This window comes from Burkholderia sp. S-53 (genome assembly GCF_025560745.1).
In the GTDB taxonomy this organism is placed as follows: Bacteria; Pseudomonadota; Gammaproteobacteria; order Burkholderiales; family Burkholderiaceae; genus Burkholderia; species Burkholderia pyrrocinia.
Genome location: NZ_CP090483.1, coordinates 2,105,088 through 2,161,381, shown reverse-complemented (window position 1 = coordinate 2,161,381; position 56,294 = coordinate 2,105,088). Strand labels below are relative to the sequence as shown.

Below are 56,294 nucleotides of genomic sequence, written 5' to 3'. Positions count from 1 at the left end.
TCGCCGATGCGCCGCTGCATTCGTGGCTCGGCACGCTGGCCGTGTCGGTCATCGTCGTACTGGTCGTCACGATCGGGCACCGTGTCGGCGCACGCATCGTCAAGCGCGTCGCGCAGCCGTATCCGCTGATGAGCGCGATCCTGCGCCACATCGACAAGCCGTCGCTCGTCGTGCTCGCGCTGCTGGCGCTCGAATTCCTGTGGGTCCAGTCCGACGACGGCATGTCGTTCGTGCGCGGCATGCGCACCGCGGCGGCGGTCGGCTCCATCGTGTCGCTCACGTGGCTGCTGGTGCGGCTCGCGGCCGGCGTCGGCGACGCGATCATCCAGGCGCATCCGATGGATACGGCCGACAACCTCCACGCGCGTCGCATCCATACGCAGGCCAGGGTGCTCGTGCGGACCGTGATGGTGCTGATCGTGATCATCGGCACCGGCGCCGCGCTGATGACGTTCCCGAACGTGCGCCAGGTGGGCGCGAGCCTGCTGGCGTCGGCCGGCGTCGCGGGCCTGGTCGCCGGTATCGCCGCGCGGCCGGTGCTCGGCAACCTGATTGCCGGGCTGCAGATCGCGCTCACGCAGCCGATCCGGCTCGACGACGTGGTCGTGATCCAGGGCGAGTGGGGGCGCATCGAGGAAATCACCGGTTCGTTCGTGTCGGTGCGGCTGTGGGACCAGCGGCGCCTCGTCGTGCCGCTGCAGTGGATCATCGAGAACCCGTTCACGAACTGGACGCGCAACAGCTCGGAGATCATCGGCACGGTCTACCTGTCGGTCGACTATCGGACGCCGCTCGCGCCGCTGCGCGAGGAACTCGCGCGGCTCGTTCACGCGGCGCCCGAGTGGGACGGCCGCGTGCAGGTGCTGCAGGTGACCGACGCGACGGAGCGCGCGATGCAGTTGCGCGCGCTCGTCAGCGCGGCCGATTCGTCGTCGTGCTGGGATCTGCGCTGCCGCGTGCGCGAAGGGTTGATCGCGTACCTGCAGGATCGCTATCCGCAATGCCTGCCGCGCAGCCGGATGGAACTGTATCCGCACGATTCCGCGCCGGACGCGCCGAATCCCGAACGGCCGCACGCGCGGCCGCCTGCCGCCAGCACGGCGGCCAACACCGCAGCCGATCCGCAGGCCGGCGAAGGCCGCTGAAAGCGGCCCGGTGCCTGCCCGCCATCCATCGCCATGACCGCGCTGAACACGCTTGCCATCGCCAACTACCGCTCGCTGCGCGAGCTGATCGTGCCGCTCGCGGCGCTCAACGTCGTCACGGGCCCGAACGGCAGCGGCAAGTCGAGCGTGTACCGCGCGCTGCGGCTGCTTGCCGACACCGCGCAGGGCCGCGTAATCCCGTCGCTCGCCCGCGAGGGCGGGTTGCCGTCGACGCTGTGGGCGGGCCCCGAACGCTTTTCGCGGGCGATGCTGAACGGCGACGCGCCGGTGACGGGCACGGTGCGCAAGGAGCCGGTGAGCCTGAAGCTCGGCTTCGCGTGCGACGATTTCGGCTATGCGATCGATCTCGGCCTGCCGGTGAAGAACGACGCGTCGATGTTCCGGCTCGATCCGGTGGTCAAGCGCGAATGCATCTGGGGCGGCGCGCTGCCGCGCCCGTCGACGCTGCTGGTCGACCGGCAGGGCGCGCAGATCCGCGCGCGCACCGCGTCGGGCGACTGGCAGACGATTCCGCAGCCGGTCGCGAGCTTCGACAGCATGATGACCGAGTTCGCCGATCCGACCGGCGCGCCCGAGATGATCGCGGTGCGCGAGCGGATCCGCTCGTGGCGCTTCTACGACCATTTCCGGACCGATGCGCAGGCGCCGGCACGGCAGTCGCATATCGGCACCCACACGCCGGTGCTGGCGGACGACGGCGCGGACCTGGCCGCCGCGCTGCAGACGATCCGCGAAATCGGCGACGGCGCGGCACTCGATGCGGCGATCGACGACGCGTTTCCCGGTGCATCGGTCGAGATCGACAATCCGGGCGGACGCGGACGCTTCGACGTGCTGATGCGCCAGCCGGGGCTGCTGCGGCCGCTCGCGGCGGCCGAGCTGTCCGACGGCACGCTGCGCTACCTGCTGCTCGCGGCCGCGCTGCTGACGCCGCGGCCGCCGGCGCTGATGGTGCTGAACGAACCGGAGACGAGCCTGCATCCCGATCTGCTGCCGGCGCTCGGCCGCCTGATCGCGCAGGCCGCGCAGCGCTCGCAGGTGCTGGTCGTGTCGCATGCGGCGCGGCTCATTGCGACGCTCGAGCGCGAGGCCGGCTGCGAATCGCTGCTGCTCGACAAACAGCTCGGCGCGACCGCGCTCGTCGATGCCGACACGCGCGACCTGCCGGCATGGAAGTGGCCGTCGCGCTGACCGGTACGGCGGCGTGCGCCCGGCCGCGTTCGTCGACCAAGGGGCCCGAACCGGCCCGGCTGTACCCGGTGCGGCGCGATCGGGCCTGACGGGCGGAATGTATCCGGTCTGTAACAACGCCCATAAAATGAAAGACGGGCGGTTCCGCGCGACGGGATCGCGAATAATAGTGAGATATCCGGCTGGCGCCATGCCGGCCGGCGCGGCATGGGGGCGGGGCGGACGTACGAACGCCCGCCGGCCGTGCAGCGACGAACAGGACACAGGAGACGTGGACCATGAGAATTGCCCAGATCGCCCCGCTGACCGAATCGGTGCCGCCGAAGCTGTACGGCGGCACGGAGCGTGTCGTGTCCTACATCACCGAGGCGCTCGTCGAGCTCGGCCATGATGTGACGCTGTTCGCCAGCGGCGACTCGACGACACGGGCGAAGCTCGAACCCGTCTGGCCGCGTGCGTTGCGGCTCGACACGTCGATCCGCGACCGCATCGCCCCGCACATGCTGCTGATGGAGACGGTCGCGCGCCGCGCGAAGGACTTCGACGTGCTCCATTTCCACATGGACTACTACTCGTTCTCGGTCTTCAATCGGCAGGAAACGCCTTACGTGACGACGCTGCACGGCCGGCTCGACCTGCCCGAACAGCAGCCGGTGTTCGACACGTTCAACACGGCGCCGGTGATCTCGATCTCGAACTCGCAGCGCCAGCCGCTGCCGCAGGCGAAATGGCTGACGACCGTCTACCACGGGCTGCCCGATACGCTGTACATGCCGCAACCCGTCGAGCCGCGCTATCTCGCGTTCCTCGGCCGCATCTCGCCGGAGAAGCGCGTCGACACCGCGATCAGCATCGCCCGCCAGTGCGGGCTGCCGATCCGGATCGCCGCGAAGATCGATGCGGCCGACCAGGAATACTTCGACCGCGAGATCAAGCCGCTCTTCGCGTTGCCGCACGTCGAATACATCGGCGAGATCGCCGATCACCAGAAGGCCGAATTCCTGTCAGGCGCGCATGCGCTGCTGTTTCCGATCGACTGGCCGGAGCCGTTCGGCCTCGTGATGATCGAGGCGATGTCGTGCGGCACGCCGGTCATCGCGTTCAATCGCGGCGCGGTGCCGGAAGTGGTGGACGAGGGCGTATCGGGTTTCATCGTCGAGGACGAAATCAGCGCGGTGGCTGCCGTGAACCGGCTGCACCTGCTGCCGCGCGCCCGCGTGCGGCAGCGTTTCGAGGAGCGCTTCACGTCGCGCCGGATGGCGCAGCAATACGTCGACGTCTACCAGTCGGTGATCCGTGCGCAGAAACGCTCGCGCTTCAAGGTGATCGACTCGACGACCTGACGCGAGACGCGGGCGGATAAAAAAACGGCGATGCCCGCAAGGACATCGCCGTTTGCGCATGGTCCGCGCGCGTTGCGCACGGGCGGTGCGCGAGCGTCAGATCTTGAGCTTCGTGACCTTCGTGCCGTTGATCGACACGTCGCCCATCAGGCCCGCGTTCGTCAGCACGACGACCTCGACCGGCGCGGTGGCCGTGGTCGTGTCGATCGCGCCGTTCGCGCCCATCTTCACGAGCGCGACCGACGCGCCGGCGCCGGCTGCCCAGCCGTCCGAGCCGCGGAATTCGTCGAGCGCTTCCTGCGTCATGAACAGGAACACGATCGCCTTCGACTGCGCACCGGCCTGCAGGCCGACCGACAGCGACGACGTGTTGTAGTAGCCGACCGTGCTGCCGCCGACGCGCAGTGCGCCGTTGCCGGACTGGCCGCCGACGATGAAGCCGGCCTGGAGCACGTCCGGGAACACCAGCACGCCGCGCGACTTCGCGACGAGTTCACGCGAACCCTTGACCGTGGAATACAGGCGCGACAGCGTCCCATCGACACTCGCGTCGATCGCCTGGCGCTTCGACGCGTTGGTCGCGGCGTTGTCCGGCTTGTCCGGGGTGGTGGTGCAACCGGTAAGCGCGAGGCTACCGACGATGAGCGCCGCGGCGGCTTTCAGCACAAGATTCCGTTTTTGCATCGTTCTTCTCCATCGGATGACGTTCGGAGTGAGTCTCGCTCAAGGAGCGGATCACGTCGGCAGTTATATCACAGAGGATTACAACCCCTTTTCGATCGCGCATGAAAGAGCGTCAAATCGCGTCGGGGGTGTCGCGGCGCGCCAACGGACGGAGCGACGCCCGCGCGCCGACACGCCCCGTGCGGGTTGGCATGCGGGGAGCGGGACGGCAAATCGGGCGGCGGCGCTTGCTGGCGTGTCAGTGCGTGACCGGCGGGACGGGTGGTTTGATCGGCGGGCGCCGCAGCGCGCGGCGGATCAGCGCGATCACGACGCCGCAGGCGAACAGGAACGCGGCCGGTACGACCCAGTAGCCGACGAACGCATGCCACAGATAGCCCGCGAGCGTATTGCGGCGCACCACGTATTCGTCGCGGGCCGCCTGTTGGCGCGGCGCGTTGGCGGCGAGCACGTCGGCCGGGCAGCCGGCCGCGCGCGCCTCGTCAGGATCCCCGTGGCACTTCGCGGCGGCGCCGGCTGCCTGCTGCGCGTCGGTGAGCTGCCAGGTGGTCAGCGCGAGCTGCAGGTCCGCCTTGTTGTAGGCCATTTCCTCGCGGATCTCGCGCACGGCGACGATCGCGACGGGCACGGCCCAGAACACGATCACGATCAGCCAGCGGCGGAACCAGCGGTGTTGTCTCCATGCCATCCATGCCTCCGTTTGACGCGCCTGCGCGTCTGTCTCGAGGGCGGCCCGATGGCGCTTCTTGTACTTGAGTGGGCCGCGTTGCAGCCATCATAGAAGAAAACGCGGCGAATTGCCGCACCATGTGGCGGTGCCGGTGCGGTGGCCCGGAAAGCGGGGCGGGCGCAGGCGGGCGGTCGAACGACGGCGGCGGAACGCGCGCGGCAGGTCGAGGTGAGCGACACGTGCGGCAGGCGCTTCAAGCGCGTACGCGTCGATGCGCATGCAACGAAAACAAAAATGCCGCGCCCGCCGAAGCGGTGCGCGGCATTCGATACGGGAGCGCCGGGACTCAGGCGGCCGGCTGGCTGCTCAGGCAGCTCTTCATGAACGCCTTGCGGTCGTCGCCCTTCTTGCCGGTGGCCTGCGTGTTGCATGCCTTCATCTTTTCCTGCTGCGTCATCGCCTTCGCGGGCTTCGCCGACAGGCAGTCCTTCATGAACGCCTTGCGTTCGTCGCCCGTCTTGCCTGCTGCCTGGGTGTTACAGGCCTTCATCTTGTCCTGCTGGCTGTTCGCCGCGAACGCGGGGGAAGCCAGCATGCCGCCGAGAAGCACTGCGGCTACGAGCGATTGGATTTTCATTTCGACACTCCCATGGGGTGAATTGCGTGTTATTGACGCCGTCACGAAGCGCGTCGCGATGACGATAGGGTCGCATCGCGCCGCCCGCTCCGATTATGGCAAATCAATGTGAAAACACCAGAACGGCACTTTCTATAACGTTGCGGGCGCCACGGCCGTTGACGACGCGCGCGACCGGACGATCGGGACAAACCATGAGATACGGCGGCCGGCATCGGCCGTGCCGCCGGAACCTGCCGGATCCCGGCCGCGAGCCATTACAATCGCGGCCATGAATACTCAGAATCCCGCATCCCCTCCGTCCGCGGCGGCCCTGCCGCGCATCGCCGTGCTCGCTACCGGCGGCACGATCGCCGGTGCCGCGCCCGACGCGGCCAGCACGGCCGGTTACCAGGCCGGCGCGCTCGGCGTCAATTTCCTGGTCGACGCGGTGCCGGCGCTCGCGTCGGTCGCGCGCATCGCCGCCGAGCAGATCGCCAGCATCGACAGCAAGGATCTCGCGCTGCCGCTGTGGAACACGCTGGCCGCGCGGATCGACGCGCTGATGGCCGATCCGGCGGTCGACGGCATCGTGATCACGCACGGCACCGACACGCTCGAGGAAACCGCGTATGCCCTTCACCTGGTCGTGAAGGGCGACAAGCCGGTCGTGCTGACGGCCGCGATGCGGCCGGCGACCGCGCTGTCGTCCGACGGCCCGCTGAACCTGCTGAACGCGGTGACGGTGGCCGCGCATCCGGCCGCGCGCGGGCAGGGCGTGCTGGTCGCGTTCAACAACCGGATCCACGGCGCGCGCGACGTCGTGAAGACGAGCACCTATGCGGTCGACGCATTCCAGTCGCCGGAACTCGGCGCGCTCGGCTGGGTGCAGGACGGCCGCGTCGAATTCGCGCGCCGCGTCACGCGCTCGCGCGACACGCAACTGGCGATCGTCGGCGCGTGGCCGCCGGTCGAAGTCGTCACGAGCTACGCGGGCGTGACGCGCACGGCCGTCGATGCGCTGGTGGCGGCCGGCGTGCGCGGGCTCGTCGTGGCCGGCACCGGCAACGGTTCGATCCATGCGACGCTGCAGGCGGCGCTTGTCGATGCCGTGCAGGCGGGGGTTGTCGTGATTCGTGCATCGCGCGTCGGCTCGGGGCACGTGATGCGCAACGGCGCAGCCAACGACGACGCGCTCGGCTTCGTCAGCGCGGGCTCGCTGAATCCGTTCAAGGCGCGCGTGCTGCTGATGCTCGCGCTGGCGAACGGCATCCGGGCGCGCGACGAACTGCAGCGCCTGTTCGATACGTTCTGACCGATGTCCGCCCGCCGCTCCGGCGGTGCGGCGGCACCAAAGAAAAAGGCAGGCCATCTGGCCTGCCTTTTCCGTTTTTCGATCCTGCGCGGATGCTCAGGACTGCGGCGGAATCACGAGCTTCTGGCCCGGGTAGATCTTGTCCGGGCTCGACAGCATCGGCTTGTTCGCCTCGAAGATCACCGGGTACTTGTTTGCGTCGCCATACACTTCCTTGGCGATCGCCGACAGCGTGTCGCCGGACTTCACGTCGTGGTACTGCACTTCCGGATCGTCCGGCTGCAGATCGTCGTCGTTGACGCCCGCGACGCCTTGCACGTTGCCGGCTGCGACCTTGACCTTGGCCTTCGTGTCGAGATCGGCAACGCTGCCCGACAGCGTGACGGTGCGCGATGCGCCGTCGAACGCGACCGTCAGGTTCGACGTGTCGAGACCCTGCGTGCTGATGTAGTTCTTGATTGCATCGGCCGCGGTCTGGTTCGCGGCATTCGGATCTTCCGCCGCTTGCGCGTCGGCATGACCCAGCAGTTTTTCACCCGCCTCTTTGATAAACGAAAGAAGACCCATCGCTGCACTCCTTAGGTGGTTGAAAAGAAAACGCGCCGTGAAGTGGCGAAAAAAACACCGCGCTGGGCGCATTCACCGGAGTGAACGCAAGCGCGGCGGTTTTCTCGAAAGGCGTGGCGAAAGTGTAGGCGCTCAGCGCGACGATTGCATGAAAAATCGCACGCTCGAACGTAAAGAAATGTAATACGCGAAATCCGACAGGCGGACACCCGACGACGACGTCTGACCGACCAAGGCTTCCCCGGCGCCGCCGGGTGCCGCTGCGGACCCCACCACGCCGCTCTCAGCCCAGAGCGGCGTTTTTCGCCCCGTCGCGCACGCGCTTGGCGATGCGCGGCGGGGCGCCCCACCGTGATGCGCGCACGTGTCGCGCATCGATGCGACCGGCCACGGCCGGATCGCGCAAGTCTGTCGCGCGCGTCCGCCATTGCAGCGGAACCGCGCGTCGTTGCGTCCGCGTTACGCGGCCGGCGTCTGGCCGATCTCGAAGTTCGACATGATCTCGAGCGCGCGCACGAGTGCCGAGTGATCCCATGCCTTGCCGCCGTGCGATGCGCACACGCTGAACAGTTGCTGCGCGCTCGCGGTGTGCGGCAGTGCGAGGCCGAGCTTGCGTGCACCGTCGAGCGCGAGGTTCAGGTCCTTCTGGTGCAGCTCGATGCGGAAGCCCGGATCGAACGTACGCTTCGTCATCCGCGCGCCGTGCACTTCGAGGATGCGCGAGGCAGCGAAGCCACCCATCAGCGCCTGGCGCACGCGCTCCGGATCCGCGCCCGAGCGTGCGGCGAACAGCAATGCTTCGCCGACGGCTTCGATGTTCAGCGCGACGATGATCTGGTTCGCGACCTTGCAGGTCTGGCCCGCACCGTTGTCGCCGACGAGCGTGATGTTCTTGCCCATCTTCTCGAACAGCGGCTTCGCGCGCTCGAATGCCTGTTCCGGGCCGCCGACCATGATCGTCAGCGATGCTTCGCGGGCACCGACTTCGCCGCCGGACACCGGCGCGTCGAGGTAGTCGCAGCCGAGTGCGTTGATCTGCTTCGCGAATTCCTGCGTGTCGAGCGGCGAGATCGAGCTCATGTCGATCACGAGCTTGCCGGCCGTCAGGCCCTTCGCGACGCCGTCGTCGGCGAACAGCACGTTACGCACGTCGGGCGTGTCCGGCACCATTACGACGATGACGTCCGCGTTCTGCGCGACTTCGGTCGAGTTCGCGACGACCTTCGCGCTCGCACGCAGGTCGTCCGGGATCGGGAACGCGCCGTTCACGACGAGTTGATGATCGCCCTTGAGCAGGTTGCGCGCCATGTGCGCGCCCATGATGCCGAGGCCGATGAAACCGATGGTTGCCATGTGAAAGTCTCCTATAGGGCGAAAACGGGACGGGCGGATCTCAGGCGGCGCGGCGCGCCGAGCCCGGTGCGCCGCCGGCGACGCTTTGCAGCCAGCCGAGCCCTTCCGTCGTGGTGGTGCGGGGCTTGTATTCGCAGCCGACGTAGCCGTCGTAGCCGAGCCGGTCGAGCAGGGCGAACAGGACCGCGTAGTTGATCTCGCCCGTGCCCGGCTCGTTACGGCCCGGGTTGTCCGCGAGCTGGACGTGGCCGATCGACGCGAGGTTGCGTTCGATCGTCGCGGCCAGTTCGCCTTCCATGCGTTGCATGTGATAGATGTCGTACTGCAGGAACAGGTTGTCCGAGCCGACCGCGCGGATCACGTCGAGCCCTTCGGACGAACGGTTCAGCGCGAAGCCCGGGATGTCGAAGCGGTTGCACGGCTCGACGAGCAGGCGGATGCCTTCGCGCTTCAGTGCGTCGGCGGCAAAGCGCAGGTTGTCGACGATCGTGACGAACGTCTTGTCGCGCGCGGTGCTGGCCGACGGGATCCCGACCAGGCAGTTCAGTTGCGGCACCTTCAGCGCCTTCGCGTACTCGATCGCACGGCCGACACCTTCCTGGAACTCGCCGACGCGATCGGGCAGGCATGCGATGCCGCGCTCGCCCTGGTCCCAGTTGCCGGCGGGCAGGTTGTGCAGCACGAGGCGCAGGCGGTGCGTCTCGAGCCGCTCGGCGAGTTCCTCTTTCGCGTACGGATACGGGAACAGGAACTCGACGGCGTCGAAGCCCGCGTCCGCGGCCGCGTTGAAGCGGTCGAGGAACGGCACTTCGTTGAACAGCATGGTCAGGTTTGCAGCAAACTTCGGCATGAGCTAAGCCTCTTCGGTCGGTCAGTCAAAAATGTCCTGCGGATCAGTCGAGCATCGAGATCGCGGTCGGTGCGTGCTCGGCCTTTTCGGCGAGATCCTCGAATTCGTTGATCGCGTCGATTTCGGTGCCCATCGAGATGTTCGTCACACGCTCGAGGATCACTTCGACGACGACCGGCACGCTGAACTCTTCCGCGAGCGTCTGCGCCTGGCGCAGCGCCGGCTCGATCTCTTCCGGCTTGAACACGCGCAGCGCCTTGCAGCCGAGGCCTTCGGCAACGGCCACGTGGTCGACGCCATAGCCGTTCAGTTCCGGTGCGTTCACGTTGTCGAACGCGAGCTGCACGCAGTAATCCATGTCGAACGCACGCTGGGCCTGGCGGATCAGCCCGAGGTACGAGTTGTTCACGACGACGTGCACGTACGGCAGCTTGAATTGCGCGCCGGCCGCCAGTTCCTCGATCATGAACTGGAAGTCGTAGTCGCCGGACAGCGCGACGATCGGGCGGCTCGGATCGGCTGCACGCACGCCGAGCGCGGCGGGGATCGTCCAGCCGAGCGGGCCGGCCTGGCCGCAGTTGATCCAGTTGCGTGCCTTGAACACGTGCAGGAACTGCGCGGCGGCGATCTGCGACAGGCCGATCGTGCTGACGTAGCACGTATCGCGGCCGAACACCTTGTTCATCTCTTCGTACACGCGCTGCGGCTTGACCGGCACGTTGTCGAAGTGCGTCTTGCGCTGCAGCGTGCGCTTGCGTTCCTGGCATTCCGCGACCCATGCGCTGCGGTCCTTCAGCTTGCCTGCGGCCTTCCATTCCTGCGCGACGGCGACGAACAGTTCCAGCGCGGCCTTGGCATCCGACACGATGCCGAGATCCGGGCCGAACACGCGGCCGATCTGCGTCGGCTCGATGTCGACGTGCACGAACTTGCGGCCCTTCGTGTAGACCTCGACGCTGCCCGTGTGGCGGTTCGCCCAGCGGTTGCCGATACCGAGCACGAAGTCGGAGGCGAGCATCGTCGCGTTGCCGTAGCGGTGCGACGTCTGCAGGCCGACCATGCCGGCCATCAGCGGGTGGTCGTCCGGAATCGCGCCCCACGACATCAGCGTCGGGATCACCGGCACGCCGATCGTTTCGGCGAACTGGACGAGCAGGTCTTCCGCCGCTGCGTTGAGCACGCCGCCGCCCGACACGATCAGCGGCTTGTCCGCGTCGTTGAGCATCGCGAGCGCCTTCTCGACCTGCGCGCGGGTGGCCGCGGGCTTGTAGACCGGCAGCGGTTCATACGTGTCGATGTCGAACTCGATTTCGGCGAGCTGCACGTCGATCGGCAGGTCGACGAGCACCGGGCCCGGACGGCCCGAGCGCATCAGGTGGAATGCCTGCTGGAACACGCGCGGCACGAGCGCCGGCTCGCGCACGGTGACGGCCCACTTGGTGACCGGCTTCGCGATCGACTCGATGTCGACGGCCTGGAAGTCTTCCTTGTACAGGCGCGCACGCGGTGCCTGGCCCGTGATCGCGAGGATCGGAATCGAATCGGCCGATGCGGAGTAGAGACCGGTGATCATGTCGGTGCCGGCGGGGCCCGACGTGCCGATGCACACGCCGATGTTGCCCGGGGCGGCACGCGTGAAGCCTTCGGCCATGTGCGATGCGCCCTCGACGTGGCGAGCCAGCACGTGGCTGATGCCACCCGACTTGCGCATCGCGGAGTAGAACGGGTTGATGGCTGCACCCGGCACGCCGAACGCTGTCTGGATGCCTTCCTTCTCGAGCACGAGCACTGCTGCGTCGACAGCTCTCATCTTGGCCATGAATGTCTCCTTGAATTTGACGGATCTTGCGAATGGGGCGGATGGGAACACTTTAGGGACGCAGGAAAGGTTTGATAAGATCAGCCGGAGTCGCTTATTTCGAAACTAAAAGTATGGAATGACGGCCGGACGGGGCTTCCCGCCGGCGTCGGAACAGAGACGGAGACCGGAGATGGATCGCTTCAAGCAGATCGAGACGTTCGTGCGGGTCGCCGATGCCGGCAGCCTCGCGGCGGCGGCGCTCGAGGAGGGCGTGTCGCCGGTGGTGCTCGGGCGGCGCATCGACGCGCTCGAGAAGCGCCTCGGCGTGAAGCTGATGTACCGCTCGACGCGGCGGCTGGTGGTCAGCGAGGACGGCGCCGCGTTCCTCGAACGCTGCCGCGGGCTGCTGTCCGAATGGGACCAGGCCGAGAACGAGCTGGCCGCCGGGCGGCGCGCGGTCAGCGGGCACCTGATCGTGTCCGCGCCGGCCGCGTTCGGGCGCAAGCACGTTGCGCCGCACGCGCCCGGCTTTCTGGCCGACAAGCCCGAGATGCAGCTGTCGTTCAACCTGACCGACCGGGTCGTCGATCTGGTGCGCGAAGGCTACGACCTGTCGATCCGGATCGGCGGCGCCGTCGATCCGAACTTCGTCGCGGTGAAGCTCGCGTCGAACCGGCGCGTCGTGTGCGGCACGCCCGACTATTTCCGCCGGCACGGCCGGCCGAAGTCGCTCGACGACCTGCTGAAGCACAACTGCCTCGCGTTCAACCTGCAGGGCGGGCAGAACCGCGGCTGGTATTTCCAGCGCCACGGCAAGATCGCGACGATGCGCGTCGCGGGCAATCTCGATTGCAACGACGGCGAATTGCTGCACCGCTGGGTGGCCGAAGGCCTCGGGCTCGGCTGGCGCTCGACGTGGGAAATCGCCGCGCAGCTCGAAACGGGCGAGCTCGAGACCGTTCTCGACGAGTATGCGCTGCCCGACTACGACATCCTCGCGGTCTACCCGCAGCAGCGCTACGTGCCGGCACGCGTACGCTATTTCATCGACTACCTGCGCGCCGCGTACGCGCGCCCCGGCTACTGGAGCACCACGCCGTAACGGCGGCGCGCGGCCCGGCCACCGGCCGTCCGGCGTTTTTTTGCGCGTCATGTGGGTGGCGCGGGAATAAACTCGATGCAACGACGGTAAGGTCATCAAGCGAGCACGTTGCCGGTCTGTCCGGGCACCGTGCGCGGAACGGGCGCGGTTTCGGCCGCCGGGACCAGGGAGGCCACGTGGGGCATGCCGGACAGGCGGTCGATGAGCAGGCGGCGGACGATGCGATAGCGCGCGGCGAGCGGTTTCGTACGCTCGTGCTGCCGCATCTCGACGCCGCATACAACCTCGCGCGCTGGCTGAGCGGCAGCGCCAGCGACGCGGACGACGTGGTCCAGGACGCGTGCATGCGCGCGCTGCGCTTCGTCGATTCGTGTCGTGGCGACAACGCGCGGCCGTGGCTGCTGACGATCGTGCGCCACACCTGGTACACCGAGTGGCGGCGCCGTACGCACGCGCACGAGGTCGCGCTGCCCGACACGCTCGACGACACCGGCGTTCCCGACGACTGGCAGCCGGCGACCGAGGATCCGCTCGCGCAACTGCTGCGCGGCGAGAACGTGCGGCTCGTGAATTCGGCGCTCGCGAAGCTGCCGCCCGAATACCGCGAGGTGCTCGTGCTGCGCGAGATGGAGGACCTGAGCTACCGCGAGATCGCGGCGATCGCGGACGTGCCGGTCGGCACGGTGATGTCGCGGCTCGCGCGCGGCCGTCGCAGGCTTGCCGTGCTGCTGGGCGGCGAGCCCGCACCGGCGGCCAAAGGCCGGCCGGGCCGTACGCCGGCGGGCGGAACCGCATCGGAGGCTATCGATGGACTGTAACGAAGCGCGAGCGTTGCTGGACGCGGACGTCGACCGCGAGCTGTCGGCGCCCGATGCGTTGCGGGTCCAGCAGCATGTCGAAGGGTGCGATGCGTGCCGCCGCGAACGCGCGCGGATCGTCACGCTGGTGCAGGCCGTGCGGCAGGCCGACTATTACCGCGCGCCGGATCCGCTGCGGGCGAGCATCCTCGCGAGCCTGCCGGCGGCGGGGGACGCACCCGCACGCGGGCAGTCGCGGGCGGAGCCGCGGCCCGAGCCTCAATCGCAGCCGCGGCCGCGCGGCCGTCGCTGGTTCTCCTGGCTGGGCGGCGGCGTATCGGCACGCCCGGCGCCGGCGGGCCGGGGGCCGCGTGTCGCCGCGCTGCCCGGACTCGGCTGGGGCGTGGCGCTGATGATCGCGCTTGCCGCGGCGGCCGGGATGGCGCTGTCCGCGCGCCACGCCGACACCGACCGCACGGTCGACGAACTCGTCTCGAGCCACGTGCGGGCCGACCTGTCGGCGCGCGACATCGACGTGATCTCGACCGACCGGCACACGGTCAAGCCGTGGTTCAACGGCCGGCTCGACTATGCGCCGCCGGTCGAGGATCTCGCGGCGAGCGGCTTTGCGCTGGTCGGCGGCCGGCTCGACTATGTCGGGCGGCGCCGCGTCGCGGTGCTCGTCTACCGTTACCGGCAGCACGTGATCGACGTCTATGTGCGCCCGGCAGGCGTTGGGCCGGCGGCCCCGTACGCGACCGTGTCGCAGGGCTACGCGCTCGACCGCTGGGACGCGGCCGGGATGACGTGGTGGGCCGTGACCGACGCCGAGCCGTCGGCGCTCGCGGCGTTCAGGACGGCGCTCGACGCGCGGCTCGCCGGCACGCGCAGCGAGTGACGGCGAGCCGGGCCGCGGGCCCGGCGCGCTTGTGTTCGGACCCCGGCCGCAAAAAGGCCGAAGTGCGGCCGATCACGCCTGCCTGGTCCTTCAAGTCGTTGAAAACACGGCCGAATCCGGCCGCGTATCGTCGATTGGCCTTGCATGCGCCCCGTATCCGGGTTAGAATCTTCGGCTTCTCACTTGCCACACCGGTTCAGACGCCCGGGTGGCTTTAATCCACAAGGAGTGTGTAATGCGTCATTACGAAATCGTATTCATCGTGCACCCCGATCAGAGCGAGCAAGTGCCCGCGATGATCGAGCGTTACAAGTCCACGATCACGTCGCACGGCGGTCAGGTCCACCGTGTCGAAGACTGGGGCCGTCGCCAACTGGCCTACATGATCGAGAAACTCGCGAAGGCTCACTACGTCTGCATGAACATCGAGTGCGACCAGACGACGCTCGACGAACTCGAACACGCGTTCAAGTTCAACGACGCCGTGCTGCGCCACCTCATCGTCAAGATGAAGAAGGCCGAAACCGGCCCGTCGCCGATGATGAAGGAAGTTCAGCGCGAAGAAGCCAAGAAGGCGGCTGCAGCTCAGCCGACCGAAGCGCAGGCTTAAGTTCGTCATTCATTAAGCCATCAAGGAGCGCGCCACTCACGTGAACAGGTTGCAATTGACGGCGAGCGTCGTCGAACGCGCACCGGTGCGATATACGCCGGCCGGTGTTCCGATCGCAAGCGCCACATTGCATCACCGCACGGAAGTCGTCGAAGCAGGCATTCCCCGTCAGGTCGAAATGACGATCGAGGCGGTGGCGGCCGGTGAGGCGAGCGGCAGGCTGGAAAGCCGTGAAATGGGCGTCGAAACGCTGTTCACGGGCTTCCTGGCAAAGAAAAGCCGCAACGCGAGAACCTTGGTGTTTCACATCACAGCATTGCAGGACATTGGAAAGGACTGAAATCATGCCCCGCCCGACTGGTAAGAAATTCGACAAGCGTCGTCAGCAACAAAACCCGCTCTTCAAGCGCAAGAAGTTCTGCCGTTTCACGGCCGCAGGTGTCGAGCAGATCGACTACAAGGACACGGAAACGCTGAAGGACTTCATCGGCGAAAACGGCAAGATCACGCCGGCTCGTCTGACGGGTACGAAGGCGCACTATCAGCGTCAGCTCGACACGGCAATCAAGCGTGCGCGTTTCCTCGCGCTGCTGCCGTACACCGATCAGCACAAGGCGTAACTCGGCGACGCCATAAGGAGAATTCGAATGCAAATCATTCTGTTGGAAAAAGTCGCCAATCTGGGCAACCTCGGCGACATCGTCAAGGTCAAGGACGGTTACGCTCGCAACTTCCTGATCCCGAACCGCAAGGCTCGCCGTGCAACGAAGGAAGCGATCGCCGAATTCGAAGTGCGCCGCGCTGAACTCGAAAAGATCGCCGCTGAAAAGCTGGCAGCGTCGCAGGCAGTCGGCGAGAAGCTGAACGGCCAGACGTTCGAAATCACGCAGAAGTCGGGCGTTGACGGCCGTCTGTTCGGCTCGGTCACGAACGGCGACGTCGCGGAACTGCTGAAGAAGGCAGGTTTCGAAGTCGAGAAGCTGCAAGTGCGCATGCCGGAAGGCCCGCTGAAGATGATCGGCGAGCACAACGTCCAGATCGCACTGCACACGGACGTCGTCGTCGACGTCACGGTCAACGTGATCGGCGACCACGCGTAAGCGTACGCAATCTTTCCGGGCGGCTTCCGCTGTCCGGACAAGGGCAGGCGCCCGGGCAACCGGGGCCTGCCTTTTTTATTGCCGCATCACTGGCGGCCGGTATGGCGCCGCCCTGTGTAATTCGCGATAATCCCAACCCATGAACGCGCCGCAAGATCCTCAAATCGAATCGCTGAAAGTCCCGCCGCATTCGGTCGAAGCCGAACAGTCGGTGCTCGGCGGCCTGTTGCTCGACAACGCGGCATGGGACCGGATCGCCGACTTCCTGTCGCAGGGCGATTTCTATCGCTACGACCACCGGATCATCTACGAGCACATCGGCCGGCTGATCGCGTCGACGCGCCCGGCCGACGTCGTGACCGTGTACGAAGCGATGGTCACGTCCGGCAAGGCCGACGACGTCGGCGGGCTTGCGTACCTGAACGCACTCGCGCAGAACACGCCGAGCGCGGCGAACATCCGTCGTTACGCGGAAATCGTGCGCGACCGTGCGGTGCTGCGCCGGCTCGTGTCGGTCGCCGACGAAATTTCGGCCGACGCGTTCAATCCGCAGGGCAAGGAAGTCCGCCAGCTGCTCGACGAAGCCGAATCCAAGGTGTTCTCGATCGCCGAAGAGGGCGCACGCGGCAACCAGGGCTTCCTCGAGATCGGCCCGCTGCTCACGCAGGTCGTCGAGCGCATCGACACGCTGTACCACACCGCGAACCCGAGCGACGTCACGGGCACGCCGACGGGCTTCGTCGACCTCGACCGGATGACGTCCGGGATGCACGGCGGCGAACTGATCATCGTGGCGGGAAGACCGTCGATGGGTAAAACCGCATTTTCCATGAACATCGGCGAATACGTCGCGGTCGAGTACGGGCTGCCGGTCGCGGTGTTCTCGATGGAAATGCCGGGCACCCAGCTCGTGATGCGTATGCTCGGCTCGATCGGCCGCCTCGACCAGCACCGGATGCGTACGGGCCGCCTGACGGACGAGGATTGGCCGAAGCTGACGCACGCGGTGCAGAAGATGAGCGAGGCGCAGCTCTTCATCGACGAGACGGGCGGCCTGAACCCGATGGAATTGCGCTCTCGCGCGCGGCGTCTCGCGCGGCAATGCGGCAAGCTCGGCCTGATCATCGTCGACTACCTGCAGCTGATGTCGGGTTCGTCGCAGGGCGAGAACCGCGCGACCGAAATCTCGGAAATCTCGCGATCGCTGAAGAGCCTCGCGAAGGAACTCGACGTGCCGGTGATCGCGCTGTCGCAGCTGAACCGCGGCCTCGAACAGCGTCCGAACAAGCGTCCGGTGATGTCCGATTTGCGCGAGTCGGGCGCAATCGAACAGGATGCGGACGTGATCCTGTTCATCTACCGCGACGAAGTCTACAACCCGGACAGCCCCGACAAGGGCACGGCCGAAATCATCATCGGCAAGCAGCGTAACGGTCCGATCGGACCCGTTCGGCTCACGTTCCTGGGTCAATACACGAAGTTCGATAATTTTGCCGGAGCGCAGACGTTCTACGGCGAGTAACGCCGGATGTAAAGCCCTAAATCGCCAAACGTTGTATCCAATCCCGGCGCGCGCATGTGCGCGCGTCGCGGCGCGACCGAAAACGGTACAATGTCGCCCGTTTTCGTGACAGTAGTTTGACAATCTCTCAGGAATCCCATGTTCGGTCGATTCATGCCCACCGAGGGCAAGTTCTTTGAACTCTTCAATGCGCACGCGAAGTACATCGTTTCCGGTGGCCGCGAGCTCGAACTGCTGATCGACAATCTCGCCGACGCCGAGATTCACAAGCAAAACGTGCAGACCGCCGAGAAGGCCGCTGACAAGCTCACGCACGAAGCGATCGATTTGCTGCACAAGACTTTCATCACGCCGCTCGATCGCGACGAGATCCACAAGCTGATCACGACGATGGACGACATCCTCGACCTGATGGAAGACGTCGCGACGGCCGTGTCGCTGTACGACGTGCAGTCCGTCACGTCCGAGGCGAGCCAGCTCGCGCACATCGTCACGCAGTCGGCCCAGCACGTGCAGCAGGCTGTCGCGATGCTGTCCGACATGAAGCAGTCGGCGCAGATCCTCAAGCAGTGCGAGGAGATCGACCGCTGGGAGTCGGAGGCCGATCGCGTGCTGCGCGCCGCGATGTCGAAGCTGTTCCGCGAAGAAGACGACGTGAAGACGCTCATCAAGCTGAAGGCGATCTACGAGCTGCTCGAAGAGATCACCGACAAGTGCGAGGACGTCGCGAACATCATCGAAGGCATCGTGCTGGAAAACGCCTGAGCGGACCACGATGCATTCGATACAACTCGCCCTATGGATGGTCGCGACGCTGGTGCTCGTCGCGCTCGTATTCGACTTCATGAACGGCTTCCACGACGCGGCGAACTCGATCGCCACCGTCGTGTCCACCGGGGTGCTGAAACCCCAGCAGGCCGTGGTGTTCGCGGCGGCGTTCAACGTCATCGCCTATTTCATCTTCCACCTGAAAGTCGCGCAGACCGTCGGTAGAGGCACGATCGATCCCGAGATCGTCGATCACTACGTCGTGTTCGGCGCGCTGGTCGGTGCGATCGGCTGGAACGTGATCACCTGGTACTACGGGATCCCGTCGAGCTCGTCGCACGCGCTGATCGGCGGCCTCGTCGGCGCGGCGCTCGCGAAATCGGGCTGGAGCTCGCTGAACATCGACGGGCTGATGAAGACCGTCGCGTTCATCTTCATTTCGCCGCTGCTCGGCTTCATCCTCGGTTCGCTGTTCATGCTCGGCGTGTCGTGGCTGTATTTCCGTACCGCGCCCAGCAAGGTCGACCGGCGGTTCAGGCGGCTCCAGCTGCTGTCGGCCGGCCTGTACAGCCTCGGCCACGGCGGCAACGACGCGCAGAAGACGATCGGCATCATCTGGATGCTGCTGATCGCGTCGGGTTATGCATCGGCGACGTCCGATGCGCCGCCCGCATGGGTGATCGGCGCGTGCTACCTGTCGATGGGCCTCGGCACGCTGTTCGGCGGCTGGCGCATCGTGCGCACGATGGGCCAGAAGATCACGAAGCTCAAGCCGGTCGGCGGTTTCTGTGCCGAAAGCGGCGGGGCGATCACGCTGTTCATCGCGTCGTTCCTCGGCATCCCCGTCTCGACCACGCATACGATCACCGGCGCGATTGTCGGCGTCGGCGCGACGCAGAAGCTGTCGGCCGTGCGCTGGGGCGTTGCCGGCAACATCGTGTGGGCGTGGGTGCTGACGATTCCCGCATCCGCGCTGATCGCGGCCGGCGGATGGTGGCTCGGACACCGGATCTTCTGATCGCCAGCGCAGCCGGATCGACATGAAATGCGCCGCAAGCCGAAAGGCTGCGGCGCATTTTCTTTGGGGGCAAGGAAGTTTGCGAAGAACGGCGGGGCTGCGGTGGATGCCGCCGAGGTTGCCGTCGGGGTTTGAGCGGCGGGCTAGTAGCTTCCGTTCGCGAACCGGGCAATCGGATCGTCTGCGGTGCCGGTGCGCGGGCTGACGGGCGCAGATTGCGTCGACGCACGCAGCACCTGCACGGCCGCGGGCTCGGTGTTGCGCGGCGACGTCGCGGCCGCTGCGGGCGGCGGTTCAGCATCGAATGCGGCCGCCTGAGCGGCCGTCAGCGCCGTCGTCGGAATCTGCGTGCCGGCCTCTGCCGGGCGGGCCGGCGCTGCATTCGCCGTCATCGCGGTCAGGCCGTCATCGCCATTCGCCGACGTTGCCTGTTGCCGGGCTGCCTGCACACGCGGCGGCGGTGGTTCGTACGGATCGGCGGGCGCGGCCAAGGGCGCAGGCGCCACTGCCGCGGTCGTCACGGCCTGCGTGGCCGACATGACCGAAGCGGGCGCCTGTGACGCTCTGGCTTGCGACGAAGCATAGGCGGGCTGCCGCGGCGCGGCGGCAGTCATCACGGGGGCGGGCGCAACCACCGGCGCGTTGCGCGGCTCGTCGCGCTTCGCTTCGTAGGTCGGCGCATCGAACGGCGTGGGCGTCGCGCGCGGCGGCGCGACGCGGCGTATGCCGTCGAAACGCTTGGCCCAGTAGGGGTTCGTCAGGTAGTCGAGCCGCACGGTGCCGCCTGTCGACGGTGCGTTGACGAAGCGCAGCTTGCCGACATAGATGCCGACATGCGAATGCGGCCGCCCGGTCGTATTGAAGAAGATCAGGTCGCCCGGCGCGATCTGGTCGGGCTCGATCGACACGCCGCGGCCGCTCATGTCGGCCGTCGTGCGCGGCAGGTTCACGTCGGCCGCGCGGCCGATCACGTAGCGCACGAGTCCGCTGCAGTCGAAGCCGCTCGTCGGCGTGTTGCCGCCCCAGCGATACGGGACGCCGACGAGGCTCATCGCCTGGATCGAGATCTCTTCCTGGCCGACGCTGTGATCGACGAATTTCGGGAAATTGGCGGGAGCGGGGAACGCGCGCGGCGTCGTGATCTTCATTCCCGTTTCGCGCGATGCCGACTGCGGCGGCACGCTGGAGCAGGCCGCAAGCAGTGAAACGACGGTGACGGGAACCCAGATTCGAAGCATGGCAAGGCGGGCGAGCGCGGCGCGCTCGCGAATCGTATGACAACAGACAGACCCGATGGTAGACGCTCCGGCGGGGCTTAAGCAACCGTTCCTGAGAATTTACTTGAAGTTTCGTCGCTAAGTGGGGCTGTTGCGTGACGACGCGTTACCTTCGTTTTCGACCCCAAATAAAAACGGCGCTCCGGAAACGGAGCGCCGCGATGCGTCGAAAGCCGGCCGGCGGGCCGGCCTGCCGCGTTACAGGATGTCCGACGCGTAGTCGGCGAGCCGCGAGCGTTCGCCGCGTGCGAGCGTCACGTGGCCGCTGTGGCCCCAGCCCTTGAAACGGTCGACGACGTAGGTCAGGCCCGAGCTGCCTTCAGTCAGATAAGGCGTGTCGATCTGCGCGATGTTGCCGAGGCACACGATCTTCGTGCCGGGGCCCGCGCGCGTGACGAGCGTCTTCATCTGCTTCGGCGTCAGGTTCTGCGCCTCGTCGATGATCAGGTACTTGTCGACGAACGTGCGGCCGCGCATGAAGTTCATGCTCTTCACCTTCAGGCGCGAACGGATCAGTTCCTGCGTCGCGGCACGGCCCCATTCGCCGGCGGCGTCGTCGGTCTTCTGCAGCACTTCGAGGTTGTCGTCGAATGCGCCCATCCACGGCTGCATCTTCTCTTCCTCGGTGCCGGGCAGAAAACCGATATCCTCGCCGACGGGCACGGTCGCGCGCGTCACGATGATCTCGTTGTAGCGCTTGTCGTCGAGCACCTGCGCGAGGCCGGCCGCGAGCGCGACGAGCGTCTTGCCGGTGCCGGCCTGGCCGAGCAGCGTGACGAAGTCGATCTCGGGGTTCATCAGCAGGTTCAGCGCGAAGTTCTGTTCGCGGTTGCGCGCGGTGATGCCCCACACGTTGTTCTTGTGGTGACTGTAGTCGCGCAGCGTCTGCAGCAGCGCCGTCTTGCCGTTCAGTTCGCGGACGATCGCGTGGAACGTCGGCTCGCCGTTCTGCGGCTCGAGATAGACGAACTCGTTGACGAGCATCGACGCGACGAGCGGGCCCGTCACGCGGTAGTACGTGGTGCCCGTCTTCGTGTCCTGCCAGCTCTCCATGCCCTTCGCGTGCTTGGTCCAGAAATCCTGCGGCAGCTCGCGCACGCCGTTGTACAGGAGATCCGAGTCCTCGAGCACCTGGTCGTTGAAGTAGTCTTCCGCGGGCAGGCCGAGCGCGTGCGCCTTGATCCGCATGTTGATGTCTTTCGACACCAGCACGACCAGGCGGTCGGGCCGGTCGCGCTGCAGCGCGCGCACGACGCCGAGGATCTGGTTGTCGGCCTTGCCTTCGGGCAAGCCTTCGATGGGCGCGATGTCGGCGAGCTTCGTCTGGAAGTACAGGCGGCCGAGCGCCTCGCGGCTGCCGAGGCGCGACAGCGGGATGCCGGCCGAGATCGGGCCGCCATCGGCGACGAGCGAGTCGAGCGTGCGGCTGACCTGGCGTGCGTTGCGCGCGACTTCGGACATCCCCTTCTTGTGGTTGTCGAGTTCCTCGAGCGTCATCATCGGCAGATAGACGTCGTGTTCCTCGAAGCGGAAGAGGCTGCTCGGGTCGTGCATCAGCACGTTGGTGTCGAGCACGAACAGTTTCTGCAGTTCGGCTTCGGCGGGCTTGCGGCCGCGCGATTTCGTCGCAGCGCCGGCATCGCGCGCGGAAGCCGCGGCCGGTTTGTCGGCGGCCGGTTTGTCGTTGCGCGCGACGACCGGCGTCGCGGGTTCGGCGTGCGCCGGCATCGGCTGCAACAGTGCGGCCGTCTGTTTGCTTCTGCGTCCGCGTGCGGGTGCGCTCGCGGTTTCTTGCGCCGAAGACGCGACGGCGCGCAGCGGCGCGGCCGTGTTCGCGGCTTCAATCATCGGTTGGGCCACGCTCGCCGGACCATAGTCACCGGCTGTGGATGCGTCCCCTTCGGCGGATTTCTTCGCGGCTTTCGCGGGCCGCGCTTTCGCCTTGTATTCGTCGGGCGGCAGCAGGCTGCCGAGCTTGCTGGGGGGAGTAGGCAAAGGCATGGTGTCCCTCGGGAGGAATCGTGTCGCATGGCGTGCGCCGCTGATCGCATCCTGCGTGACGTAGACGCATGCAGTTTGCGCGCGGTGGCGCACAGGAAGTTCGTCTAGCCGGTTCGCCTAAGTGTCGATCAGCTCCTTGACGGGGTGAGGGCCGGACCGAGGGCCGGCGCGCAATCCATAAAAAAAGCCGCTGCCCCGTCGACAGGGACATGCGGCTCGGCTGATACCGTCGTGATGCGTGTCAAGTGCCGGAAAGCATCGCATCGGGCACCGGCGCAGCTACGAGAAATATGGGGCGAACTGGCATTCATTGCGGCCCAATATAACGCGCCTCAAAGCGCTTGTACAGCACTTAGCACGTCGTCGACATGCCCCGGTACCTTGATGCCGCGCCATGCCTGACGGAGCACGCCGTCAGTGTCGATCAGGAACGTCGAGCGCTCGATTCCGCGCACTTCCTTGCCATACATTTTCTTCATCTTGATGACATCGAACAGCGCGCACAGCGCCTCGTCGGCATCGGAGATCAGCGGGAACGGCAGCTCGAGCTTTGCCTTGAAATTGTCATGCGAGCGCAGGCTGTCGCGCGACACGCCGATGACTTCCGCACCGGCTTTCTTGAACTTCGGATAGAGATCGCGGAACTGCAGTCCTTCGGTCGTGCAGCCCGGCGTATTGTCCTTCGGATAGAAGTACAGCACGAGCTTCTTGCCCTTCAGGTCGGACAGCGAAATGTCGCCGCCCGTGGCCGGTGCGGTGAAATCGGGAACTTGACGGTCAACTTCGACAGACACGTGTTTCTCCTGTTGTTATGGAAAGGCGCCGCGACGGCGGCGCGGTTCGGCGGGGCGTCGCGGCAGCGCGCCGCAAGGGCGCTGCGGGCGACGCCGGCTCGCGTGCGAACTCAGTCGGGCTGGACGATCAGTTCGCCGGAGCGGCCGGGGATTTCGCCCCACGTGACAGGGTACGATGGCAGCGAGTCGCGGTCCAGCGTCGCGTGGTAGTCGCCCATCGTCGCAAACGTGTGGCCTTGCGCGCGCCAGCCGGCGAGCAGTTGCTCGAACACGGGTGCGAGCTTCTGGCCTTCCAGTTCCGCATGCAGCGTGAACACCTGGTCGTGCGGATTGGTTTCGGTGAACTTGAGGATGTGCGCGGCGACGTTGTGCGTGTCGACGCCGTCGATGCCGAGCACTTCGTCGAGCGTGGGCAGCGTCGTCGGCATCTGCACGTGCGACAGCGTGCGGCCGCCGACGACGGGCAGGTACGGCGTATGGCCGCGACCGTCGGACGCGTAGCGCATCCCCCATGCATCGATCTGCTCGAACGCGGAGTCGTTCATCTGCCAGCCGGCCGCACCGTGCGTGACGGGCGGTGCGCCGAAGATCTCGATGAAGCGCGCGTGGCTCTTCTGCATTTCACGCGCGGTCCAGTCGCGATCGCGCGCGCGGACGTTGTCCTGCCAGTACACGTGATCCCACGTGTGGATCCCGCATTCGAAGCCGGCCTCGTGGATCGCGCGCATGTCGGAGATCGCACGGCGGCCGATGTCGGGGCCCGGCAGCAGCACGCCGTACATCAGTTGCTTCACGCCGTAGTGTTCGACCACCGACGTGCGCGACACCTTCTTCAGGAAGCCGGGGCGGAACACGCGCCGCAGCGCCCAGCCCGTGTGATCGGGCCCGAGGCTGAAGAGGAAGGTCGCGCGCGCATTGAAGCGGTCGAAGATGCGCGCGAGATTCGGCACGCCTTCGCGCGTGCCGCGCAGCGTGTCGACGTCGATCTTGAGGACGATGCGAGCCAAGCGAACGTCCCGATCAGCTTTGCTGTTCGACGAGCGCGCGCGCGTCGGCGACGTGGCCGCGATACGCTTCGAAGATGTTGCGCAGCGCGTCGTCGAACGTCGCTTGCGGCGCCCAGCCGAGCTCCTGCATCGTGTTGTCGATCTTAGGCACGCGGTTCTGCACGTCCTGGTAGCCGTTGCCGTAGTAGGCGCCGGACGTCGTTTCGACGAGCTGCACCTGCTTGGCCGAATCGGCGTACTCGGGGTATTCCGCCGCCAGTTCGAGCATCTTGTGCGCGAGTTCGCGAACCGAGAAGTTGTTCTTCGGATTCCCGATGTTGTAGATCTTGCCCGACGCGACGCCGTTCGCGTTCTCGATGATCTTCATCAGCGCGCTGATGCCGTCGCCGATGTCGGTGAACGCGCGCTTCTGCGAACCGCCGTCGACGAGGCTGATGTTCTCGCCGCGCACGATGTGGCCGAGGAACTGCGTGACGACGCGCGAGCTGCCTTCCTTCGGCGTGTAGATCGAGTCGAGGCCCGGGCCGATCCAGTTGAACGGACGGAACAGCGTGAAGTTCAGGCCTTCCATCCCGTAGCCCCAGATCACGCGGTCCATCAGCTGCTTCGAGCATGCGTAGATCCAGCGCGGCTTGTTGATCGGGCCGTAGGTGAGCGCCGATGCATCCGGGTCGAACTGCTCGTCGGAGCACATGCCGTAGACCTCGGAGGTCGACGGGAACACGAGGTGCTTGCCGTACTTGACGGCCGAACGCACGATCGGCAGGTTCGCCTCGAAGTCGAGCTCGAACACGCGCAGCGGCTGCTGGACGTAGGTGGCGGGCGTCGCGATCGCGACGAGCGGCAGGATCACGTCGCACTTCTTCACGTGATACTCGACCCACTCCTTGTTGATCGTGATGTCGCCTTCGAAGAAATGCATCCGCTCGTGGTTGACGAGGTCGCCAAGCCGATCGGTCTGCATGTCCATGCCGAACACTTCCCAATCGGTGGTTTCAAGAATGCGCTTCGACAGGTGATGGCCGATGAAGCCGTTCACACCCAGGATCAGGACTTTTTTTGCTTTCATGAATGACGGGAAGAATGAATGAACTGCGCGAATTCCGCGGGCGTCACGACGGTTTCGCTGCCGTCGCGCTGCTGCCACAGCTCGAGAATGGATAGGGCGCGGCTGTCGCCGCAGACGCCGAATAGCGCATTATCGCTTACGTGCAGGCCGGGCGGCAAATCTGCCGCGGCCGCCGCTGCCGCGCTGCCGGGCGCCGCGAGGCGCGCGCGCGCGATCACGAAACGCGTGCCGTCGACGTCCGTAAACGCGCCCGGATACGGGGGCGCGACCGCGCGCACCAGGTTGTAGACCTGCGCGGCCGGCTTCGTCCAGTCGACGCGGCCGTCTTCGGGCTTGCGCCCGCCGAAGTAGCTGCCGGTCGCGAGATCGTTCGGCAGGTGCGGCGCCTCGCCCGCGAGCAGCGCGGGCAGCACGCGCCAGAGCGTCTGCTCGGCGGCCACCGTGACCTTGTCGAACACCTGCGTGGCCGTGTCGTCCGGCAGGATCGGCACCGCGGTCTGGCCGATGATCGCGCCCGCGTCGGGTTTTGCGGCCATCTCGTGCAGCGTCGCGCCGGTTTCGGTCTCGCCGTTCAGCACGGCCCAGTTGGTCGGTACCCGACCCCGGTATTTCGGCAGCAGCGAACCGTGCATGTTGTACGCGCCGCGCGGCGCGATCGCGAGCAGGTCCACCGGCAGCATGTGCCGGTAATAGAACGAGAAGATGAAATCCGGCTGCGCGTCCGCTACCGCGCGGCGCAGCGCCGGATCGGCGGGATCGGCCGGCGTGACGACCGGAATGCCGTGCTCGGCGGCGACCGACGCGACGCTGCCGAACCAGATGTTCTCGTTCGGGTTGTCCTCGTGCGTGACGACGAGCGCGACGTCGACGCCGCGTGCGAGCAGTACCTGCAGGCACCGCACGCCGACGTTGTGATACGCGAAGACGACCGCGCGCGGCTTCATTGCACGGCTCCCGCGCGGTTCGCGCCGGCCGGCACCGCCGGCATGCCGTCGTGCTGCTCGAGCACGGCCTGGATCAGGTAGCGCGGCCGTGCGCGCACCTGCTGGTAGATGCGGCCGACGTATTCGCCGAGCAGGCCGAGCGCGAAGATGATCACGCCGAGCAGGAAGAACGTGATCGCGAACAGCGTGAACACGCCTTGCACTTCCGCGCCGACGATGAAGCGCCGCACGAGCAGCAGCACGAACAGCGCGGCGGAGCCGAGCGACAGGATCACGCCGATGAACGACAGCCACTGCAGCGGCACGACCGAGAAGCCCGTCACGAGGTCGAAGTTCAGCCGGATCAGGCTGTACAGCGAGTACTTCGACTCGCCCGCGAAGCGCTCCTCGTGCGCGACCTCGATCTCGGTCGGGTTCTGCGCGAACGTATAGGCCAGCGCGGGGATGAACGTGTTGACTTCGCCGCACACGTTGATCGTGTCGATGATGCGGCGGCTGTACGCACGCAGCATGCAGCCCTGGTCGGTCATCTTGATGCGCGTGATGCGCTCGCGCAGCCGGTTCATCACCTGCGACGCCTTGCGTCGCCACAGGCTGTCCTGGCGCTGCTTGCGGATCGAGCCGACGTAGTCGTAGCCTTCGCGCATCTTCGCGATCAGCTTGCCGATTTCCTCGGGCGGGTTCTGCAGGTCGGCGTCGAGCGTGATGACGATCTCGCCGCGCGACTGTGCGAAGCCCGCGAGGATCGCCATGTGCTGCCCGTAGTTGCCGTTGAGCAGCACGACGCGCGTCGTGTCGGGGCGCACGTGGAACTGATCGGCCAGCATCGCGGCCGAGCGGTCGCGGCTGCCGTCGTTGATCAGGATCACTTCGTATGACGCGTCGAGTGCGTCGAGTGCCGGATACAGCCGCGCGAACAGCGCGGCGAGGCCATCTTCCTCGTTGTACACGGGGATGATGACCGATACTTCGGGCCGGCCAGCGTCCAGGTGTCCGGCGCCCGGATGCCCGGCGCGTGCTTCAAGGTGACTCATGTACGCTTATTTTCCGTATTGTTCGCAAATCTGGTTGATGGCGTCGACCACGCGACGCACGTCGCTCTCCGTCATCTGCGTGAAGAGCGGCAGCGTGACGGTCGACGCGCCGTACCGTTCGGCGTGGGGGAACATGCCCTCCTTGAAGCCTCGCGCACGGTACAGCGTGAAAAGATGGATCGCCGGGTAGTGGATGCCGGTGCCGATGCCGCGTTCCTTCATCTGCGCCATGAACTCGGCGCGCGGGATCGACAGCCGTTCGAGCGGGAGCGTGATCTGGAACATGTGCCAGTTGCCGTTCTCGAATTCGGCGACCGGCAGGCCGACACCGAGCTGCACGGCCGGGCCGCCGTCGAACGCGGCGAAATACGCACGGGCGAGCGCGCGGCGCTGCGCGGTGAAGCGCTCGAGGTGCGGCAGCTGGCCGAGGCCGACGCGCGCGGCGACGTCGGTCAGGTTGTACTTGCCGCCGAGCACGTCGCAGTCCATCCCGTCGAAGCCCGTGCGCGTGATGCCCTGCAGCCGGTACTTCTGCGCGAGCGTCGCCTCGTCCTCGTTGTTCAGCACGAGCGCGCCGCCTTCGATCGTCGTCAGGTTCTTGTTCGCGTGGAAGCTGAACGACACGATGTCGCCGAGCGCGCCGATGCGCTTGCCGTTCCACGTCGAGCCGAGCGCCTGCGCCGCATCCTCGATCACGCGCAGGTTGTGCGCGCGCGCGATCGCGTACAGGCGGTCCATGTCGACCGGCAGGCCGGCCAGGTAGACGGGGATGATCGCCTTCGTGCGCGGCGTGATCGCCTGCTCGAGCTTGTCGAGGTCGATGTTGCGCGTGACGGGATCGATGTCCGCGAACACGGGCGTCGCACCCGTCTCGAGGATCACGTTGCTGGTCGAGACCCACGACGCCGGCGTCGTGATCACTTCGTCGCCCGCACCGACGCCCGCAATGCGCAGGCCGATCTCGAGCGTGCAGGTGCCCGAGTTGAACGCGCGTACCGGACGGCCGCCGCAGTATTCGGACAGCGCCGCTTCGAATTTCTGGCACTGCGGGCCGGTGGTGATCCAGCCCGAGCGCAGCACTTCGACGACGCCCTGGATGGTTTCCTCATCGATCTCGGGGCGGGTGAACGGCAGAAACGGAGCGGTAGTCTGGCTCATGAACGCTTTGGCCTGTAATGGCGTGTAATAAAAGGGTCGGGCGATCCCGACCGAAACCGGCATTAAACACCGGTTGGCGGATTCGTACCGTGATTTTTTGTAGGCGAACGCTTAACGCCGCGAGGCATGCTCAGCTTCGTGCAAGCACGAGCACGCCGATCAGGATGATGCCGATGCCGACGAGCCGCTGGACCGACAGCACCTCGCCGAACAGGTACCAGGCCGCGAATGCGTTGACGACATAACCGAGCGACAGCATCGGGTACGCGATCGACACGTCGACCCGCGACAGCCCGAGGATCCAGACGACGACGCTCAGCACGTAGCAGCCGAGGCCGCCGATGATCGGCAACTGGGTCGCGATCTTCAGGCCGACCGGGACGATGTTCGCACGGCTGAATTCGAAGTGTCCAACGGCGTTGACGCCGGCTTTCAGCAGCAGTTGCGCACAGGCGTTGAGCATCACGCCGGTGATGATGCAGACGAACGAAACGGGATTCATGCGGTGGGCGTCCTTACGATTGCGGTTTCTCGACGATCACGCGGCGGTTGTCGCGCGCGACCACGCGCATCGGCACGCCTTGCTTGGCCAGCGTGTCGTACTGGCCGGGCGGCATGATCGCGAGCGCATGGGTTTCCTGCTTCCAGCGCGTGATCCATTCGTCGACGGTCGGAATCCACTTGTTCGGCTCGACCGAGATCCCGAAGGCGAGTTCGTCCTGGCGCTGGACCATGATCGTCGTGTGGCCCATATAGAACGGGAACGTGTGATCGAGCATCTCGATCGAGTAGAACGGCGTGTCGGGCGGCAGCTTCGCCAGTTCGGCGCGTACGGCGGGCGCGAGCAGCGCGCCCGAGCTGTAGCGGCCGAACTCGTCGTGCCCGGTGCCGCCGATCGTGCCGAACGCGAGCCATGCGGCGCCGAACGCGGCAAGCGCGGCGGCCACGCCCGCGCGGCGATTCAGCCACGCGGCCGCGAGCGTCAGCGCGGTCGAGACCGCGAGGCCCGCGTACAGCCACATCTGGAACGCGCGATACTGCGCGTTCGGCGTGCGGGCGTCACCCTGGTATGCGAGGAAGATGATCCCGAATGCCGCGACGACGAAAAACACGAGGTAGCCGAGCAGGTGGCGGCGGAACCGGTCGGCCGACATCAGCGGCAGGTACGCGCCGATGATCAGCGCGAGCGCCGGCGCGACCGGCAGCACGTACGAGAGCAGCTTCGAATGCGATGCGCTGAAGAACAGGAAGATGAATGCGCTCCAGATCAGCAGCACGAGCATCGGCGAGAAGCCGTTCGGCTGGCGCGGCATCCGCAGCGCATGGCGGATGCTCTGCCACGCGACCGACAGCCACGGCAGGAAGCCGACCAGCAGCACCGGCACGAAGTAGTACAGCGGGCCCGGGCGGTTCTGTTCCGGGGTCAGGTATCGGCGGAACTGCTGGACGACGAAGAAGAAGTTGAAGAACTCGGGGTTGCGCTGCTGGACGAGCACGAACCACGGCGTGACGATCGCGAAGAAGATCACGAGGCCGCTGACCAGGTACAGGCGCTTCCACAGCGCCCAGTCGCGCGCGACCAGCGTATAGAGCACGAGCACGGCGCCGGGCAGGATCAGGCCGACGAGACCCTTCGACAGTACCGCGAACGCCATCGCGGCCCAGCACGCCCACATCCAGCCGCGCACCGCGGCCGGGCGCAGCCCGGGCCGCTGCGCGAGCAGCAGAGAACAGAGCGACAGCGCCATCCAGAACGCGAGCCCCATGTCGAGCGCGTTGAAGTGGCCCATCAGGTTCCAGTACGGCGAGCTTGCGAGCACGACGGCCGCGAGGAAGCCGGACAGCGGGTTGAACAGGCGCGCGCCGGTGAAGCCGACGAGCAGGATGCCCGCGAAGCTCACGACGGCCGTGTAGAGGCGCGCCTGCCATTCGCCGATGCCGAACCACGCGAACGTCAGCGCGTTGAGCCAGGTTTGCAGCGGCGGCTTCTCGAAGTACTTGTAGCCGTTGTAGCGCGGCGTGATCCAGTCGCCGGTGACGAACATCTCGCGCGCCATCTCCGCATAGCGGCCTTCGTCGCTCGGGATCAGGTGGCGCAGCCCGAGCGGCGCGAACCAGACGATCGCGAGCGCGACGAGCAGGAGGACGAGCGTGATGCGATTGAGCGGTAGCCTCGGCGGCGTATCGTTCATGGATTTTGAGCCTGTTGGTTGTTGTGACGGGCCGCCGGCGGGTTGCGCCGGGGGCGGGCGGCCTGGCCGGGCCGATCCGGGGATCGACCCGCTGCGCCGGCCCGAGTTTTACCGCATCGGCGATTAACGTTCAATTAAGAGCGCGGCGGCGACTTTGCGGCCTTCGGCCATCAGGATGTTGTAGGTGCGGCACGCGGCCTGGAAATCCATCGTCTCGACGCCGATCCGCTTGGCCGTGAGCGCGGCGACCAGCCGCGGGTGCGGGAAGCGCAGCCGCGCGCCGCTGCCGAAGATCACGAGTTCGGGGGGCGGGTCGAGCAGCATCGCGAAATGCTCGGGCGCGAGCGCGTCGAACGACGACACGGGCCATACCTGGACCGGCGCGCCGGGCAGCACGATGACGCTCGTTTCATGACGTTCGAGATTGACGTCGACATAATCGGGGCCGTAGCCGGTGACGGTGTTGAGCGCGCCGCTCGCGTCCTGGTGCAGTTTCAAATCGGTATTCCGCGGTTCCGTAGGGGAATGTGTTGCAGGGCCGCACGGGCCCGGGTGGCCGGTTTCGCGCGCCTGCGCACGCGGGACGCCTGACGGCGCGGGCCCGGCGCGGCTATGGTGCATTGCGAAAGTCGGCCAAAATCCGCTAAATTATAACTTTTTGGTCGCCCCCGGGCGCCACTTGCATCGCGCGCTGCCACAAGTCGTGCCCGATCGCCCGCTTTTTCCCAGTCTAGACAGCGCGCACAGACCGGCCGCTTTCCAGTTTTGATCCCGTCCCCCCGGCCGCAAGGCCAACCCAGGAACCGTGTCGTCGTGAAACCGATTCAGAAGTCGAACAAGCTGCTCAACGTCTGCTACGACATCCGTGGCCCGGTGCTCGAGCACGCCAAGCGCCTCGAGGAAGAAGGCCATCGCATCATCAAGCTGAACATCGGCAACCTCGCGCCGTTCGGTTTCGACGCGCCGGACGAGATCATCCAGGACATGATCCGCAACCTGCCCGCGTCGTCGGGCTATTCGGATTCGAAGGGCGTGTTCTCGGCCCGCAAGGCCGTGATGCACTACACGCAGGAAAAGGGCGTCGTGGGCGTCGGCCTCGACGACATCTACATCGGCAACGGCGCGTCCGAGCTGATCGTGATGGCGACCCAGGCGCTCCTGAACGACGGCGACGAAGTGCTGCTGCCCGCGCCCGACTACCCGCTGTGGACGGCGGCGGTGAGCCTGTCGGGCGGCACGCCGGTGCACTACGTGTGCGACGAGCAGAACGCGTGGATGCCCGACCTCGACGACATCCGCCGCAAGATCACGCCGAACACGAAGGCGATCGTCGTGATCAACCCGAACAACCCGACGGGTGCGCTTTATTCCGACGAATTGCTGCTGGAGCTGATCGAGATCGCGCGCCAGCACGGGCTGATCGTGTTCGCCGACGAGGTCTACGACAAGATCGTCTACGACGGCCTCGAGCACACGGCGATGGGCTCGCTGTCGGAGGACGTGATCACCGTCACGTTCAACAGCCTGTCGAAGAGCTATCGTTCGTGCGGCTACCGCGCGGGCTGGATGGCCGTGTCGGGCCTCGGCGGCGACAACCGCCGGCGCGCGAAGGATTACCTCGAAGGGCTCGGGATCCTGTCGTCGATGCGCCTGTGCGCGAACGTGCCGGGGCAGTTTGCGATCCAGACGGCGCTCGGCGGCTACCAGAGCATCAACGAGCTGATCGTGCCGAGCGGGCGCCTGTACAAGCAGCGCGAGCTCGCGTATGACATGCTTACGTCGATTCCGGGCGTGACCTGCGTGAAGCCGCAGGCCGCGCTGTACATGTTCCCGCGCCTCGATCCGAAAATCTATCCGATCCAGAACGACCAGCAGTTCATACTCGACCTGCTGCTCGAGGAGCGCGTGCTGCTCGTGCAGGGCACGGGTTTCAACTGGGCGACGCCGGACCACTTCCGCGTGGTTTTCCTGCCGAACCTCGACGACCTGACCGATTCGATCAACCGGATCGCACGCTTCCTCGACGGTTACCGCAAGCGCCATTCGGCCTGAGCGGACAGGACCACACGGAACTCACTACTTCTTACTCATCGATCACACGCAGCATGGAACCGATCAAAGTTGGCCTGTTGGGCTTCGGCACGGTGGGCAGCGGCACCTTCACGGTGCTGCGCCGCAACCAGGAAGAAATCAAGCGACGCGCGGGGCGCGGCATCGAGGTGGCGCGCATTGCCGTGCGCAACCCGGCCAAGGCGCAGGCTGCGCTCGGCGGCGACGCCGGCGCCGCGCAGATCACCGACGATTTCAATTCGGTCGTCGACGATCCGTCGATCGCGATCATCGCCGAGATGATCGGCGGCACGGGCATCGCGCGCGAGCTCGTGCTGCGCGCGATCGCGAACGGCAAGCACGTCGTGACGGCGAACAAGGCGCTGCTCGCGGTGCACGGCACCGAGATCTTCGAGGCCGCGCGCGAGCAGGGCGTGATGGTCGCGTTCGAGGCGGCCGTCGCCGGCGGCATCCCGATCATCAAGGCGCTGCGCGAAGGCCTGACCGCGAACCGCATCCAGTACATCGCGGGCATCATCAACGGCACGACCAACTACATCCTGTCGGAAATGCGCGACCGCGGGCTCGATTTCGCGACCGCGCTGAAGGCCGCGCAGGAGCTTGGCTACGCGGAAGCCGATCCGACCTTCGACATCGAAGGCGTCGACGCCGCGCACAAGGCGACGATCATGAGCGCGATCGCGTTCGGCGTGCCGGTGCAGTTCGACCGTGCGTACGTCGAGGGCATCAGCAAGCTCGACGCGACCGACATCCGCTACGCGGAAGAGCTCGGCTACCGGATCAAGCTGCTCGGCATCACGCGCCGCACCGAGCGCGGCATCGAGCTGCGCGTGCACCCGACGCTGATCCCGGAGAAGCGCCTGCTCGCGAACGTCGAAGGGGCGATGAACGCGGTCGTCGTGCACGGCGACGCAGTCGGCACGACGTTGTACTACGGCAAGGGCGCGGGTGCGGAGCCGACCGCGTCGGCAGTCGTCGCGGATCTGGTCGACGTCACGCGCCTGCATACGGCCGACCCCGAGCATCGCGTGCCGCACCTCGCGTTCCAGCCCGACAGCCTGTCGAACACGCCGATCCTGCCGATCGAGGAAGTCACGAGCGGCTACTACCTGCGTCTGCGGGTGGCCGACCAGACGGGCGTGCTCGCCAACATCACGCGCATCCTCGCCGAATCGGGCATCTCGATCGACGCGCTGCTGCAGAAGGAATCTGAGCAGGTCGACGGCGCGAACGGCGAGACCGACATCATCCTGATCACGCACGAGACGCTCGAGAAGAGCGTCAACACGGCGATCGCGCAAATCGAGAGCCTCGCGACGGTCGTCTCGAAGGTGACGAAGCTGCGCATGGAAGCGCTGAACTGAGGATCGAGGGCGACATGAACTACATCTCCACGCGCGGCGCCGGCATCGGCGAGCGCCACACGTTCTCCGACATCCTGCTCGGCGGTCTCGCGAAGGACGGCGGGCTTTACCTGCCGGCCGAGTATCCGAAGGTGTCCGCCGACGAGCTCGCGCGCTGGCGCGCGCTGTCGTACGCGGATCTCGCGTTCGAGATCCTGTCGAAGTTCTGCGACGACGTGCCGGCCGACGATCTGCGCGCGATCACGCGCCGCACGTATACGGCCGACGTGTACAGCAACACGCGCCACGGCGAGAACGCGTCCGACATCACGCCGCTGAAGACGCTCGGCGCCGAGAACGGCGCGTCGATCTCGCTGCTCGAACTGTCGAACGGCCCGACGCTCGCGTTCAAGGACATGGCGATGCAGCTGCTCGGCAACCTGTTCGAGTACACGCTCGCGAAGCACGGCGAGGCGCTGAACATTCTCGGCGCGACGTCGGGCGACACGGGCAGCGCGGCCGAATACGCGATGCGCGGCAAGGCCGGCGTGCGCGTGTTCATGCTGTCGCCGCACAAGAAGATGAGCGCGTTCCAGACGGCCCAGATGTTCAGCCTGCAGGATCCGAACATCTTCAACCTTGCAGTCGAAGGCGTGTTCGACGACTGCCAGGACATCGTGAAGGCCGTGTCGAACGATCACGCGTTCAAGGCGCAGCAGAAGATCGGCACGGTCAACTCGATCAACTGGGCGCGCGTCGTCGCACAGGTCGTGTACTACTTCAAGGGCTACTTCGCGGCGACGCAGTCCAATGACGAGCGCGTGTCGTTCACGGTGCCGTCGGGCAACTTCGGCAACGTGTGCGCGGGCCACATCGCGCGGATGATGGGGCTGCCGATCGCGAAGCTCGTGGTCGCGACCAACGAGAACGACGTGCTCGACGAGTTCTTCCGCACCGGCGCGTATCGCGTGCGCAGCGCCGAGAACACGTATCACACGAGCAGCCCGAGCATGGACATCTCGAAGGCATCGAACTTCGAGCGCTTCGTGTTCGACCTGCTCGGCCGCGATCCGGCGCGCGTGATGCAGCTGTTCCGCGACGTCGAGGAGAAGGGCGGTTTCGACCTCGCGGCGAGCGGCGATTTCGCGCGTGTCGCGGAGTTCGGCTTCGTGTCGGGCCGCAGCAGCCACACGGACCGCATCGCGACGATTCGCGACGTGTTCGCGCGCTACGACACGATGATCGATACGCACACGGCCGACGGCGTAAAGGTGGCGCGCGAGCATCTCGACGCCGGCGTGCCGATGGTCGTGCTCGAAACGGCGCAGCCGATCAAGTTCGGCGAGACGATCCGTGAAGCGCTCGATCGCGAAGCCGAGCGGCCGGCCGCATTCGACGGGCTCGAGGCGCTGCCGCAGCGCTTCGAGGTCGTGAAGGCCGACGCGCAGCAGGTGAAGGACTTCATCGCCGCGCATACGGGCGCGTGACGCACGGCCGGGCCTGCAGGCCCGGCTGCGCAGGACGGCCGGAATGCCGATTCGTCGAACGGATCGGGGTTCCGGCCGTTTCGTTTGGCGGTGCGGTGCAGCCGCGCATCGATAAGCAGGCGTTCGGCGGTCCGCCGCGTGCCTGCCGCCGCACTTCGCGCGAAACAGGTGCCAGACCCGCGCGTTTGCGCCGATCACAGTTTTCGCATGTCGGCCATATCGCGCGCCCGCGCGACGGCGTCGCTACAATGACGTATTGATGCCAACGATCCCCGATTCCATCGATGTCGAACCCGAATCCCGCGGCGCCGCGCGCGCCGATGCTGTCGACCGCCGAGGCGCTCGCCGCGCTGCTCGATGCCGCGAAGCCGCTGCCCGGTACCGAAACCGTTGCCACGCTCGATGCGCTCGGCCGCGTGCTGGCGGCCGACGTGAGTTCGCCGCTCGACGTGCCGCCGATGCATACGAGCGCGATGGACGGCTATGCGGTACGCGTCGCCGACCTGCTGCACGGCGAGCGGCGTTTGCCGGTGTCGCAGCGGATTCCGGCCGGTCATCCGGCCGTGCCGCTCGCGGCCGGCACGGCCGCGCGGATCTTCACCGGCGCGACGGTGCCGCCCGGCGCCGACGCCGTCGTGATGCAGGAGCAGGCATCGGCCGACGGCGACGCGGTCGAGATCCTGCATACGCCGAAAGCCGGTGAGTGGATCACCGCGCAGGGCGCGGATATCCGGCAGGGCGCGGTGATCCTGCCGGCCGGCACGCGGCTCACGCCGCAGGCGCTCGGCCTTGCCGCGTCGGTCGGCTGTGCGCAACTGTCGGTCGCACGGCGGATTCGCGTCGCGGTGTTCTTCACCGGCGACGAACTGACGATGCCGGGCGAGCCGCTGAAGCCCGGCGCGATCTACAACTCGAACCGATTCACGCTGCGCGGGCTGCTGGAGCGGCTCGGCTGCCACGTGACCGATTACGGGATCGTGCCCGACTCGCTCGCCGCGACGCGCGACACGCTGCGCGAGGCCGCGCGCGATCACGACGTGATCCTGACGAGCGGCGGCGTATCCGTCGGCGACGAGGATCACGTGAAGCCGGCCGTCGAGTCCGAAGGGCGGCTCGCGCTGTGGCAGATCGCGATGAAGCCCGGCAAGCCGCTCGCCTACGGCGCGGTGCGTCGCGGCGACGATCGCCCCGATGCGCACTTCATCGGGCTGCCCGGCAACCCCGTATCGAGTTTCGTCACGTTCCTGCTGTTCGTGCGGCCGTTCCTGCTGCGCCTGTCCGGCGTGCGCGACGTCGCGCCGCGTGCGCTGTCGCTGCGCGCCGACTTTTCGCAAAACAAGGGTGACCGGCGCAACGAATTCCTGCGCGCACGCGTCAATGCGGCCGGCGGCCTCGACCTGTTCCCGAACCAGAGCTCGGCGGTGCTGACGTCGACGGTCTGGGGCGACGGCCTGATCGACAATCCGCCGCAGCACGCGATCAGCGCGGGCGAAACCGTGCGTTTCATTCCGTTTTCCGAATTGCTGTCGTAACGCGACGGCTTCCCGAACCATGAAGATTCAGCTGAAATTTTTTGCAAGCGTCCGAGAAGCGCTGGGCGTCGCCGACGAGCAGGCCGACGTGCCGGACAGCGTCACGACCGTCGGCGACGTGCGCGCGTGGCTGCGTGTGCGCGGCGGTGCGTGGGCCGAGACGCTCGCCGAAGGGCGCGCATTGCGGATGGCGTGCAATCACGAGATGACCGATCCCGACACGCGGCTCACCGAGGGCTGCGAGGTCGCGTTCTTTCCGCCGGTGACGGGCGGTTGAGTTTTGCATGGGACCCGAGTAACCGCTGAAGCGCTAACTCGGGTCGACAGAGGCAGATGATGGCAACGATACGAATCCAGACCGATGACTTCGATCTGAACGCCGAAGTCGTGGCATTGCGCGCGCGCAATCCGAAGATCGGCGCGGTCGCGTGCTTCGTCGGCACGGTGCGCGACTTGAACGAAGGCGATTCGGTCGCCGCGATGGAACTCGAGCACTATCCGGGGATGACCGAGAAGGCGCTCGAAAAGATCGCCGCCGAGGCCGGCCGACGCTGGCCGGGCATCGACGTCGCGATCGTGCATCGCGTCGGCAGGCTCCTGCCGCTCGACCAGATCGTGATGGTGGCGACGGTCGCCGCGCATCGCGGCGATGCGTTCGCGTCGTGCGAGTTCGTGATGGACTACCTGAAGACCGAGGCGCCGTTCTGGAAGAAGGAAACGACGCCGGACGGCGAGCGCTGGGTCGATGCGCGCAGCGCCGACGATGCGGCGCTCGCGCGCTGGGGCGTCGAATCGGGCAACACACCGCGCTGAACGCGGCGTCCGGGCGATGCGGCGATGTGCCGCAGGTGCGCCAGGCGTCGCGCGTGATGTGTACGCGTTACGCGTCCGGGTCGGTGCTGCGTCCGATGATCTTCGTCGGAAACGGTTCGCCGCGGGCGCGCGACGGCAACGCGTGCGGATCGTCGCCCGCGTCGCGGCGGCGCGGCGCGATCGCATCGAGCAGCGCCTGCTGCTCGGGCGGAATCCGATAATCCCAGCCGAACCGGCTCAACTGCAGGCTCTGCGCGATCCGCAGCGCGGGTTCCATGAAGCGGATCGCCGCGGGCGGCGCGTAGCGCGCGTCGACAGTCTTCAGGAACAGCGACAGCCAGCGGCTGAAATGGGCCGGCTCGATCCCGTCGAGCGGCTGGTGCGCCTGCTGCACGTTGCCGCGATAGCCCTTGGTGCCGAGCACGAGGCTCGACCAGAACGTGACCATCTTCGGCAGATGGTCGTCCCAGCGGCCGGCCAGTTTCGCGTCGAACACGGGCCCGAGCAGCGGATCGGCGCGCACGCGGTCGTAGAACGCGTAGATGAGATCGCGGATGTTGTCTTCGGTCGGCTCGGCATCGAGAGGGCGGGCCGGTGCGGTTTCGGGCGAGGCGGGCAGGGCGGTCATGGCAAAAGGGCCGGAAGATCTGGGCGAAAGCGGAGCGGTGGTGCGGGCAACGGGCAGGACGCCGGCAGGATTTTGACGCAAAATAGCGTCCACCAACCCCTTAAAAACGTGTAGATGTTACGCATCTTATTGCGCGCACGCGATCCCGGCAACTCGGCGTCGCGGAACGGGACCGTCGGCCGGCCCCGCGCGCGTGCCGATCGGCTCGCCTCACGTCATCGGGGGACGATCGATCATTTCCGTATTCGCCCATGAGACTCACCGACTACACCGACTATTCGCTGCGCGTGATGCTGTACCTTGCCGTGCGCGGCGAGGGGCTCGCGACGATCCAGGAGATCTCGGACGCCTACGGCATCTCGAAGAACCATCTGATGAAAGTCGTGCAGCAGCTCGGCGAGCTCGGATGGGTCGACACGGTCCGCGGCCGCAACGGCGGGCTGCGGCTGTTCCCCGAATCGCTGCAGCTGACGGTCGGCCAGGTCGTGCGCGCGACCGAGAGCGACTTCGCGCTGGTCGGCTGCTTTTCGACCGACGGCGGCGAGTCGCGCGGCTGCGTGATCGAACCGCAGTGCCGTCTGAAGGGCGTGCTGGCGGCCGCACGCGATGCGTTCTTCGCCGAACTCGACCGTCACACGCTCGGCGAACTGGTCGAACCCGCGTCGCCGCTCATGGCCTTGCTCGGCATCCGTCCGGTCGCGCTCGTGCGCGCCGCGCCGTCACCGGACGAATCGCCGGCGCCCGTCGAGCCGCCGTCGACTGCCGGCTGACACGCGGGCGCCGTGTCCCGCGATCCGGCCGCGTCCCGCCCCCGGCTGAGACATTGCCATCCAGCGATTTTTTGCGCTGAATCAACCCGAATTTCGCTTGAAAGCCGCATAACCATCCTCATCTTGGTGTTAATCGAAAATTGGAGGTCTCGACTAAATGAGAATCGACAAGCTCACCACCAAGTTCCAGGAAGCACTCTCGGACGCGCAAAGCCTCGCCGCAGGCCGCGACAATCAATACATCGAACCCGTTCACGTGCTGGCCGCGCTGGTCGCGCAGCAGGACGGTTCCGCCCGCTCGCTGATGTCGCGCGCGGGTGTTCACATCCAGGCGCTGCAAGGCGCGCTGAACGAAGCCATCTCGCGCCTGCCGCAAGTGACGGGCACCGGTGGCGACATCCAGATCGGTCGTGAACTGGTCGGGCTGCTGAACCAGGCCGACAAGGAAGCGCAGAAGCTCAACGACACGTTCATCGCGAGCGAGATGTTCCTGCTCGCCGTCTCCGACGACAAGGGCGAAGCCGGCAAGCTGGCGCGTCAGCACGGCCTCACGCGCAAGTCGCTCGAGGCCGCGATCGCGGCGGTGCGCGGCGGCTCGCAGGTGCACAGCCAGGACGCGGAAAGCCAGCGCGAGGCGCTGAAGAAATACACGGTCGACCTGACCGAGCGCGCCCGCGCGGGCAAGCTCGATCCGGTGATCGGCCGCGACGACGAAATCCGCCGCTCGATCCAGATCCTGCAGCGCCGCACGAAGAACAACCCGGTGCTGATCGGCGAGCCGGGCGTCGGCAAGACGGCGATCGTCGAAGGGCTCGCGCAGCGGATCGTCAACGGCGAAGTGCCCGAGACGCTGAAGGGCAAGCGCGTGCTGTCGCTCGACATGGCCGCGCTGCTCGCCGGCGCGAAGTACCGCGGCGAGTTCGAGGAGCGCCTGAAGGCCGTGCTCAACGACATCGCGAAGGACGAGGGCCAGACGATCGTCTTCATCGACGAAATCCATACGATGGTCGGCGCGGGCAAGGCCGAAGGCGCGATGGATGCGGGCAACATGCTGAAGCCGGCGCTGTCGCGCGGCGAGCTGCACTGCATCGGCGCGACCACGCTCGACGAATACCGCAAGTACATCGAGAAGGATGCCGCGCTCGAGCGCCGCTTCCAGAAGGTGCTCGTCGACGAGCCGAGCGTCGAGGCGACGATCGCGATCCTGCGCGGGCTGCAGGAGAAGTACGAGCTGCACCACGGCGTCGACATCACCGACCCGGCGATCGTCGCCGCGGCCGAGCTGTCGCACCGCTACATCACCGACCGCTTCCTGCCCGACAAGGCGATCGACCTGATCGACGAAGCCGCTTCGAAGATCAAGATGGAAATCGATTCGAAGCCCGAAGAGATGGACAAGCTCGACCGCCGGCTGATCCAGCTGAAGATCGAGCGCGAAGCCGTGAAGAAGGAGCCGGACGAAGCGTCGCAGAAGCGCCTGCAGCTGATCGAGGAAGAGATCGACCGCCTCGGCCGCGAATATGCGGACCTCGAGGAGATCTGGACCGTCGAGAAGGCCGCGGTGCAGGGCAGCGCGCAGCTCAAGGAAGAGATCGAGAAGGTGCGGGCGGACATCGCGCGGCTGCAGCGTGACGGCAAGCTGGAGAAGGTCGCCGAGCTGCAGTACGGCAAGCTGCCGCAGCTCGAGGCGCAACTGAAGCAGGTCACGCAGGCCGAAGAGAAGGAGCAGCACAACCCGACGCGTCCGCGCCTGCTGCGCACGCAGGTCGGCGCCGAGGAAATCGCGGAAGTCGTGTCGCGTTCGACCGGGATTCCCGTGTCGCGGATGATGCAGGGCGAACGCGAGAAGCTGCTGCACATCGAGGAAAAGCTGCACGAGCGCGTGGTCGGCCAGCATGAGGCGATCGGCGCGGTGGCCGATGCGATCCGCCGTTCGCGCGCGGGTCTCGCCGATCCGAACCGTCCGTACGGCTCGTTCCTGTTCCTCGGCCCGACGGGCGTCGGCAAGACCGAGCTGTGCAAGGCGCTGGCGTCGTTCCTGTTCGATTCGGAAGAGCACCTGATCCGCATCGACATGAGCGAGTTCATGGAGAAGCACAGCGTCGCGCGGCTGATCGGCGCGCCGCCGGGTTATGTCGGCTACGAGGAAGGCGGCTACCTGACGGAAGCCGTGCGTCGCAAGCCGTACAGCGTGATCCTGCTCGACGAGATCGAGAAGGCGCATCCGGACGTGTTCAACGTGCTGCTGCAGGTGCTCGACGACGGCCGCATGACGGACGGGCAGGGGCGCACGGTCGACTTCAAGAACACGGTGATCGTGATGACGTCGAACCTCGGCTCGCAGGTGATCCAGGCGATGACGGGTTCGCCGCAGGACGAGATCAAGGACGCGGTGTGGCTCGAGGTGAAGCAGCATTTCCGCCCCGAGTTCCTGAACCGGATCGACGACGTCGTCGTGTTCCATGCGCTCGACCGAACCAACATCGAGTCGATCGCGAAGATCCAGCTGGCGCGCCTGCACGACCGGCTCGCGAAGCTCGACATGGCGCTCGACGTGTCGGAAGCGGCGCTCGAGCAGATCGCGAAGGTCGGCTACGATCCGCTGTTCGGTGCGCGGCCGCTGAAGCGCGCGATCCAGCAGGAGATCGAGAACCCGGTCGCGAAGCTCATCCTCGCGGGCCGCTTCGGTCCGAAGGACGTGATTCCGGTCGACGTCAACGACGGCAAGTTCGTGTTCGACCGCGTCGTTCACTGATCGCAGGCCATCGGCCGCCCGCCCGGTTCGCGCCGGGCGCGCAAAATCAAACACCCCGCCTCGGCGGGGTGTTTGCTTATGGAGCGGCCCGATCGGGCTATGAAGCGGGGGCCGCGAAGCGGCGCGGGTTCAGCCCTGCTTGTTGCCGCCGAACATGCCCGCGAGCTGCGACAGCGAGCCGAGCACGTTCGCCGGGTCGACCTGGGCCTGGCCATCGGCCGGCACCGCGCCGTCCGGCGTCGCGTGGTTGACGACGTGCGGCAGCACCTGCGCGAGGACGGTCGATGCCATCGACGGGTCGACGCCGAACTTGCTTGCCAGCGCACCGATCGCGTCGGAGCCGAGCACGTTCTGCAGCGCGTCCGGCGAGATCGGCTGGTTCTGGCCGGTGCCGACCCACGAGCCGATGATGTCGCCGGCGCCGCCTGCCTTGAACTTCTCGATCAGGCCGTTCAGGCCGCCCGGCTGGTTGTTGATGAATTCGAGCGCGGTCGTGATGAGCGCGCTTTGCGAGTTGCCGCCGGCCTGGCCGCCGATCAGACCGCCGACGATGTCGAGGAGACCCATGGTTCTTCACCTTTACTGAGAAGGGCGCCGTAACGACGGCGCCCGTTGAACGAATGCCGCGCGCACGCCGTCGCGCGCGCGGCGCATATCAGGCGCCCGACGCCGCGGCGGCGGAGGCTGCCTTGTCCTTCTTGCTCTTTTTCTTCGAACCCTTCGTCGCCTTCGCGGACGACGCTGCGGCCGGTGCGCTCGCACCCGCGTCCGCGGATGCCGCTGCAGCCGCTGCCGCCTTTTCCTTCTTCGACGCGCGCTTGGCCTTGGCCGGCTTCGTGGCCGCATTCGGTGCGCTTGCAGCCGGTGCCGGCGCCGTGGCCGTCGTGCCTGCCGTCGCAGTCGTGGATGTCGACGCGGTGCCTGCCGACGTCGTCGCCGGCGTGGTGGCCGGTGCGGTCGCGGCCGGCTTCGACAGCTTCACGCCCTTCGGCGGCGTCGCCGAGCCGCCGATCGTCAGGCCGTTTTCCTCGAGATGCCCGACCGATTTCGTGCCGAGGCCCTTCACGCGGTTCGCCAGATCGTCGGCGTCCTTGAACGGGCCGTTCTTGGTGCGTTCGTCGATGATCGCCTTCGACTTCACGGGCCCGAGACCCTTCACGGATTCGAGCGCGGCCTGGTCGGCCGTGTTGACTTCGACGGCCGCGGCAAGGCCTGCGGCGAGCGACAGCGATAGCGCGACGAACAGCATCAGCAGCTTTTTCAGCATGGCAAAGGCTCCCTGGTTCTGACGGATGAATGGCTGTTGCAACGGATGGCGGGGCGGCACGCGGCCGGACATCGCCGTTAAGCATAGGTCAAATGCGTGCCCTTTTTAAGACAGGCTGACCGAATCTTGCTGAAGGCTTGCGTCGCTGTAAAGGTCGAAAGCCGCGCCGGGCGGCGATTTTGACCATTCTTTACGGTGTCGCGGGGCATCGCGGGTTGTCGTCGCGCTGGCTGTTCGATAGTGCTTGACTTAGAGTTAGCTCTAACTCTTAACCTTGTTTCTGCCATGTCGAAAACCGTATCCAAACCTTCCGCCGCCGGTCCGCTGACGATCGGGCAAGTTGCCGAGTTGACCGGCATGTCGACGCATACGTTGCGGTATTACGAGCAGGCCGGCCTGCTGCGCGCGATTTCGCGCACGGCGGCCGGGCACCGGCTCTATGCGCCGGCCGACCTTGACTGGCTGGCCTTCGTGATGCGCCTGAAGGCGACCGGCATGCCGATCGCGCAGATGCAGGAGTTCGCGGCGCTGCGCGCGCAAGGCGAGCCGACGTTCGGTGCGCGGCGCCGGTTGCTGGTTGCGCATCGCGACGCGGTGCGCGCGCATATCGCGGAGCTGCAGGCGAGTCTCGATGCGATAGGCGACAAGATCGCGTACTACGAGGCGCAGGAACGCGAAACGGAACGACGGGCGACACCTTCTCACCCTCAATCGGAACAGGACGGACACGATGGAACAACTCGTTGAAGACCGCTATACGCGCGGCTGGAACAAACTGAAGGAAATCGACGGTGAAGTGGGCGAACGCGTGATCGCGGCGCTTGCGCCGATTGCGCCGGACTTCGGGCGGCTCCTGGTCGAGTTCAGTTTCGGCGATATCTACAGCCGGCCGCAGCTCGACCTCAAAGCGCGCGAGATCGCGACGATCGCGGCGCTGGCCGCGCTCGGCAATGCGCAGCCGCAACTGAAGGTGCATATCGAGGCCGCGCTGAACGTCGGCTGCACGCGTGAAGAGATCGTCGAGGTGTTCATGCAGATGGCCGTCTACGCCGGTATCCCTGCCGCGCTCAACGCGCTGTTCGCCGCGCACGAGGTGTTCGTGCGGCGCGACGAAGCGGCTGCTGATGCCGGGAACACGAGCGAAGCGGCCGCGCAGGCGGTGTGACGGCGGTCGCGCCGGCGCGTCACGCGCGGTGCGGCGCGACGATCCGGTGCTTCGCGATGCGCCGGTACAGCGTTGCGCGCGAGATGCCGAGTGCCCGCTCGTGCGATCGTCATATCACGCGGCCGACGTGCTGGCGGATGCGTAGCGGGCAGTGCGTCAGGCCTGGGCCGATACGTGCGCGCGGCTTACGTGGCGCAGATAGACCACGAGCCCGGCGCCCGCGAGCATCAGGCTGACCGTGTTCGCGAACCAGAAGCCGCGCGCACCGGTCAGCCATGCGGGCGCGATGCCGCCGACGTCGAAGCCGAGCACGTAGCCGCCGCTGAGTCCGACGCCCCACAGCGCGACCGCATAGATCACGGTCGGTACGATCGCGACCTTGTATGCACGCAGCACGAACGCCGACGTGACCTGCAGCGCATCGAACACGTGGTAGCACGCGACGATCGCGACGAGCGGCATCGCGGCCGCGGCGACGGCCGGGTTCGGCGTATAGCCGCCGACGATCAGCGGGCGCAGCGTAAACACGAGCACGCCGTATGTCGCGGCCACGCCGCACGCGAACATCACGCTGTGCCGGCCGAGCAGCCGTGCTTCCTCGGGGCGTCCGGCGCCGAGCGCGCGCGCGACCAGCGTCGAGGCCGCCACGCCGATCGACAGCGGCGTCATGTACAGCACCGCGCCGATGTTGCCGGCGATCTGGTGGCCGGCGAGCGTCGTTGTGCCGAACTGCGCGATGAACAGCGCCATGCAGGTGTACGACGTGACCTCGATCAGGTACGACAGGCCCATCGGCACGCCGAGTTTCAGGATCGCCTTCTGGCGTTCCCAGACGGGCCAGCAGAAGCGCGAGAAGATCGCGAGCGGCGCGAACACGTCGAGCTTCGCGAGCAGCGTGTAGCCGATCAGTGCGAGCGCCCAGTTGATCAGCGTGCTGGCCAGCCCGCAGCCGGGGCCGCCGAGGGCCGGCACGCCGAGCCCGCCGAAGACGAACCAGACGTTGAGCGGAAACTTGAGCAGCAGCGCGCCGATCTGCAGGATCATCGCGAGCCGGGGCTTGCCGGCTGCGTTGGTCAGCGCGTTGTAGATGCGGAAGACGAGGCTGGCGGGCAGCCCGTACGACAGGATGCGCAGGTAGTCGACGGTGCGGTCGTGCAGCGCGGCGGGCGCGTGCGCGACGCGTAGCAGCGGCTCGGGAAAATGCAGCAGCAGGAAGCCGGGCACCGCGAGCAGCAGCGCGAGCCACAGCGCCTGACGGACTTCCTCGCCGATCTCGGCATAGCGCCGTGCGCCGTACAGTTGCCCGGTGATCGGCTGCAGCGCGGACAGGATGCCCGTCAGGCCGATATAAATCGACACGTAGATCGACGAGCCGAGCCCGAGCGCGGCGAGATCGGTGGCCGAATAACGGCCGACCATCGCGGTGTCGATCACACCGAACGCGATGATCGCGAGCTGGCCGACCAGCACCGGCCACGCGAGCCCGACGATTCGGCGGATGTCGCCGAACATCGTCAATCGGCCGCCTGGCGGCGCGGCGGGCGTCGCTTGACGGGCGTCTTCGGCCGTTCGATGCGCTCGTACAGGCGGAAGCGTTCGTCGCGGTCGGCGACGCGGCGGCCTTCCCATACGAGACGCCACACGTATTGCGACATTGCACTCGGCTCGCCGAAGTCGGAGCGGTCCTGGCGCAGGATCACGTCGCAGTCGCCGGAGAAATCGAAGTGCATGTCGCCGAAGTACGCGAAGGTCGCGATCTGCGCATCGCCGAGCCGCACCGGCGAGATGCACTCGTAGTCGGACGGCAGGTGCGACGCGATCTGCTGAGCGACGTCGCGATAGGTCCGGCCGTAGTTGACGATCGGCAGCCACAGCGTCATCAGCAGCACCCACATCAGCGTGGTGCCCGCGCCCGACAGCACGACGCTGCGCCACAGCACCTTCGGCTGCCGCGAGACGCGCCAGCGCACGATCACGCACCAGCACACGGTGACGATTACCGCGCAGATGAACGACAGGATCTTGAAATGCGGCTCGTAGCCGGGCACCAGACGCGCGAGGTTGCGCGCGAGCGGATGCGGGAAGCCCGTGAGCGACGCGAGCCACACGAGCCATACGAAGGTGCCGAGGATCGTGAAGCTCAGCACCGCGAACCAGTCGAACGCGTTGATCGCGCCGCGCTTGAGGGTCGGCAGCGCGAACGTCGCGAGCACCGCGAGCGGCGGCAGCAGCAGCATGTACATGCGGTTCGACTGCTGGCTCTGCAGGATCACGAGCGCGACGAGCGGCACGGCGACCGACAGCGGAATCGCGATGTGCGCGCGACGGCGCATGCCGGCCCAGCTCCACCACGCCCAGATCGCGAGCGGCCACGCGGGCCACGTGAACAGAGGCAGGTTCTTCGACGCATACGTGAGCACGGCGGTCGGCGGGCCCGAAAAGCGCATCAGGCTGCCGTGGATCCACTGGTTGAAGAACCACGCGGCGTCGTCGGGCGCCGCGACGAACGCGGCAAGCGGCCACAGCGCGAAGATCGCGGCCGCGAGCGGCACGCCGACCAGCGGCAGGCGCAGGTTGCGCATCTCGGGCGTGACGAGCCACAACGCGGCGGTGCCGGCGAGCAGCGCGACGACCAGCACGGGGTTGCCGGACAGCGCGACGATGCCGATCGCGAGGCCCCACCACAGCGCGCCCTGCATCGGCTTGTCGATGCCGCGCACGATCCCGTAGACGAGCATCGCGATTCCCGCGAACTGCGCGACCTGCGGCGTGGTCTCGTGCCCGCGTTCCGCGAGGCCGAAGCACGCGACGAGGACCAGCAGCGCGCCGTCGGCGAGCGTGCGGCCATAGTCGCGCGGCTCCGGCTCGCCGCCGAATGCGTACTTGAACGGCTGGACCTCGGCGCGCCGGCCGAGCAGGTAGGCCGCGTACCAGACGAACGCGCACGCGACGCAGAACAGCACGCCCGTGTCGACGCGCGACGCGTTGCTCGCATCGACCCACGGGCCGAGGCCGCGGATCGACAGTGCGCCGAGCCAGTAGCCGAGCGGCCCGTCGGTCGTGATGAACTTGCCGACGAGGTTTGGCAGCAGCCAGTCGTGCCAGCCGCCCTTGGCCATCGTCCACATCACGCCGAAGCCCGCCGCGTCCTCGTTCTTCCACGGGTCGCGGCCGAACAGGCCGAACGCGGCATAAACGAAGCAAAGCGTGAGCAGCAGCCAGCGCGGCAGCGCACGCGTGGCGGAGGCGGTGAGACGGACGACAGGCTTCATGCAGATGAGCGATTTGTTATGGGCGAGCGGGCGGCGCGGGTGCGCGCGGTCGAGCCGGTTTCGAGCATCCGGCATTGTAGACGCGCCGGCTGTTGCGCGTCAGGTCGATGCCCGGACGCCGGCCGGCGCTTTCCCGGCGAGCAGAGACAAAAAAGGGCAGCCTGGGCTGCCCTTTTGTGCGATACCGGTGCGTTGCAACCACCGGATGCGGTGCGAAGCTTACTTCGCCTTGCCGCTGGCGCGAACGCCGAACTTGTTCTTGAACTTCTCGACACGGCCTGCCGTGTCCATGATCTTTTGCTGACCCGTGTAGAACGAGTGCGATTCCGACGACACTTCGATCTTGGCGAGCGGGTAGGTCTTGCCGTCGAGTTCGATGTTTTCGCGCGTCTGGATCGTCGAGCGCGTGATGAACTTGAAGCCGTTCGACATGTCTTGGAAGACGACTTCGCGGTAGTTCGGGTGGATGCCTTCTTTCATGGTCTTTCCTTGGTGAGAGCGGTAGCCAACCCGCCGCTTGCCGTGCCGGAGCGCGCACATTGCGCATACCAGACGACGCCAAGCCCGGCGCGAGCCACTTGCCTAAGGTCGAAAAACGGCGATTATGCCAGAAAATCAGATGGTTGACGAATAATTTTCACGACGCGTCGAGCGCGCCGGTGCCCGCCGGATCCTGCCGGTAGTAGCGGGCGAGCAGCCGGTAAAGCTCCGGAAATTCGGACTCGAACGCTTTCGGTCGCACGAACAGCGCTTCGCTGCACACTGCGAAGAATTCCGACGGGTGGTCGGCCGCATAGGGATCGATCAGCGATTCCCGCTCGAAGCGCGCCCACGCGCGGTCCGGCACCGCGTCGACCCGCGCGCAGAACTGGTCGTACGCATGTTCGAACACGTCGGCCCACGCCTGTGCATCGAGGTGCGGCGCGTGCCAGCGGCGAAACAGCGGCGGATAGCCGTCGGCCGCGCCGTTGACCATGTCGATCTTGTGCGCGAACTCGTGGATCACGACGTTGTACGCGTCATCGCCGTCCGTCATCTGCGCGTCTTCCCACGACAGGATCACGGGGCCGCCTTCCCATGCCTCGCCGCTCGCATCCTGCTCGACTTCATGGACGACGCCGTCCTCGTCCTGCACGGTCTTGCGGATCAGGAATTCGCCCGGATACACGACGACGCCGACCCAGCCGTCGTACAGCGACAGGTCGAGATTCAGCACGGGCAGGCAGGCCTGCGCGGCGATCGCGACGATCATCGCATCGGTCAGTTCGAGCCCGTGCGCGGTCGAAAACGATTTCTTCGCGACGAACAGGCTCGTCAGCTCGCGCAGCCGGCCGAGCGCATCGGGCGTCAGTGCCGCGAGGAACGGCAGGCGTTCGACGGTTTCCTGCCACAGCGCGTCGGGGATCGGGTGGCTGCGCAGCGCGCGGTTGCGGCGGCGGTCGTCGAACCAGCGGGTCAGTTTCGAGAGCATGGAGGCTGCGGACGGAAATCCAAAGCCTGTCTTTTAACTCAATCGATCTCTTTTTGCCATGCTGCGAAGAGGCCGCCGACGAGTGCAACGCCCGCCAGGAAGTAAAAACCGTCGAGCGACGCGAGGAACGACGCCTGTTGCGCGACCATGCGGGCGATGGCGGCGATCGCGAGGCCGTGCGCTTCGTTCAGCGCGTGCCCGGCGGCCGCATAGCTGCGTGTCAGGGTGTCGACGGTCTGCTGGAACAGCGGATCGAACACGTTCGCGCGTTCGACCAGCCGCGTCTGGTGCACCGCCACGCGGTGCTGCTCGACGATGATCACCGACGACGTCGCGAACGAGATCGTCAGTTGCCGCACGATGTTTTTCAGCCGGTAGCCGTGCGTGTATTCGTCGATCGCGAAGATCCGGAACGTCAGGTTGGCCACCGGCAGCACGATGAAGAGCAGCAGCAGGCCGCGCAGCAGCAGCGGGACGATCAGCGCGGCTTCGCCGACCTGCGGCGTCATCCGCGTCATCCACAGCGCGGCCGTGACGGCGATCGCGAACCCTGGCACGACGAACCACTTCTTGTGCGTGACGAATTTCGCGTAGCGCAGGTACGCGAACAGCGCGGTGGCCGAGATCAGCGACATCGTGCCCACCAGGCGCCCGGCGTTCTCGACCGGGTAGCCGAGCCCGCCTTCGAGCAACCGCGATGTCAGGTAACTGAAACCCGTCGTCTCGTAGTAATAGAACATGTAGAGCAGCAGCCCGACCTGGAATGTCCGCTCGCGGAACGCATGCAGCCGGACGAGCGGCGTCGGGTGATGCCACTGGTGATACGCGAACCACGCGAGTGCGCCGATCCCCAGGATCGTCAGCAGGATCAGCATCGGTGAGCCGCTGTAGAGCTGGTAATGCACCTGCTGCAGCACGATCTGCAGTGCACCTTGCGCGAGCGCGAACACGACATACGGCCAGAAGTGCCCGGAGCCGCGTTCGTCGTCGGGTGTCCGACCCGAATCGGGCAGCGTGAGCAGCGCGAGGATCGCGAATGCGATGCCGGCGGGTGCCGTGCACGCGAACAGCGCACGCCACGTCGAATGCGCGACGAGCAGCCCGCCGACGATCGGCGCGAGCGCGCTGCCGAGCAGGATCATGATCAGGAACGCGCGCGTCGCGGGCGGCCGTTCCTGCGGCTTGAAGCTGATCTGGATCAGGATCCGGCACGCGCCCATCATCGGGCCGATGAAATAGCCCTGGAAACCGCGTGCGAACGCGAGTTCCAGCGACGTGTCGGCAAGCGCGGCCGCGATCGCGCCGAACGAGAACATCAGCATGCAGCCCGCGACATAGCGGCGATGCCCGAGGCGGTCGACCCACCATTGCTGCTGCAGGATGCCGAGCACGGCCGTCACCGCATACGCGCTCGACGACCACACGAGTTCGTCGGGCGACGCATTGATGCCGCCCGCGATGTAGCTCGCGAAGAACGAGAAGGCCGCGTTGTCGAAGTAGTCGATGCCGGTGACGAGCGCGAGCGCCCACGGGAACAGGTCCGCGCGCAGGTTCGCGCGGCTCCACAGTGGCGAGCGGCCGGGCACCGCGTTCATTCGCGGTCCTTGCGCGTGCGTCGCGTTCCGGCTTCGGCCTGCCGCTGCGCGATCAGCGCATCGGGGTTTTCGCCGGCGAGGCGCCGCTCGACGTAGTCGATGTCGTGCTGCAGTTCCTTGCGCAGTGCGACGGCTTCCTTCAGCTCGCGCTGGACGGCCGCGATCCGCCGGTCGAGCGTATCGATCTGCCCGGCGAGGCCGGTACGGATGTCGCGCAGCGACGCATCCGAATAGCGGCGCCGGCCGTCGACCGTTTCTTCCAGCGGGCGCTTCAGCATTTCGGTGATGCCGTGCAGCGAGAAGCCGAGCGCGCGCAGCCGCAGGATGCGCGCGAAGCGTTCGAGATCGGCTTCGTCGTAGAGGCGGTAGCGGCCTTCGCTGCGTGACGGCGTGACGAGCCCGCGCTCTTCGTAATACTTCAGCGTGCGCGGCGTGACGCCGAGCCGCGATGCGGCGTCGCTCACGGTCAGCAGCGGGGTGGAGGCGTCGTTCGGCATCGGGAGGCGGGGGATTCGATCGGGGCGATGGCGCGATTATAGATCAACCTGTACGTTCACGTTCATGTTGGGATCGAAAAACGGCCGCCGGGCAGGATGCGCGGGCGGCCGTTCGTTGCGGGGCGGGGCGATCAGCCGCCGCGGCGCATCAGGTCGAAGAACTCGGAGTTGCTCTTCGTCTGGCGGATCTTGTCGAGCAGGAATTCCATCGCCTCGACTTCGTCCATGTCGTGGATGAACTTGCGCAGCACCCAGATCTTCTGAAGGATCTCGGGCTTGATCAGCATTTCCTCGCGACGCGTGCCCGACTTGTTCAGGTTGATCGACGGATACACGCGCTTTTCCGCGAGACGGCGCTCGAGGTGCACTTCCATGTTGCCGGTGCCCTTGAACTCTTCGTAGATCACGTCGTCCATGCGGCTGCCGGTTTCGATCAGCGCGGTGCCGATGATCGTCAGCGAGCCGCCTTCCTCGATGTTGCGCGCAGCACCGAAGAAGCGCTTCGGACGCTGCAGTGCGTTCGCGTCGACACCGCCCGTCAGCACCTTGCCCGATGCCGGGATCACGGTGTTGTACGCACGTGCGAGACGCGTGATCGAGTCGAGCAGGATCACGACGTCGTGCTTCATTTCGACGAGGCGCTTGGCCTTCTCGATCACCATTTCGGCGACCTGGACGTGGCGCGTGGCCGGTTCGTCGAACGTCGATGCGATCACTTCGCCGGCGACCGAGCGCTGCATTTCGGTCACTTCTTCAGGGCGCTCGTCGATCAGCAGCACGAACAGGATCACGTCCGGGTGGTTCTGCTTGATCGCGTGTGCGATGTGCTGGAGCATCACGGTCTTGCCCGACTTCGGCGACGCGACGAGCAGGCCGCGCTGGCCCTTGCCGATCGGCGCGATCATGTCGATGATGCGGCCCGTGACGTTTTCCTCGCCGCGCATTTCGCGCTCGAGCGACAGCGGCTTGTTCGGGTGCAGCGGCGTGAGGTTCTCGAACATGATCTTGTGTTTCGAGGCCTCGGGCGGCTGCCCGTTGACTTTGTCGACCTTCACCAGCGCGAAGTAGCGCTCGCCGTCCTTCGGCGTGCGGACTTCACCTTCGATGGTGTCGCCGGTGTGCAGGTTGAAGCGGCGGATCTGCGACGGGCTGATGTAGATGTCGTCGGTGCTCGCGAGGTACGACATTTCCGGCGAGCGCAGGAAACCGAAGCCGTCCGGCAGCACTTCGAGCGTACCGTCGCCGAAGATCGTCTCTCCCGTCTTGGCGCGCTTTTTAAGAATGGCGAACATCAACTCCTGCTTGCGCAGGCGGTTCGCGTTTTCGATCTCGAGGCCATTGGCCATTTCGATCAGTTCGGACACGTGCAGAGACTTGAGCTCGGATAAATGCATACGGAGAACCCGCCAGGGAGGAGAAGCGACGAAAGAAATAAGGGAGGAGGGCGAGCGGAAGCGCTCAGAGACTTAAATGCGTCTTGTAGACGTTTTTTAATTCTAGCATAGGCCGATTCGCGCTTGAGCGGCCGATCGGCGGCTTGACGGCGGACGTGTTGCCGGCTGACAACACGTCCGCGGAACTGCCGGTATTACAGGTGGCTGTCCAGGAATGCGGTGAGCTGCGACTTCGACAGCGCGCCGACCTTCTGCGCGGCGGCCGCGCCGTTCTTGAACAGGATCAGCGTCGGGATGCCGCGCACGCCGAATTTCGCGGGCGTTGCCTGGTTGTCGTCGACGTTGATCTTCGCGATCTGCAGCTTGTCGCCGTAGTCCTTCGCGACTTCGTCGAGGATCGGGGCGATCATTTTGCACGGGCCGCACCATTCGGCCCAGAAATCGACGAGCACGGGCTTGTCGGACTTGACGACGTCCTGTTCGAACGATGCGTCGCTGATGTGTTTGATCTGTTCGCTCATTGGGTCAATACCTCTTACGGTTCGGGGACTGCCTGCTTGCGCGTTGCGGCGTACCGGCCGCCGTAGGCTGCCGGCCGCTGCGGCAGGCCACTCCGCTCTCCGGAAGGGAGGGGCGTAAGCACTGCATGCCGCGGCTCGCGGGTCGTTCGGGCGTCATATTAGCCTAAATTGCTATCTGCTGCGGGCGGCGATAGTAGCCGCTACGCGAGTAGGGGTACGACGCGACGTTCGACCGTTGTGCCCTGCAGGTGGAGGCCGGCTCGCAAATTACAAGGGGGCGGCATATATGTGGCGATTCGGGTGGCTGGACGCGCGCCGGCTGGCAGGGTTGTTCGTATTGATGCGAACAAACGGTCGCATTCATCCGGAAGCGGTGATAGAATATGCCGTGACGGGCCTCCTCGCATGGTGGGGCGGTGAACCTGGTCAGGTCGGGAACGAAGCAGCCACAATCGTTTTCCGCCAGTGCCGAGGGTCGGGCTCGTCACCTTCCTTCTCGCCCCGTTCGCAGGGCGTTTTTTATTTCCGCACCACACTCCGTTTTACCTGCGCTTTGCCCGTCTCCACACCGTTTCGCGTGTCGGCGCGACGCAGCGTTACTGATACAATTTCCCGATGACCTATCAAGTTCTCGCACGCAAGTGGCGTCCGAAGGATTTCGCTTCGCTCGTCGGCCAGGAGCACGTCGTCAGGGCGCTCACGCACGCGCTCGACGGCGGGCGTCTCCATCACGCCTATCTGTTTACCGGAACCCGCGGTGTCGGCAAGACGACGCTGTCGCGGATCTTCGCGAAGGCACTCAACTGTGAAACCGGCGTCACGTCGCAACCGTGCGGCGTGTGTCGTGCCTGTCGCGAGATCGACGAGGGGCGTTTCGTCGATTACGTCGAGATGGATGCCGCGAGCAACCGCGGCGTCGACGAAATGGCCGCGCTGCTCGAGCGCGCGGTGTACGCGCCCGTCGATGCGCGCTTCAAGGTCTACATGATCGACGAAGTGCACATGCTGACGAATCACGCGTTCAACGCGATGCTGAAGACGCTCGAAGAGCCGCCGTCGCATGTCAAGTTCATCCTCGCGACGACCGATCCGCAGAAAATTCCCGTCACCGTGCTGTCGCGCTGCCTGCAGTTCAACCTGAAGCAGATGCCGGCCGGGCACATCGTGTCGCATCTCGAGCGGATCCTCGGCGAAGAGCAGATCACGTTCGAACCGCAGGCGCTGCGCCTGCTCGCGCGTGCCGCGCAGGGCAGCATGCGCGACGCGCTGTCGCTCACCGACCAGGCGATCGCCTATTCGGCGAACGAGGTGACCGAGTCGGCCGTGTCGGGCATGCTCGGCGCGCTCGACCAGACTTACATGGTGCGCCTGCTCGACGCGCTCGCGGCCGGCGGCGGCCCGGAAATCCTAGAGATTGCCGACGAGATGTCGCTGCGCAGCCTGTCGTTCTCGACCGCATTGCAGGATCTCGCGAGCCTGCTGCACCGGATTGCGTGGGCGCAGTTCGCGCCGGGCTCGGTGCTCGACGAATGGCCGGAAGCGGCCGACCTGCGCCGCTTCGCGGAGACGCTGAGCCCCGAACAGGTTCAGCTGTTCTATCAGATCGCGACGGTCGGGCGCGCGGAGCTCGGCCTCGCGCCGGACGAGTACGCCGGTTTCACGATGACGCTGTTGCGAATGCTCGCATTCGAGCCGGCCGTTGCCGCCGGCAGTGCACCGGGCGGCCAGCCGTCCGTGCCGCGTGTCGTGCCGGGCCCGCGCGCTGCCGCATCGGCCGCTGCGGCGAAGCCGGTATCGGCCGCACCCGCTGAAGCGGTGCGTGCACCGGCTGCCGCACAGGCTTCGCCTGCTGCGCCGGTTGCGCGTTCAGCGCCGGCGCCGGCGCAGTCCGGCGATGCAGCAGGCCAGTCGGCCGTGAAACCGGCTGCCATCCAGACGTCCGCGCCGGCTGCGGTTGATGCGCAGGTTGTCGAGGCGCTGCAGCCGGAAACGAATGTGGCGCCGCAAGCGGCGCCGGCCGGCGATACGCCGCCACCCGCCCGCAAGGAATCCGAGCCGCCTGCCGCTGCTGCCGCTGCCGTTGCGCAGCGAAACGAAGAACCGGCTGCGCCGGCCGAACCGGTGCCGCGCGCGGCGCCGTCCGAGCCTGCCGCGCGTCCGGCTTCGCGCGCAGGCGGTGCCGCTGCCGCGCTCGACGTGCTGCGCAATGCGGGAATGCGCGTGTCGTCCGACCGTGCGAGGGCAGGCGCGGCCCCGAAACCGGTGACCCAGGCGGCCGCCGAGAAGCCGGCCGCGCCGCGTCCAGCCGTGCAGGTGCCGACGCCGCGCGCTGCCGCCCGTGCGCCGCAAGCAGCCGATTCGCGCCAGGCTTCGCCGCCGTGGGAGGACATCCCGCCGGACGACTACGTGCCGCTCAGCGCCGACGAGATGTTCGGCGCGCCCGACGACGGCTTCGTCCCCGTGTTCGACAGCGGTCCCGACGATGTGCGCGTGCCCCCGACGCCGGCGGAAGCGCGTCCGGCCGCGCCGGTCGACACGCGTCCGTTGCCGCCCGCGATCGCGCTCGATCCGGTCGGCTTCGACGGCGAATGGCCGGCGCTGGCCGCGCGCCTGCCGCTCAAGGGTGTCGCATACCAGCTCGCGTTCAATAGCGAACTGACGGCCGTCGATGCGACGACATTGAAACTTTCCGTGCCGGTGCCGCAGTACGCGGACGCCGCGCAGGTTGCGAAGCTGAAGGCCGCGCTGGCCGACGCGCTCGGCAAGCCGGTCGAAGTAGCGGTCGAAGTCGGGCCCGCACGGCGCACGGCGGCGGCGCTCGATGCGGCCGCGCGCGCGGCGCGCCAGCGCGAGGCCGAGCAGGAGAT

54 protein-coding genes, 1 other RNA gene and 2 pseudogenes (2 of these 57 cut by a window edge) are annotated in these 56,294 nt (G+C 66.6%); 27 read left to right on the top strand and 30 right to left on the bottom strand.

From position 1 onward, the window contains the following. The 3 genes from LXM88_RS14945 to LXM88_RS14935 all read left to right on the top strand — a co-directional run. Positions 1–1,145, top strand: partial view of a mechanosensitive ion channel family protein gene (locus tag LXM88_RS14945; protein ID WP_262532500.1) — the 3' portion only. Its footprint begins 28 nt before the window's first position; only the last 1,145 of its 1,173 coding nucleotides appear in the window; its start codon lies beyond the left edge, outside the window; its stop codon occupies positions 1,143–1,145. 33 nt (positions 1,146–1,178) lie between these two features. Continuing rightward, positions 1,179–2,357 carry an AAA family ATPase gene (locus LXM88_RS14940; protein WP_262532498.1) on the top strand — a complete coding sequence of 393 codons (1,179 nt, stop codon included), beginning with the start codon at positions 1,179–1,181 and terminating at the stop codon, positions 2,355–2,357. A gap of 278 nt (positions 2,358–2,635) precedes the next feature. Next, positions 2,636–3,700, top strand: coding sequence for a glycosyltransferase family 4 protein (locus LXM88_RS14935; RefSeq protein ID WP_262532496.1), 1,065 nt, complete (start codon positions 2,636–2,638; stop codon positions 3,698–3,700). Between the two features lie 96 nt (positions 3,701–3,796). Here LXM88_RS14935 and LXM88_RS14930 read toward each other — a convergent pair whose 3' ends face one another. From LXM88_RS14930 to LXM88_RS14920, 3 genes are all read right to left on the bottom strand, one after another. Further along, positions 3,797–4,384, bottom strand: coding sequence for a BPSL1445 family SYLF domain-containing lipoprotein (locus tag LXM88_RS14930; RefSeq protein ID WP_262532494.1), 588 nt, complete (start codon positions 4,382–4,384; stop codon positions 3,797–3,799). Positions 4,385–4,622: 238 nt separating this feature from the next. Next, a complete protein-coding gene (locus tag LXM88_RS14925; protein WP_050013249.1) occupies positions 4,623–5,072 on the bottom strand; it encodes a hypothetical protein in 450 nt (149 codons plus the stop codon). Between the two features lie 328 nt (positions 5,073–5,400). Continuing rightward, positions 5,401–5,691, bottom strand: a complete 291-nt coding sequence (locus LXM88_RS14920) for a PsiF family protein (protein ID WP_034181226.1) — start codon at positions 5,689–5,691, stop codon at positions 5,401–5,403. Between the two features lie 271 nt (positions 5,692–5,962). Here LXM88_RS14920 and LXM88_RS14915 point away from each other — a divergent pair, with 271 nt between their 5' ends. After that, a complete protein-coding gene (locus tag LXM88_RS14915; RefSeq protein WP_262532478.1) occupies positions 5,963–6,985 on the top strand; it encodes an asparaginase in 1,023 nt (340 codons plus the stop codon). A 96-nt stretch (positions 6,986–7,081) separates the two neighbouring features. Here LXM88_RS14915 and lysM read toward each other — a convergent pair whose 3' ends face one another. The 4 genes from lysM to gcl all read right to left on the bottom strand — a co-directional run bounded on the left by lysM (position 7,082) and on the right by gcl (position 11,574). Then, entirely contained in the window at positions 7,082–7,552 is a 471-nt protein-coding gene (gene lysM, locus LXM88_RS14910; RefSeq protein ID WP_096471108.1) for a peptidoglycan-binding protein LysM, read from the bottom strand. A 459-nt stretch (positions 7,553–8,011) separates the two neighbouring features. Then, a complete protein-coding gene (locus LXM88_RS14905; RefSeq protein ID WP_128842001.1) occupies positions 8,012–8,905 on the bottom strand; it encodes a 2-hydroxy-3-oxopropionate reductase in 894 nt (297 codons plus the stop codon). A gap of 40 nt (positions 8,906–8,945) precedes the next feature. Next, positions 8,946–9,755, bottom strand: a complete 810-nt coding sequence (gene hyi / locus LXM88_RS14900) for a hydroxypyruvate isomerase (RefSeq protein WP_262532472.1) — start codon at positions 9,753–9,755, stop codon at positions 8,946–8,948. Positions 9,756–9,798: 43 nt separating this feature from the next. Further along, on the bottom strand, positions 9,799–11,574 hold the full coding sequence (gene gcl, locus LXM88_RS14895; protein WP_262532470.1) for a glyoxylate carboligase: 1,776 nt from the start codon (positions 11,572–11,574) through the stop codon (positions 9,799–9,801). Between the two features lie 172 nt (positions 11,575–11,746). On the opposite strand from gcl, the gene LXM88_RS14890 reads away from it, so the two are divergent. From LXM88_RS14890 to LXM88_RS14845, 10 genes are all read left to right on the top strand, one after another. Continuing rightward, positions 11,747–12,658, top strand: a complete 912-nt coding sequence (locus LXM88_RS14890; RefSeq protein ID WP_262532467.1) for a LysR substrate-binding domain-containing protein — start codon at positions 11,747–11,749, stop codon at positions 12,656–12,658. A 176-nt stretch (positions 12,659–12,834) separates the two neighbouring features. Beyond that, positions 12,835–13,476: an RNA polymerase sigma factor gene (locus LXM88_RS14885; RefSeq protein ID WP_262532465.1), complete on the top strand. Its 642-nt coding sequence runs from the start codon at positions 12,835–12,837 to the stop codon at positions 13,474–13,476. Continuing rightward, on the top strand, positions 13,466–14,353 hold the full coding sequence (locus tag LXM88_RS14880) for an anti-sigma factor family protein (RefSeq protein ID WP_262532464.1): 888 nt from the start codon (positions 13,466–13,468) through the stop codon (positions 14,351–14,353). The genes LXM88_RS14885 and LXM88_RS14880 overlap by 11 nt, the downstream gene beginning before the upstream one ends. Positions 14,354–14,588: 235 nt before the next feature. After that, the gene (gene rpsF / locus LXM88_RS14875) at positions 14,589–14,963 is read left to right on the top strand and encodes a 30S ribosomal protein S6 (protein ID WP_124450336.1); all 375 of its coding nucleotides are present in this window, start codon (positions 14,589–14,591) and stop codon (positions 14,961–14,963) included. A 40-nt stretch (positions 14,964–15,003) separates the two neighbouring features. Next, entirely contained in the window at positions 15,004–15,303 is a 300-nt protein-coding gene (gene priB / locus LXM88_RS14870) for a primosomal replication protein N (protein ID WP_011657069.1), read from the top strand. Positions 15,304–15,307: 4 nt separating this feature from the next. Beyond that, entirely contained in the window at positions 15,308–15,583 is a 276-nt protein-coding gene (gene rpsR / locus LXM88_RS14865; protein WP_006486248.1) for a 30S ribosomal protein S18, read from the top strand. A 27-nt stretch (positions 15,584–15,610) separates the two neighbouring features. After that, on the top strand, positions 15,611–16,063 hold the full coding sequence (gene rplI, locus LXM88_RS14860) for a 50S ribosomal protein L9 (RefSeq protein ID WP_262532391.1): 453 nt from the start codon (positions 15,611–15,613) through the stop codon (positions 16,061–16,063). A gap of 139 nt (positions 16,064–16,202) precedes the next feature. Beyond that, a complete protein-coding gene (locus LXM88_RS14855; protein WP_096471101.1) occupies positions 16,203–17,585 on the top strand; it encodes a replicative DNA helicase in 1,383 nt (460 codons plus the stop codon). A 138-nt stretch (positions 17,586–17,723) separates the two neighbouring features. Next, positions 17,724–18,350 carry a DUF47 domain-containing protein gene (locus tag LXM88_RS14850; protein WP_047900880.1) on the top strand — a complete coding sequence of 209 codons (627 nt, stop codon included), beginning with the start codon at positions 17,724–17,726 and terminating at the stop codon, positions 18,348–18,350. Positions 18,351–18,360: 10 nt separating this feature from the next. Continuing rightward, on the top strand, positions 18,361–19,371 hold the full coding sequence (locus LXM88_RS14845; RefSeq protein ID WP_114177253.1) for an inorganic phosphate transporter: 1,011 nt from the start codon (positions 18,361–18,363) through the stop codon (positions 19,369–19,371). Positions 19,372–19,514: 143 nt separating this feature from the next. On the opposite strand, the gene LXM88_RS14840 is transcribed toward LXM88_RS14845, so the two are convergent. Both LXM88_RS14840 and LXM88_RS14835 read right to left on the bottom strand, forming a co-directional pair. Then, on the bottom strand, positions 19,515–20,609 hold the full coding sequence (locus LXM88_RS14840; RefSeq protein ID WP_262532390.1) for an NlpC/P60 family protein: 1,095 nt from the start codon (positions 20,607–20,609) through the stop codon (positions 19,515–19,517). A 237-nt stretch (positions 20,610–20,846) separates the two neighbouring features. Then, the gene (locus LXM88_RS14835; protein ID WP_262532389.1) at positions 20,847–22,649 is read right to left on the bottom strand and encodes a PhoH family protein; all 1,803 of its coding nucleotides are present in this window, start codon (positions 22,647–22,649) and stop codon (positions 20,847–20,849) included. Between LXM88_RS14835 and LXM88_RS14830 the strand changes: the two are divergent. Next, positions 22,545–22,789 (top strand): annotated as a pseudogene (locus LXM88_RS14830) (hypothetical protein); the annotation flags it as partial. The gene LXM88_RS14835 and the pseudogene LXM88_RS14830 sit on opposite strands and share 105 nt — an antisense overlap. A 192-nt stretch (positions 22,790–22,981) precedes the next feature. Here LXM88_RS14830 and LXM88_RS14825 read toward each other — a convergent pair. The 9 genes from LXM88_RS14825 to LXM88_RS14785 form a co-directional block, all read right to left on the bottom strand. Then, positions 22,982–23,443 carry a peroxiredoxin gene (locus LXM88_RS14825; protein ID WP_124583670.1) on the bottom strand — a complete coding sequence of 154 codons (462 nt, stop codon included), beginning with the start codon at positions 23,441–23,443 and terminating at the stop codon, positions 22,982–22,984. A gap of 110 nt (positions 23,444–23,553) precedes the next feature. Continuing rightward, on the bottom strand, positions 23,554–24,450 hold the full coding sequence (locus LXM88_RS14820) for a polysaccharide deacetylase family protein (RefSeq protein WP_047900876.1): 897 nt from the start codon (positions 24,448–24,450) through the stop codon (positions 23,554–23,556). Positions 24,451–24,463: 13 nt separating this feature from the next. Beyond that, the gene (locus LXM88_RS14815) at positions 24,464–25,519 is read right to left on the bottom strand and encodes a bifunctional UDP-4-keto-pentose/UDP-xylose synthase (protein ID WP_262532380.1); all 1,056 of its coding nucleotides are present in this window, start codon (positions 25,517–25,519) and stop codon (positions 24,464–24,466) included. Further along, the gene (locus tag LXM88_RS14810; protein ID WP_262532377.1) at positions 25,516–26,463 is read right to left on the bottom strand and encodes a formyltransferase; all 948 of its coding nucleotides are present in this window, start codon (positions 26,461–26,463) and stop codon (positions 25,516–25,518) included. Before LXM88_RS14810 ends, LXM88_RS14815 begins: the two co-directional genes overlap by 4 nt. Beyond that, positions 26,460–27,497 carry a glycosyltransferase gene (locus tag LXM88_RS14805; RefSeq protein WP_262532374.1) on the bottom strand — a complete coding sequence of 346 codons (1,038 nt, stop codon included), beginning with the start codon at positions 27,495–27,497 and terminating at the stop codon, positions 26,460–26,462. The genes LXM88_RS14810 and LXM88_RS14805 overlap by 4 nt, the downstream gene beginning before the upstream one ends. 6 nt (positions 27,498–27,503) lie before the next feature. After that, positions 27,504–28,655 carry a DegT/DnrJ/EryC1/StrS family aminotransferase gene (locus LXM88_RS14800; RefSeq protein ID WP_262532372.1) on the bottom strand — a complete coding sequence of 384 codons (1,152 nt, stop codon included), beginning with the start codon at positions 28,653–28,655 and terminating at the stop codon, positions 27,504–27,506. A gap of 130 nt (positions 28,656–28,785) precedes the next feature. After that, positions 28,786–29,157 carry an EamA family transporter gene (locus LXM88_RS14795; protein ID WP_124498620.1) on the bottom strand — a complete coding sequence of 124 codons (372 nt, stop codon included), beginning with the start codon at positions 29,155–29,157 and terminating at the stop codon, positions 28,786–28,788. A gap of 13 nt (positions 29,158–29,170) precedes the next feature. After that, positions 29,171–30,847, bottom strand: coding sequence for a glycosyltransferase family 39 protein (locus LXM88_RS14790; RefSeq protein ID WP_262532368.1), 1,677 nt, complete (start codon positions 30,845–30,847; stop codon positions 29,171–29,173). A gap of 123 nt (positions 30,848–30,970) precedes the next feature. Beyond that, positions 30,971–31,345, bottom strand: a complete 375-nt coding sequence (locus LXM88_RS14785; RefSeq protein WP_262532365.1) for an Mth938-like domain-containing protein — start codon at positions 31,343–31,345, stop codon at positions 30,971–30,973. A 315-nt stretch (positions 31,346–31,660) separates the two neighbouring features. Here LXM88_RS14785 and LXM88_RS14780 point away from each other — a divergent pair, with 315 nt between their 5' ends. From LXM88_RS14780 to LXM88_RS14755, 6 genes are all read left to right on the top strand, one after another. Further along, complete coding sequence (locus LXM88_RS14780) at positions 31,661–32,899, top strand: pyridoxal phosphate-dependent aminotransferase (protein WP_047900869.1); 1,239 nt, start codon at positions 31,661–31,663, stop codon at positions 32,897–32,899. Between the two features lie 53 nt (positions 32,900–32,952). After that, complete coding sequence (locus LXM88_RS14775; protein ID WP_047900868.1) at positions 32,953–34,281, top strand: homoserine dehydrogenase; 1,329 nt, start codon at positions 32,953–32,955, stop codon at positions 34,279–34,281. A gap of 14 nt (positions 34,282–34,295) precedes the next feature. After that, entirely contained in the window at positions 34,296–35,747 is a 1,452-nt protein-coding gene (gene thrC / locus LXM88_RS14770; RefSeq protein WP_262532358.1) for a threonine synthase, read from the top strand. 284 nt (positions 35,748–36,031) lie between these two features. After that, a complete protein-coding gene (locus LXM88_RS14765; RefSeq protein WP_096471090.1) occupies positions 36,032–37,279 on the top strand; it encodes a molybdopterin molybdotransferase MoeA in 1,248 nt (415 codons plus the stop codon). A 19-nt stretch (positions 37,280–37,298) separates the two neighbouring features. Then, the gene (moaD, locus tag LXM88_RS14760) at positions 37,299–37,556 is read left to right on the top strand and encodes a molybdopterin converting factor subunit 1 (protein WP_011352296.1); all 258 of its coding nucleotides are present in this window, start codon (positions 37,299–37,301) and stop codon (positions 37,554–37,556) included. A 59-nt stretch (positions 37,557–37,615) separates the two neighbouring features. After that, positions 37,616–38,092: a molybdenum cofactor biosynthesis protein MoaE gene (locus tag LXM88_RS14755; RefSeq protein ID WP_262532345.1), complete on the top strand. Its 477-nt coding sequence runs from the start codon at positions 37,616–37,618 to the stop codon at positions 38,090–38,092. A gap of 67 nt (positions 38,093–38,159) precedes the next feature. Here the strand turns inward: LXM88_RS14755 and LXM88_RS14750 are convergent, their stop codons facing one another. After that, positions 38,160–38,720, bottom strand: coding sequence for a group III truncated hemoglobin (locus tag LXM88_RS14750; protein ID WP_262532342.1), 561 nt, complete (start codon positions 38,718–38,720; stop codon positions 38,160–38,162). A gap of 251 nt (positions 38,721–38,971) precedes the next feature. On the opposite strand from LXM88_RS14750, the gene LXM88_RS14745 reads away from it, so the two are divergent. Then, the gene (locus LXM88_RS14745) at positions 38,972–39,490 is read left to right on the top strand and encodes an Rrf2 family transcriptional regulator (protein ID WP_262532340.1); all 519 of its coding nucleotides are present in this window, start codon (positions 38,972–38,974) and stop codon (positions 39,488–39,490) included. Positions 39,491–39,647: 157 nt separating this feature from the next. Continuing rightward, positions 39,648–42,245: an ATP-dependent chaperone ClpB gene (gene clpB / locus LXM88_RS14740; protein ID WP_096471086.1), complete on the top strand. Its 2,598-nt coding sequence runs from the start codon at positions 39,648–39,650 to the stop codon at positions 42,243–42,245. 129 nt (positions 42,246–42,374) lie between these two features. On the opposite strand, the gene LXM88_RS14735 is transcribed toward clpB, so the two are convergent. Next, on the bottom strand, positions 42,375–42,812 hold the full coding sequence (locus LXM88_RS14735) for a YidB family protein (protein ID WP_262532337.1): 438 nt from the start codon (positions 42,810–42,812) through the stop codon (positions 42,375–42,377). An 88-nt stretch (positions 42,813–42,900) separates the two neighbouring features. Next, a complete protein-coding gene (locus LXM88_RS14730; RefSeq protein ID WP_262532335.1) occupies positions 42,901–43,512 on the bottom strand; it encodes a ComEA family DNA-binding protein in 612 nt (203 codons plus the stop codon). A gap of 285 nt (positions 43,513–43,797) precedes the next feature. On the opposite strand from LXM88_RS14730, the gene LXM88_RS14725 reads away from it, so the two are divergent. Further along, a complete protein-coding gene (locus LXM88_RS14725) occupies positions 43,798–44,259 on the top strand; it encodes a MerR family transcriptional regulator (protein WP_262542852.1) in 462 nt (153 codons plus the stop codon). Next, positions 44,243–44,677 carry a carboxymuconolactone decarboxylase family protein gene (locus LXM88_RS14720; protein ID WP_262532332.1) on the top strand — a complete coding sequence of 145 codons (435 nt, stop codon included), beginning with the start codon at positions 44,243–44,245 and terminating at the stop codon, positions 44,675–44,677. Before LXM88_RS14725 ends, LXM88_RS14720 begins: the two co-directional genes overlap by 17 nt. Before the next feature lie 19 nt (positions 44,678–44,696). Here the strand turns inward: LXM88_RS14720 and LXM88_RS37265 are convergent. The 9 genes and pseudogenes from LXM88_RS37265 to trxA form a co-directional block, all read right to left on the bottom strand. After that, positions 44,697–44,774: pseudogene (locus tag LXM88_RS37265) on the bottom strand (helix-turn-helix domain-containing protein); the annotation flags it as partial. A gap of 59 nt (positions 44,775–44,833) precedes the next feature. After that, complete coding sequence (locus LXM88_RS14715; RefSeq protein ID WP_262532329.1) at positions 44,834–46,189, bottom strand: MATE family efflux transporter; 1,356 nt, start codon at positions 46,187–46,189, stop codon at positions 44,834–44,836. Positions 46,190–46,191: 2 nt separating this feature from the next. Beyond that, positions 46,192–48,024 (bottom strand): ArnT family glycosyltransferase, encoded by a 1,833-nt coding sequence (locus tag LXM88_RS14710; RefSeq protein ID WP_262532326.1) that lies wholly within the window; start codon positions 48,022–48,024, stop codon positions 46,192–46,194. A gap of 144 nt (positions 48,025–48,168) precedes the next feature. Further along, positions 48,169–48,429, bottom strand: a complete 261-nt coding sequence (locus LXM88_RS14705; protein ID WP_006753671.1) for a type B 50S ribosomal protein L31 — start codon at positions 48,427–48,429, stop codon at positions 48,169–48,171. Positions 48,430–48,586: 157 nt separating this feature from the next. Continuing rightward, complete coding sequence (locus tag LXM88_RS14700; protein ID WP_262532320.1) at positions 48,587–49,420, bottom strand: zinc-dependent peptidase; 834 nt, start codon at positions 49,418–49,420, stop codon at positions 48,587–48,589. Between the two features lie 38 nt (positions 49,421–49,458). After that, entirely contained in the window at positions 49,459–51,015 is a 1,557-nt protein-coding gene (locus LXM88_RS14695; RefSeq protein ID WP_262532318.1) for an MFS transporter, read from the bottom strand. Next, the gene (locus tag LXM88_RS14690) at positions 51,012–51,512 is read right to left on the bottom strand and encodes a MerR family transcriptional regulator (RefSeq protein ID WP_262532316.1); all 501 of its coding nucleotides are present in this window, start codon (positions 51,510–51,512) and stop codon (positions 51,012–51,014) included. The genes LXM88_RS14695 and LXM88_RS14690 overlap by 4 nt, the downstream gene beginning before the upstream one ends. Before the next feature lie 131 nt (positions 51,513–51,643). Then, the gene (gene rho, locus LXM88_RS14685) at positions 51,644–52,906 is read right to left on the bottom strand and encodes a transcription termination factor Rho (RefSeq protein ID WP_006478662.1); all 1,263 of its coding nucleotides are present in this window, start codon (positions 52,904–52,906) and stop codon (positions 51,644–51,646) included. Positions 52,907–53,100: 194 nt separating this feature from the next. Then, complete coding sequence (trxA, locus tag LXM88_RS14680; RefSeq protein ID WP_006402348.1) at positions 53,101–53,427, bottom strand: thioredoxin TrxA; 327 nt, start codon at positions 53,425–53,427, stop codon at positions 53,101–53,103. Between the two features lie 390 nt (positions 53,428–53,817). On the opposite strand from trxA, the gene ffs reads away from it, so the two are divergent. After that, an RNA gene (ffs, locus tag LXM88_RS14675) (signal recognition particle sRNA small type) lies at positions 53,818–53,916 on the top strand. A gap of 126 nt (positions 53,917–54,042) precedes the next feature. After that, positions 54,043–56,294 carry the 5' portion of a DNA polymerase III subunit gamma/tau gene (locus tag LXM88_RS14670; RefSeq protein ID WP_262532030.1) on the top strand. It continues 118 nt past the right edge of the window, so only the first 2,252 of its 2,370 coding nucleotides appear in the window; the start codon lies at positions 54,043–54,045; the stop codon falls past the right edge of the window.

Coding starts and splice junctions, on each gene's coding strand:
- LXM88_RS14940 (WP_262532498.1), top strand. CDS start 1,179: ATGACCGCGCTGAACACGCTTGCCATCGCCAACTACCGCTCGCTGCGC.
- LXM88_RS14935 (WP_262532496.1), top strand. CDS start 2,636: ATGAGAATTGCCCAGATCGCCCCGCTGACCGAATCGGTGCCGCCGAAG.
- LXM88_RS14930 (WP_262532494.1), bottom strand. CDS start 4,384: ATGCAAAAACGGAATCTTGTGCTGAAAGCCGCCGCGGCGCTCATCGTC.
- LXM88_RS14925 (WP_050013249.1), bottom strand. CDS start 5,072: ATGGCATGGAGACAACACCGCTGGTTCCGCCGCTGGCTGATCGTGATC.
- LXM88_RS14920 (WP_034181226.1), bottom strand. CDS start 5,691: ATGAAAATCCAATCGCTCGTAGCCGCAGTGCTTCTCGGCGGCATGCTG.
- LXM88_RS14915 (WP_262532478.1), top strand. CDS start 5,963: ATGAATACTCAGAATCCCGCATCCCCTCCGTCCGCGGCGGCCCTGCCG.
- lysM (WP_096471108.1), bottom strand. CDS start 7,552: ATGGGTCTTCTTTCGTTTATCAAAGAGGCGGGTGAAAAACTGCTGGGT.
- LXM88_RS14905 (WP_128842001.1), bottom strand. CDS start 8,905: ATGGCAACCATCGGTTTCATCGGCCTCGGCATCATGGGCGCGCACATG.
- hyi (WP_262532472.1), bottom strand. CDS start 9,755: ATGCCGAAGTTTGCTGCAAACCTGACCATGCTGTTCAACGAAGTGCCG.
- gcl (WP_262532470.1), bottom strand. CDS start 11,574: ATGGCCAAGATGAGAGCTGTCGACGCAGCAGTGCTCGTGCTCGAGAAG.
- LXM88_RS14890 (WP_262532467.1), top strand. CDS start 11,747: ATGGATCGCTTCAAGCAGATCGAGACGTTCGTGCGGGTCGCCGATGCC.
- LXM88_RS14880 (WP_262532464.1), top strand. CDS start 13,466: ATGGACTGTAACGAAGCGCGAGCGTTGCTGGACGCGGACGTCGACCGC.
- rpsF (WP_124450336.1), top strand. CDS start 14,589: ATGCGTCATTACGAAATCGTATTCATCGTGCACCCCGATCAGAGCGAG.
- rpsR (WP_006486248.1), top strand. CDS start 15,308: ATGCCCCGCCCGACTGGTAAGAAATTCGACAAGCGTCGTCAGCAACAA.
- rplI (WP_262532391.1), top strand. CDS start 15,611: ATGCAAATCATTCTGTTGGAAAAAGTCGCCAATCTGGGCAACCTCGGC.
- LXM88_RS14855 (WP_096471101.1), top strand. CDS start 16,203: ATGAACGCGCCGCAAGATCCTCAAATCGAATCGCTGAAAGTCCCGCCG.
- LXM88_RS14850 (WP_047900880.1), top strand. CDS start 17,724: ATGTTCGGTCGATTCATGCCCACCGAGGGCAAGTTCTTTGAACTCTTC.
- LXM88_RS14845 (WP_114177253.1), top strand. CDS start 18,361: ATGCATTCGATACAACTCGCCCTATGGATGGTCGCGACGCTGGTGCTC.
- LXM88_RS14840 (WP_262532390.1), bottom strand. CDS start 20,609: ATGCTTCGAATCTGGGTTCCCGTCACCGTCGTTTCACTGCTTGCGGCC.
- LXM88_RS14835 (WP_262532389.1), bottom strand. CDS start 22,649: ATGCCTTTGCCTACTCCCCCCAGCAAGCTCGGCAGCCTGCTGCCGCCC.
- LXM88_RS14815 (WP_262532380.1), bottom strand. CDS start 25,519: ATGAAAGCAAAAAAAGTCCTGATCCTGGGTGTGAACGGCTTCATCGGC.
- LXM88_RS14810 (WP_262532377.1), bottom strand. CDS start 26,463: ATGAAGCCGCGCGCGGTCGTCTTCGCGTATCACAACGTCGGCGTGCGG.
- LXM88_RS14805 (WP_262532374.1), bottom strand. CDS start 27,497: ATGAGTCACCTTGAAGCACGCGCCGGGCATCCGGGCGCCGGACACCTG.
- LXM88_RS14800 (WP_262532372.1), bottom strand. CDS start 28,655: ATGAGCCAGACTACCGCTCCGTTTCTGCCGTTCACCCGCCCCGAGATC.
- LXM88_RS14795 (WP_124498620.1), bottom strand. CDS start 29,157: ATGAATCCCGTTTCGTTCGTCTGCATCATCACCGGCGTGATGCTCAAC.
- LXM88_RS14790 (WP_262532368.1), bottom strand. CDS start 30,847: ATGAACGATACGCCGCCGAGGCTACCGCTCAATCGCATCACGCTCGTC.
- LXM88_RS14775 (WP_047900868.1), top strand. CDS start 32,953: ATGGAACCGATCAAAGTTGGCCTGTTGGGCTTCGGCACGGTGGGCAGC.
- thrC (WP_262532358.1), top strand. CDS start 34,296: ATGAACTACATCTCCACGCGCGGCGCCGGCATCGGCGAGCGCCACACG.
- LXM88_RS14765 (WP_096471090.1), top strand. CDS start 36,032: ATGTCGAACCCGAATCCCGCGGCGCCGCGCGCGCCGATGCTGTCGACC.
- moaD (WP_011352296.1), top strand. CDS start 37,299: ATGAAGATTCAGCTGAAATTTTTTGCAAGCGTCCGAGAAGCGCTGGGC.
- LXM88_RS14755 (WP_262532345.1), top strand. CDS start 37,616: ATGGCAACGATACGAATCCAGACCGATGACTTCGATCTGAACGCCGAA.
- LXM88_RS14750 (WP_262532342.1), bottom strand. CDS start 38,720: ATGACCGCCCTGCCCGCCTCGCCCGAAACCGCACCGGCCCGCCCTCTC.
- LXM88_RS14745 (WP_262532340.1), top strand. CDS start 38,972: ATGAGACTCACCGACTACACCGACTATTCGCTGCGCGTGATGCTGTAC.
- clpB (WP_096471086.1), top strand. CDS start 39,648: ATGAGAATCGACAAGCTCACCACCAAGTTCCAGGAAGCACTCTCGGAC.
- LXM88_RS14735 (WP_262532337.1), bottom strand. CDS start 42,812: ATGGGTCTCCTCGACATCGTCGGCGGTCTGATCGGCGGCCAGGCCGGC.
- LXM88_RS14730 (WP_262532335.1), bottom strand. CDS start 43,512: ATGCTGAAAAAGCTGCTGATGCTGTTCGTCGCGCTATCGCTGTCGCTC.
- LXM88_RS14725 (WP_262542852.1), top strand. CDS start 43,798: ATGTCGAAAACCGTATCCAAACCTTCCGCCGCCGGTCCGCTGACGATC.
- LXM88_RS14720 (WP_262532332.1), top strand. CDS start 44,243: ATGGAACAACTCGTTGAAGACCGCTATACGCGCGGCTGGAACAAACTG.
- LXM88_RS14715 (WP_262532329.1), bottom strand. CDS start 46,189: ATGTTCGGCGACATCCGCCGAATCGTCGGGCTCGCGTGGCCGGTGCTG.
- LXM88_RS14710 (WP_262532326.1), bottom strand. CDS start 48,024: ATGCCGGATGCTCGAAACCGGCTCGACCGCGCGCACCCGCGCCGCCCG.
- LXM88_RS14705 (WP_006753671.1), bottom strand. CDS start 48,429: ATGAAAGAAGGCATCCACCCGAACTACCGCGAAGTCGTCTTCCAAGAC.
- LXM88_RS14700 (WP_262532320.1), bottom strand. CDS start 49,420: ATGCTCTCGAAACTGACCCGCTGGTTCGACGACCGCCGCCGCAACCGC.
- LXM88_RS14695 (WP_262532318.1), bottom strand. CDS start 51,015: ATGAACGCGGTGCCCGGCCGCTCGCCACTGTGGAGCCGCGCGAACCTG.
- LXM88_RS14690 (WP_262532316.1), bottom strand. CDS start 51,512: ATGCCGAACGACGCCTCCACCCCGCTGCTGACCGTGAGCGACGCCGCA.
- rho (WP_006478662.1), bottom strand. CDS start 52,906: ATGCATTTATCCGAGCTCAAGTCTCTGCACGTGTCCGAACTGATCGAA.
- trxA (WP_006402348.1), bottom strand. CDS start 53,427: ATGAGCGAACAGATCAAACACATCAGCGACGCATCGTTCGAACAGGAC.